General features: G+C 46.4%; 41 protein-coding genes and 4 pseudogenes. 34 read left to right on the top strand and 11 right to left on the bottom strand.

The window, feature by feature from the left end; all coding sequences use genetic code 11:
- A partial coding sequence (locus E1757_RS33705; RefSeq protein WP_342774630.1) for a transposase occupies positions 1-168 on the top strand: 168 nt, incomplete at its 5' end.
- 209 nt (positions 169-377) lie between these two features.
- Here E1757_RS33705 and E1757_RS33700 read toward each other — a convergent pair.
- Positions 378-485 (bottom strand): annotated as a pseudogene (locus E1757_RS33700) (transposase domain-containing protein); the annotation flags it as partial.
- A gap of 692 nt (positions 486-1,177) precedes the next feature.
- On the opposite strand from E1757_RS33700, the pseudogene argC reads away from it, so the two are divergent.
- The 14 genes and pseudogenes from argC to E1757_RS33635 all read left to right on the top strand — a co-directional run.
- Positions 1,178-1,294, top strand: a pseudogene (gene argC, locus E1757_RS37385) (N-acetyl-gamma-glutamyl-phosphate reductase); the annotation flags it as partial.
- A gap of 83 nt (positions 1,295-1,377) precedes the next feature.
- Complete coding sequence (gene argJ, locus E1757_RS33695) at positions 1,378-2,604, top strand: bifunctional glutamate N-acetyltransferase/amino-acid acetyltransferase ArgJ (protein WP_133236555.1); 1,227 nt, start codon at positions 1,378-1,380, stop codon at positions 2,602-2,604.
- Between the two features lie 92 nt (positions 2,605-2,696).
- Positions 2,697-3,779 (top strand): carbamoyl phosphate synthase small subunit, encoded by a 1,083-nt coding sequence (locus E1757_RS33690; RefSeq protein WP_133236553.1) that lies wholly within the window; start codon positions 2,697-2,699, stop codon positions 3,777-3,779.
- The gene (carB, locus tag E1757_RS33685) at positions 3,766-6,975 is read left to right on the top strand and encodes a carbamoyl-phosphate synthase (glutamine-hydrolyzing) large subunit (protein WP_133236541.1); all 3,210 of its coding nucleotides are present in this window, start codon (positions 3,766-3,768) and stop codon (positions 6,973-6,975) included. Before E1757_RS33690 ends, carB begins: the two co-directional genes overlap by 14 nt.
- Before the next feature lie 494 nt (positions 6,976-7,469).
- Positions 7,470-8,639, top strand: coding sequence for a KamA family radical SAM protein (locus tag E1757_RS33680; protein ID WP_133236539.1), 1,170 nt, complete (start codon positions 7,470-7,472; stop codon positions 8,637-8,639).
- A gap of 237 nt (positions 8,640-8,876) precedes the next feature.
- Positions 8,877-9,743 carry a YheC/YheD family protein gene (locus E1757_RS33675; protein WP_165972409.1) on the top strand — a complete coding sequence of 289 codons (867 nt, stop codon included), beginning with the start codon at positions 8,877-8,879 and terminating at the stop codon, positions 9,741-9,743.
- Between the two features lie 70 nt (positions 9,744-9,813).
- Positions 9,814-10,262: pseudogene (locus tag E1757_RS37445) on the top strand (ATP-binding protein).
- A gap of 425 nt (positions 10,263-10,687) precedes the next feature.
- Positions 10,688-11,722, top strand: a complete 1,035-nt coding sequence (locus tag E1757_RS33665; protein WP_133236535.1) for a LacI family DNA-binding transcriptional regulator — start codon at positions 10,688-10,690, stop codon at positions 11,720-11,722.
- Positions 11,712-12,677, top strand: a complete 966-nt coding sequence (locus tag E1757_RS33660; protein WP_133236533.1) for a carbohydrate ABC transporter permease — start codon at positions 11,712-11,714, stop codon at positions 12,675-12,677. Before E1757_RS33665 ends, E1757_RS33660 begins: the two co-directional genes overlap by 11 nt.
- A 21-nt stretch (positions 12,678-12,698) precedes the next feature.
- The gene (locus tag E1757_RS33655) at positions 12,699-13,541 is read left to right on the top strand and encodes a carbohydrate ABC transporter permease (RefSeq protein ID WP_220446573.1); all 843 of its coding nucleotides are present in this window, start codon (positions 12,699-12,701) and stop codon (positions 13,539-13,541) included.
- A gap of 140 nt (positions 13,542-13,681) precedes the next feature.
- The gene (locus E1757_RS33650; RefSeq protein WP_165972408.1) at positions 13,682-15,058 is read left to right on the top strand and encodes an ABC transporter substrate-binding protein; all 1,377 of its coding nucleotides are present in this window, start codon (positions 13,682-13,684) and stop codon (positions 15,056-15,058) included.
- Between the two features lie 80 nt (positions 15,059-15,138).
- A complete protein-coding gene (locus tag E1757_RS33645) occupies positions 15,139-16,191 on the top strand; it encodes a zinc-binding dehydrogenase (protein ID WP_133236529.1) in 1,053 nt (350 codons plus the stop codon).
- A 67-nt stretch (positions 16,192-16,258) separates the two neighbouring features.
- Positions 16,259-17,008: a hydroxypyruvate isomerase family protein gene (locus E1757_RS33640; RefSeq protein ID WP_133236527.1), complete on the top strand. Its 750-nt coding sequence runs from the start codon at positions 16,259-16,261 to the stop codon at positions 17,006-17,008.
- A 21-nt stretch (positions 17,009-17,029) separates the two neighbouring features.
- Positions 17,030-18,157, top strand: a complete 1,128-nt coding sequence (locus E1757_RS33635; RefSeq protein ID WP_133236525.1) for a Gfo/Idh/MocA family protein — start codon at positions 17,030-17,032, stop codon at positions 18,155-18,157.
- Between the two features lie 191 nt (positions 18,158-18,348).
- Here the strand turns inward: E1757_RS33635 and E1757_RS36780 are convergent, their stop codons facing one another.
- On the bottom strand, positions 18,349-18,684 hold the full coding sequence (locus E1757_RS36780) for a hypothetical protein (protein ID WP_246079703.1): 336 nt from the start codon (positions 18,682-18,684) through the stop codon (positions 18,349-18,351).
- A 325-nt stretch (positions 18,685-19,009) separates the two neighbouring features.
- On the opposite strand from E1757_RS36780, the pseudogene E1757_RS37370 reads away from it, so the two are divergent.
- From E1757_RS37370 to E1757_RS33610, 4 genes and pseudogenes are all read left to right on the top strand, one after another.
- A pseudogene (locus E1757_RS37370) lies at positions 19,010-19,291 on the top strand (substrate-binding domain-containing protein); the annotation flags it as partial.
- A 196-nt stretch (positions 19,292-19,487) separates the two neighbouring features.
- Complete coding sequence (locus E1757_RS33620; protein WP_133236521.1) at positions 19,488-19,673, top strand: 2-hydroxymuconate tautomerase; 186 nt, start codon at positions 19,488-19,490, stop codon at positions 19,671-19,673.
- A gap of 65 nt (positions 19,674-19,738) precedes the next feature.
- Positions 19,739-20,938, top strand: coding sequence for an iron-containing alcohol dehydrogenase (locus E1757_RS33615; RefSeq protein WP_246079702.1), 1,200 nt, complete (start codon positions 19,739-19,741; stop codon positions 20,936-20,938).
- Entirely contained in the window at positions 20,929-22,356 is a 1,428-nt protein-coding gene (locus E1757_RS33610; RefSeq protein WP_133236547.1) for an aldehyde dehydrogenase family protein, read from the top strand. The genes E1757_RS33615 and E1757_RS33610 overlap by 10 nt, the downstream gene beginning before the upstream one ends.
- A gap of 398 nt (positions 22,357-22,754) precedes the next feature.
- Here the strand turns inward: E1757_RS33610 and E1757_RS33600 are convergent, their stop codons facing one another.
- Positions 22,755-24,215 (bottom strand): CoA-acylating methylmalonate-semialdehyde dehydrogenase, encoded by a 1,461-nt coding sequence (locus E1757_RS33600; RefSeq protein WP_133236517.1) that lies wholly within the window; start codon positions 24,213-24,215, stop codon positions 22,755-22,757.
- Positions 24,216-24,231: 16 nt separating this feature from the next.
- Entirely contained in the window at positions 24,232-25,413 is a 1,182-nt protein-coding gene (locus tag E1757_RS33595; protein WP_133236515.1) for an iron-containing alcohol dehydrogenase, read from the bottom strand.
- Positions 25,414-25,527: 114 nt separating this feature from the next.
- Here E1757_RS33595 and E1757_RS33590 point away from each other — a divergent pair, with 114 nt between their 5' ends.
- From E1757_RS33590 to E1757_RS33580, 3 genes are all read left to right on the top strand, one after another.
- Positions 25,528-26,412 carry a LysR family transcriptional regulator gene (locus E1757_RS33590; protein ID WP_133236513.1) on the top strand — a complete coding sequence of 295 codons (885 nt, stop codon included), beginning with the start codon at positions 25,528-25,530 and terminating at the stop codon, positions 26,410-26,412.
- 343 nt (positions 26,413-26,755) lie between these two features.
- On the top strand, positions 26,756-26,869 hold the full coding sequence (locus E1757_RS33585) for a sporulation protein YjcZ (RefSeq protein ID WP_133236511.1): 114 nt from the start codon (positions 26,756-26,758) through the stop codon (positions 26,867-26,869).
- A gap of 741 nt (positions 26,870-27,610) precedes the next feature.
- Positions 27,611-27,724 carry a YjcZ family sporulation protein gene (locus E1757_RS33580; protein WP_133236509.1) on the top strand — a complete coding sequence of 38 codons (114 nt, stop codon included), beginning with the start codon at positions 27,611-27,613 and terminating at the stop codon, positions 27,722-27,724.
- Positions 27,725-28,331: 607 nt separating this feature from the next.
- Here E1757_RS33580 and E1757_RS33575 read toward each other — a convergent pair.
- Positions 28,332-28,715, bottom strand: a complete 384-nt coding sequence (locus tag E1757_RS33575) for a nucleotidyltransferase domain-containing protein (RefSeq protein WP_165972406.1) — start codon at positions 28,713-28,715, stop codon at positions 28,332-28,334.
- Positions 28,716-28,953: 238 nt separating this feature from the next.
- Between E1757_RS33575 and E1757_RS33570 the strand changes: the two genes are divergently transcribed.
- The gene (locus tag E1757_RS33570) at positions 28,954-29,202 is read left to right on the top strand and encodes a glycine zipper 2TM domain-containing protein (RefSeq protein ID WP_133236505.1); all 249 of its coding nucleotides are present in this window, start codon (positions 28,954-28,956) and stop codon (positions 29,200-29,202) included.
- 346 nt (positions 29,203-29,548) lie between these two features.
- Here E1757_RS33570 and E1757_RS33565 read toward each other — a convergent pair whose 3' ends face one another.
- Entirely contained in the window at positions 29,549-31,024 is a 1,476-nt protein-coding gene (locus tag E1757_RS33565; protein ID WP_133236503.1) for a protein adenylyltransferase SelO, read from the bottom strand.
- A 251-nt stretch (positions 31,025-31,275) separates the two neighbouring features.
- On the opposite strand from E1757_RS33565, the gene E1757_RS36775 reads away from it, so the two are divergent.
- Positions 31,276-31,368 (top strand): sporulation protein YjcZ, encoded by a 93-nt coding sequence (locus E1757_RS36775; protein WP_133236501.1) that lies wholly within the window; start codon positions 31,276-31,278, stop codon positions 31,366-31,368.
- Positions 31,369-31,554: 186 nt separating this feature from the next.
- Positions 31,555-31,647 (top strand): sporulation protein YjcZ, encoded by a 93-nt coding sequence (locus tag E1757_RS36770; protein ID WP_246079701.1) that lies wholly within the window; start codon positions 31,555-31,557, stop codon positions 31,645-31,647.
- Between the two features lie 163 nt (positions 31,648-31,810).
- Here the strand turns inward: E1757_RS36770 and E1757_RS33555 are convergent, their stop codons facing one another.
- On the bottom strand, positions 31,811-32,341 hold the full coding sequence (locus E1757_RS33555; protein WP_246079700.1) for an SRPBCC family protein: 531 nt from the start codon (positions 32,339-32,341) through the stop codon (positions 31,811-31,813).
- 320 nt (positions 32,342-32,661) lie between these two features.
- Here E1757_RS33555 and E1757_RS33550 point away from each other — a divergent pair, with 320 nt between their 5' ends.
- Entirely contained in the window at positions 32,662-32,856 is a 195-nt protein-coding gene (locus tag E1757_RS33550) for a hypothetical protein (RefSeq protein ID WP_133236499.1), read from the top strand.
- A gap of 91 nt (positions 32,857-32,947) precedes the next feature.
- Here the strand turns inward: E1757_RS33550 and E1757_RS33545 are convergent, their stop codons facing one another.
- The gene (locus E1757_RS33545) at positions 32,948-34,639 is read right to left on the bottom strand and encodes a methyl-accepting chemotaxis protein (protein ID WP_165972405.1); all 1,692 of its coding nucleotides are present in this window, start codon (positions 34,637-34,639) and stop codon (positions 32,948-32,950) included.
- A gap of 234 nt (positions 34,640-34,873) precedes the next feature.
- On the opposite strand from E1757_RS33545, the gene E1757_RS33540 reads away from it, so the two are divergent.
- Positions 34,874-34,981, top strand: a complete 108-nt coding sequence (locus E1757_RS33540; RefSeq protein ID WP_133236495.1) for a YjcZ family sporulation protein — start codon at positions 34,874-34,876, stop codon at positions 34,979-34,981.
- A gap of 104 nt (positions 34,982-35,085) precedes the next feature.
- Here E1757_RS33540 and E1757_RS33535 read toward each other — a convergent pair whose 3' ends face one another.
- The 3 genes from E1757_RS33535 to E1757_RS33530 form a co-directional block, all read right to left on the bottom strand.
- Positions 35,086-35,433, bottom strand: coding sequence for a hypothetical protein (locus E1757_RS33535; protein ID WP_133236493.1), 348 nt, complete (start codon positions 35,431-35,433; stop codon positions 35,086-35,088).
- 371 nt (positions 35,434-35,804) lie between these two features.
- The gene (locus E1757_RS36070) at positions 35,805-35,972 is read right to left on the bottom strand and encodes a hypothetical protein (RefSeq protein WP_165972404.1); all 168 of its coding nucleotides are present in this window, start codon (positions 35,970-35,972) and stop codon (positions 35,805-35,807) included.
- Positions 35,973-36,096: 124 nt separating this feature from the next.
- Complete coding sequence (locus tag E1757_RS33530; protein ID WP_133236491.1) at positions 36,097-36,945, bottom strand: DL-endopeptidase inhibitor IseA family protein; 849 nt, start codon at positions 36,943-36,945, stop codon at positions 36,097-36,099.
- A gap of 98 nt (positions 36,946-37,043) precedes the next feature.
- Here E1757_RS33530 and E1757_RS33525 point away from each other — a divergent pair, with 98 nt between their 5' ends.
- The 7 genes from E1757_RS33525 to E1757_RS33495 all read left to right on the top strand — a co-directional run.
- Positions 37,044-37,991 carry a carbohydrate ABC transporter permease gene (locus E1757_RS33525; RefSeq protein WP_246079699.1) on the top strand — a complete coding sequence of 316 codons (948 nt, stop codon included), beginning with the start codon at positions 37,044-37,046 and terminating at the stop codon, positions 37,989-37,991.
- On the top strand, positions 37,988-38,848 hold the full coding sequence (locus E1757_RS33520) for a carbohydrate ABC transporter permease (protein WP_246079698.1): 861 nt from the start codon (positions 37,988-37,990) through the stop codon (positions 38,846-38,848). The genes E1757_RS33525 and E1757_RS33520 overlap by 4 nt, the downstream gene beginning before the upstream one ends.
- Positions 38,849-38,922: 74 nt before the next feature.
- Positions 38,923-40,290, top strand: coding sequence for an ABC transporter substrate-binding protein (locus E1757_RS33515; RefSeq protein WP_133236487.1), 1,368 nt, complete (start codon positions 38,923-38,925; stop codon positions 40,288-40,290).
- 78 nt (positions 40,291-40,368) lie between these two features.
- Positions 40,369-42,141, top strand: coding sequence for a sensor histidine kinase (locus E1757_RS33510; protein WP_165972403.1), 1,773 nt, complete (start codon positions 40,369-40,371; stop codon positions 42,139-42,141).
- Positions 42,142-42,165: 24 nt separating this feature from the next.
- A complete protein-coding gene (locus tag E1757_RS33505) occupies positions 42,166-43,776 on the top strand; it encodes a response regulator (protein WP_133236483.1) in 1,611 nt (536 codons plus the stop codon).
- An 80-nt stretch (positions 43,777-43,856) separates the two neighbouring features.
- A complete protein-coding gene (locus E1757_RS33500; protein ID WP_133236481.1) occupies positions 43,857-49,514 on the top strand; it encodes an S-layer homology domain-containing protein in 5,658 nt (1,885 codons plus the stop codon).
- A gap of 272 nt (positions 49,515-49,786) precedes the next feature.
- Positions 49,787-51,894, top strand: a 2,108-nt coding sequence (locus tag E1757_RS33495; RefSeq protein ID WP_133236479.1) for an S-layer homology domain-containing protein, incomplete at its 3' end; no start/stop codon positions are given.

Raw genomic sequence — 51,894 nt, 5'->3', positions numbered from 1 at the left:
AAAACCAAATCAAAGGAACGCTACAAGATCGAAGCGAAGAATAGCGAACTCAAACATAGGCACGGGTATGATGTCGCCACATCCTCGGGTCTGCTTGGCATGCAGATGCAAGGAGCTATGGCGATATTCGCGGTAAATCTAAAGCGAATATTAAAGTTAACAGACTGACGGGTAACGACCTACTGTAACCATTCTGATGAAAAACAGAAGACATCCGCCCCAAGAGTTGGACTGGATGTCTTCTTTGCACTTTGGGTAGATCGACGGAACCGAAAAACGTAAGTTCTTCAGTGGCCTCCACGTTTGCCGCCGGCTTTTTGACGTTCGTAAGCGATCTGCTCTTTTTCCTGTGCCGCTTCAGTTTCAGCTAGCACCTAGGCTTCGTTAAACAGATTCAGTTCCAACTGGTCTGGATGTGTCTTCTCGCTGGAGGCGCCGAAGCTCTTTTGCTGCGCGAGCCGAAACTGTTCCTCATACCACTTCACAGGCGAAGTAGACTTGAGAGGCAGCATTGAAGTTCAGCATAGGAGAGTGAGGGCAGCGACGACATTGCGCAGTAGCTGCGGCTCAAATCCGGAATGAACCGAAATTCGAGCAGGCCCGATATAGACCTAAAGCGGCTGATTTTCCGCAGATGGATGGGTGATGGTTACGGGGCGGAAGGAAGGAAGGAGCAGAGGCCTCGTTTCGTCCCTGCTTCTGTGCCTTGTATAACCAATATTTTAATTGATGAACGGTCAACGAAATGCCGGATTTTCCTCAGTAGAAACTAGATTACAAAACCTAGATCAGGTGAAATGCAATGGCAATGGGCCAACCGAGCAAAGCTACTTCTCAAACGTTCGATTGTCGGCGTCATTGTGGGCAATAAGTCAAGTCCAGCAAGGTTTCCAATTAATTGATTCACTTATAAAATTAATGAAGAGTGTGCTACAAAAAACAGGAAACATGATGAGGAGGTTTTCTGTCTTTATTACTCTTAATTGTGCATAAAGTTTGTATAATTCCACAATTTTATATAAGCGTTTTCAAACGATAATCTAAATGTAAACAGAAAATTAGGTAATTGTATTATTGGATAATTATTAATTTATAAGTATAATAATTCATACAGGTTACGGATCGATTGAACTGATCAGATTGATTCATGGGCACCCTTTCAGCTAAAGTCGACCGACGAATACTGTCACACCAGCATATTCCAGAAATTGAGAAGGTAATTCAAGATGAAGCTGGCAGTCCAATCACCATTACCTTTACGACACATTTAGTGCCGATGACAAGAGGGATTATGTGATTACGAAAATCATCCATAAATTGCTAGTTAACTAGCGTATAAATACGAACAATGGAACTTTAAAGGGGGAATCTCGGTTGATGCCAACATTTTCAAAAAATGAAGTAGTTATTTTTGAGGAAGAAAGTATAGCATTGCCTGCGGGGTATAGAGCTGGTGGCATGCATTGCGGTTTAAAAAGAAAAAAGCTGGATTTAGGTTATATTGTTTCTGATGTTCCCGCGACTGTCGCTGGCGTGTATACAACGAACATTTTTCAAGCAGCTCCACTATTAGTGACACAAGAAAGCATTGCTAAAGAAAATATGATTCAAGCGATACTTGTGAATTCTGGTAATGCCAATGCTTGCACAGGGGAGCAAGGATTGATCGATGCATTTGAAATACAAAAAGAATTCGCCAACGAGCTTGGTATTAAGGAACACCTCGTAGCAGTTACCTCAACAGGAGTCATTGGTGAACTTTTGCCGATGGACCGATTGAAAGCAGGGATTAAACAAATCCTTCATGAAGAGCATGAAGATGAAGCAAACTTCAAGCAAGCAATTTTAACGACCGATACTTGCATCAAACAAATTGCGGTCCAAATAACAATTGACGGAAAAATCGTTAGCATTGGTGGAGCCGCTAAGGGCTCGGGGATGATTCATCCAAACATGGCGACTATGCTTGGTTTTGTTACAACAGATGCCAATATTGCACACGAGGATTTACTTTATGCTCTTAAAGAAGTAACCAACCAAACATTCAATATGATTACCGTCGATGGAGATACAAGTACAAACGACATGGTCTTGTTGATGGCAAATGGAATCGCAGATAACAATCAGCTAACAAAAGAACATCCTGATTGGGATTTGTTTATGAATGGATTAAAGGTTGTCTGTGAGTCACTTGCCAAAAAAATTGCTAAAGACGGCGAAGGGGCAACAAAGCTGATTGAGGTTCAAGTGGGCGGAGCATTCAGCACCAATGCTGCAAGAGCAGTTGGCAAAGCGATAATTTCTTCTAATCTCGTAAAAACTGCTATTTACGGAACTGACCCGAACTGGGGCAGAATCGTTTCAGCGATAGGTTATAGTGGGGTACCGATTGAACCCAATACATTAAAGGTTTCGATCGGGGCATTCCCTGTATTTGAAAACGGCTTGCCTTGTCCGATTGTGGAAGCGGACGTAAAAAAATATTTAGAGCTAGAGACAATTAAAATACTTGTTGAACTTAATCAAGGAGAATACAATGCAACCGCATGGGGATGCGATTTAACCTACGATTATGTAAAAATCAACGCATCCTACCGTACTTAAAGGCAATATGAGGTACCTAGTTATTAAGTGCGGAGGCAGTGTTACTGGAAAGTCTTCCGAGGTCATTTTATGAGAGAAAGCGAGTGAGTGTTTTGGATAAAGGATATCTTACTTTGGAAACTGGCGAAGTGTTTGAAGGTGTACTTATTGGTGAAATGAAGGATTCGTTTGGAGAAGTCGTTTTTAATACGAGTATGACAGGATATCAAGAAATCATCACAGACCCTTCGTATGCCGGGCAAATTGTTACCTTTTGCTATCCCATAATCGGAAATTACGGAATCAATGCGATGGATGATGAAAGCATCACTCCAGCATTAGAAGGAGTAATTATTGGCGATTTATGTGAAACCCCGAGCCATTATCAATCGATAAATAAGTTTTCTGAAAAACTAAAGCAGGGTGGAGTTCCTGGAATTGCTGGAGTGGATACACGTTCTTTAGTTAAAACCATACGCAGTCGTGGTACAGTAAAAGGGTTTTTAAGCGATTCCAAGGTTGGGAAACAGAATTTTCCAGAAGAGAAAAAAACTCCATCATGGGTTGAAAAAGTATCTACGAAAAAAATCCAGTTTTTCAAAAATAACGGTCCACATGTGGTTTTAATGGATTTTGGATATAAAAAATCGATACTTAACGCTCTTTTAGCAGAAAATTGTTCGGTTACAATTGTTCCATACAATACTCCTTTTGAAAAAATAAATGCTTTGAATCCTGATGGTATCCTGTTTAGCAATGGACCTGGAGACCCGATGGAATTAAAACAGTGGTTTCCACAAATTAAAAAGATTAGCCAGCACTGTCCAACACTTGGGATTTGTCTTGGCCATCAGTTAATTGCCCTTGCTTATGGGGCAAAAACGGAAAAACTTGCTTACGGACATCGCGGTGCCAATCATCCCGTAAAGGAATTAACTACAGGCAAGGTGAAAATTACCGCTCAAAATCATGGATATGTTGTTGTTGACGAAAGTATTGACAAGAATACCTTTGATGTAACATACCGCAATGTCAATGATCAATCCATTGAAGGATTAAAGCATCATAACTTTCCGATCCAGACAGTACAATTTCATCCAGAAGGCCACCCGGGTCCGAACGATACAGCTCATCTCTTAACAGAATTTGTGAGCGAGATTACTTCATTTGGAGAGACACGTTATGCCGCTAAATAAAAATCTGAAAAAGGTACTCGTGATCGGATCAGGCCCGATTGTCATTGGGCAGGCGGCGGAATTTGATTATGCAGGAACGCAAGCCTGTATTGCCCTTAAAGAAGAGGGAATTGAGATTATATTAATCAATAATAACCCTGCCACGATCATGACTGATGAAACCGTTGCCGATAAAGTATATATTGAACCCCTCACAGTTGAAACAATAGAAAAAATCATTAAGAAGGAAAGCCCGAACGGAATTATTGGAACATTGGGTGGGCAAACTGGTCTGAATTTAACTGTTCAGCTTTACGAACAGAACATTTTGCAAAAGGACAATGTAGTGGTGCTTGGAACGTCGGTGGAATCGATCAAAAATGGAGAGGACCGAGAAAAGTTCCGCAATTTAATGATAAAAATTAGTGAGCCTATCCCGGAGTCAAAGATTATCCATAGTTACGAGGAAGGCGTCGAATTTGTCAAAGAAATTGGCTATCCTGTCATTATCCGTCCAGCTTACACCCTTGGAGGCGATGGGGGCGGATTTGCTTACAACGATGAGGAACTTGAAATCATACTGAAAAAAGGGTTAGCAGCAAGCCCGATTCATCAGGTTTTAGTAGAGAGAAGTATTAAAGGTTGGAAGGAAATTGAATATGAAGTCATAAGAGATGCAAATGACACATGCATTATTGTTTGCAACATGGAAAATATGGACCCGGTTGGCGTTCATACTGGCGATTCGATTGTTGTTGCCCCATCGCAAACATTGACAGATGTTCAATACCAGATGCTTCGTGATTCATCTATTAAAGTAATCAGGGAATTGGGAATAATTGGCGGCTGCAACATCCAGTTCGCTCTTAATCCAGTTTCAAATCAGTATTGCATCATAGAGGTAAATCCAAGGGTTAGCCGTTCATCGGCGCTAGCATCAAAAGCAACAGGATACCCGATAGCCCGGATGGCTGCAAAGTGTTCAATTGGTTATCATTTGGATGAGATTGTGAATCCAATAACAGGTAATACATTTGCTTCTTTTGAGCCTGCGATTGATTATATTGTGGTGAAACTACCGCGTTTTCCTTTTGATAAATTTCCAGAGGCTGATCGAACATTAGGGACGCAAATGAAAGCAACTGGAGAAGTAATGGCCATTGACCGAACATTTGAAGGTGCATTAAACAAGGCAATTCGCTCGATGGAAATGAATAATTATGGACTTTGTACAGTGGTAAATAAATCACTGGATACGGAAACCTTGTTTGAACTTCTTGAAAAGGTGAATGATCAGCGGCTATATGTCATTGCGGAAGGCTTTAGAAGAGGAATTTCTTTTGAAAAAATTCAGCAATTAACACAGATTGATCCATGGTTTTTACACAAAATTCACTCGATCGTCGAGATAGAAGAGGAGTTATCTTCTTATATTTGGGATGAAGTTCCTGTTTCACTGCTTAAAAAAGCGAAGCGAAAAAATATTTCCGACAAGCTGATTTCACAAATTTATAGTATCCCTGAAAAACAAATAAGACGAAAATGGAAAGAACTCAACTGGAAACCGGGCTTTAAGATGGTTGATACTTGTTCGGCAGAATTTGATTCGGTAACTCCATACTACTATTCTACCTGGCATGGGTATGACGAGGTTGAGATTACCAGTAGGAAAAAGATACTTGTTATTGGCTCTGGCCCGATTCGAATTGGTCAGGGGATTGAATTTGATTACTGCTCGGTCCATGCGGCAAAAACGATTAAGAAAATGGGGTATGAGGCCGTTGTTATCAATAATAACCCTGAGACCGTTAGTACCGACTATTCAGTTGCAGACCGCCTTTATTTTGAACCTCTTGCTGCCGAAGATGTTCTCCATGTGATTGAAAAAGAGAATGTCGAGGGTGTGTTAATACAATTTGGCGGGCAAACAGCTATTAATCTAGCACATGCTTTGGAAGAAGAAGGCGTGAAGATTTTAGGCACATCAGTTGAAAATGTTAATTGCCTTGAAGACCGCAAAGAATTTTACCAGTTCCTTGAAAATCTAAACATCCCTCATATTGAGGGTAAAACGGTTTCCCATTCGGAGGAATTAGTAGAAGCTGCATCTATACTGGGCTATCCGGTATTAGTACGTCCGTCCTATGTTATTGGCGGGCAATCGATGTTTACTATTTTTAACGAAGAAGAATTAAGGCACTATATAGATCAGTTAGAGGAAAACTCGCAGGAAACAATGTGGCCGTTATTAGTAGACCGATTTTTGCCAGGATTAGAATGTGAGATTGATGTGGTTAGTGATGGTGAAAAGATCGTTGTGCCAGGAATTTTTGAGCATATTGAAAAAGCTGGAGTTCACTCTGGAGATAGCATTTCAATTTTTCCGCCTATTTCATTATCTGTGGCCTTAAAAGAAACATTAATTGATTATGCAAGCAGGATTGCAAAGACTTCACCAATAGTTGGCATTATGAATATCCAATTTGTTATTTTTGAGAACCAGGTTTATGTTCTTGAGGTGAACCCACGTTCATCGAGAACGGTGCCAATTATTAGTAAAGTGACAGGAATCCCGATGGTTGAGTGGGCAACAAAGGTGCAATTAGGGAAGACTTTAGATGATCTTTGTTCGGAACAAGGTCTATTGGCTGAGCCCCGATATTTCTCAGTGAAAACACCAGTGTTTTCTTCAAGCAAGCTAAAGGGAGTCGACCATGTGCTTGGACCCGAAATGAAATCAACTGGTGAAGTGTTAGGATTAGGGGTTACTTTTCAAGAGGCTTTAAATAAGGCATTGCCGCCTTTAAAATCGTTAGATGGCGAGAAATATATTTTTTGCGCCATATCTGATCGGGAAAAGCCAGCTAGTCTACCAATCATTCAAAAGCTTAAGGAAAAACAAGTTAAGATTGCGGCAACAGAAGGAACGGCGTTGTTTTTTCAAGAAAATGGAGTATTCGTTGATAAAGTAGTGAAGGATTATCAGGATGTTAGTGACCTTATCCGCTTTCAGAAAATGAGTGCTGTGATCAATATACCGAATCAGGGACGAAATAAGGTTAAATTTGGTTTTTATATTCGTGAGCAAGCAACGCGCTTCAATATACCGGTGTTTACCCACTTAGATACGGTTAATGCGGTTATGTGCTTGCAAAAACAATCTCTCATTGCTTCAGAAGTTCGAACATTGAGTGAATATTACGCAAAATGGAAGTGAGTGATGTAGTCCATGCTAAAAGCCTGGAAAGCCTACTACCGTGGTCGCCGTTGCTGCCGTTGACTTGCCGCGTGTTCAAATCCTAATTCAAACTTTAATAAGCCCTCTTCAGAAGGCGGGGGCTATTTGACGTTTATTTTTAATTTCTCCGCACATGCCGACACTTGTAGATCGATTTATGCATTCTTTAGGATATGCGATCTCCCAAGCGATTTATAGGACTCTAGCTTCGTTCAACATTCGACTGGAACGGGAGGTATGTCGTTCATGGAATTGTCAAACCGGAAGCAGCACCTGCGATCCGTCCTGATGCAATATGGCCTGCGATCTCACCACGTGCAGACGTGTTGTTCTCTTTATAAGAAATCGGCTGCCCGGGATCGGACTCCGCATTCACTGACAAGCGCCGGTCCATAGCTTCGCTAATTCATACAATTCGAAAGGAATGATGACGTTGCGATACCTGCGGAGATTATTGACGAAGGTGATCCGCCATGGCGATTAAATATATAACAGATATCGGCAGTCTCCTACACTTGACGGATGAAGAAAAAAAAGCATTGCAGCCGGTCATCGACAAATTCGTTTTCCGGCTTAACGATTATTACTTGAGGCTTATCGACTGGTCCGATCCGGACGATCCCATACGGCGGCTGGTGATACCGAGCACGAGCGAGCTGCAGGAATACGGACGCTGGGACGCATCCGACGAAGATACCAACTACGTGGTGAAGGGATGTCAGCACAAGTACCCAACGACGGCGCTGCTGCTTGTCTCGGAAGTATGCGGCTCCTACTGCAGATTCTGCTTCCGGAAGCGACTGTTTCGCGAGGACGTGAAGGAGGTGATGCCGGATGTCCAGCATGGTCTTGACTACATCGCGGCTCATCCCGAAATCAATAATGTGCTGCTGACGGGCGGTGATCCGTTTATCTTATCGACCAAGAAGCTGGGCTACATCTTAGAGGCTCTCCGGTCAATGGATCATGTGAAGATCATCCGCATCGGTTCGAAGATGCCGCTTTTCAATCCGATGCGTATTTATGAAGACAAAGAGCTGCTCCGGATCATTCGCACCTACTCTACGGAAGACAAACGGATCTACGTGATGGCTCATGTCAATCATCCGCGGGAAATTACCCCCGAAGCCAGAACCTGCTTCAAAGCGCTGTACGACGCCGGAGCGATCGTGGTGAATCAAACACCAATTCTGAAGGGCATCAATGACGATCCTGCCATACTCGGCCTATTGTTGGATCAGTTGTCGTGGGCTGGCGTTACGCCGTATTATTTCTTCATAAATCGACCCGTGGCTGGAAACCGCGGATTCGTCCTTGCGCTGGAAGACGTATACCGCATCGTGGAAGAAGCCAAATCGCGGACTTCTGGCCTCGGCAAACGGGTGAAGCTATGCATGAGCCATACGTCGGGCAAAATCGAAATTTTAGCCGTGGAGAACGACAAAGCGTACCTGAAATACCACCAGTCCCGCGACGGCAACTTCGGCAAGCTGATGGTTCTGGATTGTCCCAAGGAGGCAGCCTGGTTTGATGATTTGCCGGGGAATGAAAGGTACTGGAGCAAACCTGCCAAGAAAACGGCGGAAGTCGTATCCGTCAATGAATTACCCGATCTTCCGAGAAAAGCCAAAACCAATTCGTAATTCTAAAAGGGGTGTTTCGATTTGACATCATCTTCCCGAAAGAGAGCGATCGTCGGCGTTATTCTAGGGAGCCGCTTCGTGAAAACCATAGGCGTTCAAAAACTTGCCGAAGCAAACAGAAAGGTCGGAACGAATCTGTATTTCTTTGGAATAAGAGACATCAACTACAAACGAAGGAGCATAAGCGGCACTTATTACGATCCTCGGAAAAAGCAATGGAGGAGCAAAATGTTCCCCATGCCGCACGTACTCTACGTCCGAGGCGGAACGGGGTCGGGGGTATCCCGAGTCGTTAAACGTTTCGACAAATTGGGGATCAAAAGAATTAACGCCCTGACGGGGTTCAACAAAGGCGAGCTCTTCCGCGATTTGCAGCGGGACCCTGATGTGCAGCCTTATTTGCCTTTTACCAAAACGATTGATGATCCAAGAGAGGCAAGAAGCTATATTCAGGGCCTCGGCAATGTCTATATCAAAGCGTGCCAGGGCAGGCGGGGCATGCAGGTGATGCAGGTCGTCAAAGTGAAGCACAAGGGGTATCGGTACAGCAACTCGGTCATCGGCAACCTCGTTCGTGGTAGGGCGAAATACTTCAATGACATGAACAAGGTGTTGAAGCGTTTTTTTGGTGACAGGAAAATCCTTGTCCAGCAGGGAATCGATCTGGTGAAAGTCGGCAATAACCGAACCGTGGACTTACGAGCTGAGCTGCAGAGGAACGAATACGGGGAAATTGAGATCGTGGCGATTCCGATCCGAGTCGGACGAAAGAACTCACCGATATCGACCCATGGCGAAGCTTATCATTTCGACGACTATTTGCCGAAGTTATTTCCCGAATATTCCATAGACGAGATCAGCGCGTTGAAACAGAGAATTAACGAATTTCTGATTAAGGTATATAAAAGCGTTGAGAAGTGCTACGGAAAATTCGGCGAAATCGGTATCGACTTTGGCTTGGATCGCAAGGGAGGAATTTGGCTGATCGAATGCAACGCCCAATCGGCCAAAGTGTCGGTGGGTAAAGCGTATGGATCAAGAACGGTTCGCAGAATTTACTTGAATCCGCTGCAGTATGCCAAGAGACTTGCGCGCAAGGGCTGATGCAGAATGGAGGGATACTGAATGAAGAGGACGGTATAAGGAACTCCGCAAGGCGGCCCGACTACACGAAATGCGCCTCGCGGCAATGGCGGACTCCTATCAAAATCAATTGTTAGATCAGGCCCTTTCGTTTGAAGAGCGCTTTGGACTCCTAGTTGACGCTGAGTGGTGCAGGCGAAAGAATAACCGGCTGTCCTCCTTAATCCGCACGGCAAATTTTCAGCAAAGTAACGCCTGCATTGAAGACGTTGAATATCACGCTGATCGAAAACTTGACCGAACACAGGTCCTTCGGTTGGCAACTGGGCGTATATTCAGGACAAGCTCAATATCATCATCATGGGCGCATCAGGTGCAGGAAAAACCTATCTCGCTTGCGCATTCGGCATTGCCGCCTGCAGGAACTTCTACCCGGTTAAGGCTCGAGTTTACATCGAAGTGAATGGCTTGCAGCTAACCCATAAAATTTCGTCGAAATTCCGAGACCTAGGCCCCGTTGGCGGGTCTCTTTTTTTTTGACACCACCAATAGCGAGTCTTGGAGCCAATAATACCATGCACCACAACCGTAATTTTAACTGTTCTACTTTCTTACCATGTTCATTATAAAAAGTATTGACAAGATCATAAAATAATTATTATAATCTGTGTAAGAAAAAGTAAGAAGAAAATAACAAAAGAGAATAGTTTTTTGAAAAATGTGAAAACGTCACCACATTTTCGAATTGTGATTTACAATGAGAGTTTCTCCCTCATCTAATTTACCATCCCAGAGTATTTAATTTATTGTTTTTCCGAAATGAAAACGCTATGATTTTGTAAATAGCAAAAAATCTGATAAAAAAGTAATTATCCGTAGAGAAAGTGTTTGATTTTTTTTGTGAAAACGTCACCACATTTACTTGATAGAAAAAGTTCCACATAACAGATAGGAGTGAATAGAAATTGGCAACAACGATTACAGATATCGCGAAGCATATTAATGTTTCCCCTGCAATGGTGTCTAGGGTAATCCATAACAGCGGTTATGTGTCAAAGGAAAAAAGAGAATTAATCGAAAAAACTCTGTCCGAATTGAATTATGTGCCCAATAAAGTAGCGCAGGGTCTAAAAAGCCAAAAGACAGGAATGATTGGACATATATTGCCGAGAGCTTATCCAAATCCATTCTGGGCCGGATTGTGCCAATCGATAGACGAATATGCGGATGAATGTGATTATCAAATACTACGATTATTTACTTACAATGATCCAAAACGAGAATTAAAGCAAATTGAAGAAATGGTTGCAAGGAAAGTGGATGGAATTATTTTTACCAGTGCAAGTAGTAAGGAGAATATACAAAGAGTTGTTGATATGGGTATACCAACCGTGATGGTGGAAAGGCCTTTAGATGTGATGGGAGTTGATAAGGTCCTAATCGACTACGTTGAAGCATCCTATGTTGCGACGAAACACCTGCTTCAATTGAATCATAAAAATATTGGATATATTGGTGTGGATACTTCTGTGAATGTCGTAGAGAGTGAGAGATATAATGGCTTTCAGAGAGCTCTTATGGAAGAGATGATTACCACGGATAATAAATTTATTAAATTTTGTGAGAGTTATAGTCCCCAGTATGGTTTTCATTTAATGGAAGAGATGATCTTGAGTGATTTCCTGCCATCCGCCATTTTTGTAGCGAGTGATGTTCTGGCCATTGGCGTTCTTCAAGCGTTATATAAACATCGAATCCGAGTTCCTGATGACATTTCGATCATCGGTTACGATAATACTTATGCGGATATTTTATCTCCCCCGATTTCTTCTGTCGGTTTGCCCCTGAAAGAAATGGGTGAAGCTGCAATCAATTTAATCTTAGAAAGAATGAAAAGTAAAATTACAAGTGTAAAAACGTTGATTTTGCATGCTTCCTACGTGGAGAGGGAATCTGCTAAACATAATATAAACCAAGAGGTGGAGTCCGATGGAACATGAATTTGCTAATAAACAGCCGCAATCGCTAAAGCGTAAGCATCAGAGTAGAACGTTTACATCCTTCGTTGATCGTAACATAAGCTATATTTTAGTGCTTCCGGTTTTATTATGTATCACGGTTGTGATCTTATATCCGAGTATCAGAACGATACTGATGTCTTTCTATCGTGTGGAACTGCTGAAGCCGGAACAGCCGTTCATCGGATTGGATAATTATATTAATATTATAAAAGACCCTGGCTTATTGAAAATCATATACAATACCATTTTTTTTAGTGTGGCTTCTCTACTCTTAGCAACAATTGTGGCTCTTTATTCGGCGCAGTTATTAAACAAACCCTACTGGGGAAGAGGTTTATACCGGACTTTGCTTTTGATTCCATGGGTCACCCCACCTGTTGTAATGGGGGCTGTATGGAAGGTTTTATACAGCGAAAATTTCAGTCCGTTAAACGGTTTACTTATGAGTATGGGACTCCGGGATACGCCATTTTCCTTCTTAGGGAACACAGAATGGGGATTTGGGCCGTTCAACATTCCTATGTTATGCCTGATTGTCGTCAATGTTTGGCATATGTTTCCTTTTATGATGGTTATGTTCTTGGCGGCTATGCAGAGCGTTTCGAAGGATTACTATGAAGCTGCTACTGTGGATGGTTTGGGAAAAATTGGACAATTCTATAAGATAACGCTTCCACTTATTTTACCTGTCTTAGAAATCACACTATTATTAGAATTCATTTGGCAATTTAACAATTTTAATTCCAGTTATTTATTGACTCAAGGAGGTCCGCTGGATATGACGAACGTATTGGCGGTGAAAGTGTTTCAAGAAGCGTTTATTAATTTTAAATATAGCACAGCATCAACCATTAGTGTGCTGATGTTCTTGGTAGTGCTTGTCCCTTCAATTTTTTATATCAAAAAGAGAGTACAGAATGAGTTCAAACAATAAAAATGGGAAGGAGGAGTTGTTTTGAAGAAAACTTCAAAATCGGAATATGTCGTACATTATATTATTTTGAACAGCATTGCCATATTTGCTCTGTTTCCTTTTTATTGGATGTTTGTGACTTCCGTGAAACCAGCTGAACAGATTTTACAAACTCCGCCTGCTTGGTGGCCAAGCTACTTTGAATTTAAGAACTATACTGAAGTATTTCAGATCATGCCGCTATTCGAATATTTGAAAAATTCAATCGTTTATTCCCTAACAACCACCATCATATGCGTTCTGCTTGCTTGCTTTGCGGGTTACAGCTTGAGCAGGTTTCGTTTCAAAATCAGAAATGCAAGCATTGTGTTAATCTTATCATCACAATTAATTCCGTGGGTTATGAGTATCATTCCGTTTTACTTCATCATGCAAAGCTTGAAATTGAATAATTCGACCATAGGCATCACGCTAGCCTATAGTATTTGGGCGATTCCGTTTTGCACACTGATGTTAAAAAATTATTTCACGTCTACTTTACCCGTTGAAATTGAAGAAAGCGCCATGATTGACGGCTGCTCGAGAATGAGGATACTTTTCGTAATCGCATTACCGATTTCAATTCCCGGTATCGTTGCAACCGCTATCTTTTCCTTTATATTGGCTTGGAATGAATATATGTGGGCAAGCATTGTTCTGTCGGAAACCAAATATAAACCGTTATCAGTGGGAATTCATGACTTCATCGGCCAATTCGGCGTTACTCCATCGGTTTCCCTTTTTATGGCCGCTTCAGTGATTACCACTTTACCTATTTTACTTATTTTCGGTTTTTTACAGAAATATTTAATTAGTGGAATGTCTGATGGCGCAATAAAAGGTTAATCGATCTCGATCCGATACAATCAGCATGTTGCACATGAAATGAAGTTCATTTCACATTGCTTAAAGGAGGTGGTTGCAGACAATATGGTAAGGAATTTTAAAGCCTGTATTCAAATTCAATGAATGGAGAGGGTTCTAAAATGAAAATGAAATTGAAAGCAATCAGCTTGTTTATGCTGGCACTGATGATGCCGGTATCCCTTGTTGCTTGTAGCGGGACCAACGTAACCAATACCGGGGGGGACACTGCGAAAAATTCCGGCCAAAACAAGGAGACCCAAACTGTTGAGAAAAAAGAAAACAAAAACAGAGAAATTACGGTTTGGCTTCAGCGGTATGGAAGCACCCCCAGTATTTCGAATGATTTTATGAAGGATGTTACTGCAAAATTTAAAGAAAAAACGGGTATTAATGTTAAGTATGAAACTCTAGACTGGTCTCAAGCGCTGACCAAATATACTTTAGCCAGTACCGGTGGTGATGCGCCGGATGTTGCAGATTTATTCTTTCTTCAGTCTTTCCAGAAAATCGGCGGCGATAAGTGGGGGCCGATGCAAATTAATGATTTGGTCAAAGAAATTGGTGTGGACAAATATATTACTTCCACTTTATCCGAAGCGAAAGTCGGCAATGATTTTTACGGCATCCCCTGGCGTATGGATACTCGAGTTTTGCTTTACAATACGGAGCATTTCAAAGAAGCAGGATTAACCGAGCCACCGAAAAATTGGAATGAGTTAATTGAATATGGGAAAAAATTGACAAAAACAGATGCTAACGGGAACATTACTCGTTCAGGCTTGATATTCAGAAATGCCCAAGCACGTTTTGATCAGACTTGGTTCGCAGTTTTAACGCAAGCCGGCGGAAAGGTTTTAAGTGATGATTTGACCAAAACTGCATTTAATACTCCCGAAGGCGCGGAATCGTTACAGTTTATGCAAGACATTGTACATAAGCATAATATTGCGCCAAAAGGGATTATTGACCCAAGCTTTGACCCAAACAATGAATTCTTGTCAGGCAAAGCTTCCATGATGTTCGGAGCAGCTGCAGATTTTAGAGCTACTCAAGAAAAACTTGCACCACAAATGAAAGATAAATATAAGGCTGCGGTGATGCCGAGTAAAACGGGAGAAGGCCCATCAAGCATAAGCTTCGCTGCCCCAATATCTATAATGAAAACAACAAAAGATGTTGAAGCGGCAAAAGAGTGGGTTAAATTCTTCATGTCCAATGAGATCCAGCTTGAAGCATCAAAACGGTTTTCTTTACTAAATTCCAACAAGGAAGTTATGAACGACCCATACTTTAAGAACGACCCGTGGTTGAGCGTATTCGTTAAACAAACCGAAAGGGTAGTTCCGGGTGATAAACCGGTTGCGCAATGGAGTCAAATTGACGCATTTCCAAATGGCCCTATTCCAAAGATGGCAACCGCTATAATGGCGGGGAAATCGGTTAAAGACGAAATCGAAAATACCGTGGTGGAAATCAACAAACTTTTAGCTCAATAAACGTAAGGATTGCTGCCCCGAGTAGTAGTTCCATAATATTCGGGGCTTAGTTTTTAAAATTAAACTGGAGGTACCTACTAATGAAAATTGCTAAATATTTGTCTCCGAAAACGTTGGTCACAGAGGAAGTAGAAGATCCATCTATTCAATCTAATGAAGTGAAAATCAAAAGTATCATATCCGGGATAAGTCACGGCACAGAAATGAACGTTTATCGGGGAGTGGCACCGTTTTTTCGTAAAAAATTTGACCGCCAGACCCGTCTATTTATTCAATCAGATCAATATGATACATGGAAATACCCGGTTCGCAGCAATGACCCAGGAGTTTGGTATATGGGATACTCCAATGTAGGAACAGTAGTAGAAGCAGGCAAAGAAGTGAGCGATATCAAACCTGGAGACATTGTTTATTCGAACGGGCCGCACCAGTCCATTGTAGTTAGACCGGCAAGTGATGTAATAAAGCTGCCTGATTCCGTCCACCCTGAGCATGGTATCTTCTTAACTAATCTTATGACAGCATATAACGGAATTCTCGATTCGCCTATTAAATTAGGAGATACGGTAGTTGTATCCGGATTAGGTGTATTAGGGCAGACGATCGTTCAAATGGCTAAAATGTCAGGGGCTTTCCAAGTCATAGGTATCGATCTGTTTGATCTTCGTTTGCAAACTGCTTTAGAAAATGGAGCGGATTATGTCTTTAATCCCATGACCTGCAAGGACATAGCTTATGAGGTACGCAAATTAACGAAAAACAAAGGGGCAGATTTGGTTATTGAAGTAACCGGAAATCAGAAAGCCTTAAATGAAGCTATTCGAATTGCCGCTCCAGATACGACTGTCACAGCGCTGGGTTGGTACCAAGGAGCAAGCACAAACTTGGATTTGTCCGAGGAATTTCACCATAACCGGGTGAATATACGAAGCTCACAAACAGGGGCAGTGGACCCTGCAATATCTCATATGTGGAACAGAGACCGACGACTGGAGAGTTGTTTAGAGTTACTTAGCCGGCTGCGGTTGGACAACCTCTTAACTCATAAAGTTTCCTATGATAATATCTCTCATGCTTTTCAACTGGTGGATGAGAATCCAAAAGCCGTCATTCAGGTTGCCTTAACTTATTAAAGTAACTAGAGTTATTAATAAAATTGATTTCACACAAATATTCGAATGAGAGTATGGGGAGGGCCCAATGAAAATATCTGTTTGTATTGACGCAGTATTGAGAGGATATGATCTGGATAAAAGTTTGCAAACGGTTAAAAGCCTTGGGATTGATTCTTTTGAATTTTGGGCTTGGTGGAACAAGGATATCGATCGGTTAGTACAGTTGAAACAAGATCTTCATTTAGAAGTCGTTACTTTTTGTACTAAATTCATCAGCTTGGTAGATTCCAGCAAAAGGGAAGAGTACCTATCCGGTTTACAGGAGTCTATTATGGTAGCCAAAAGACTGGATTGCAAACGGTTGATAACACAAGTAGGCAATGAGTTGACGGATTTATCCAGAAATCAGCAACGTGAAAATCTTATAGATGGATTAAAGGCATGCGTACCTCTTCTTGAACAATCGGGCATGACATTACTGGTGGAACCCTTGAATATTAATGTGGATCATAAAGGATACTTTTTGTACCGTTCCGATGAGGCATTTGAAATTGTCGATAAAGTCGGAAGTAACCATGTTAAAGTTCTATTTGATATATATCATCAGCAAATTACCGAAGGAAACCTCATTAATGCGATAATACGAAACATCGACAAGATCGGACATTTTCATGCGGCGGGTCATCCGGGCAGACATGAATTGGGCAACGGTGAAATTAATTATAAAGCTATTTTTGACGCAATTAGAAAAGTGGGCTTCAACGGTTATATGGGACTGGAATATTTCCCCTTGTCCGATCCGAAGGACGGAATTGAGGAATCGAACACGTATTAGATAACCCGTGGGGGGATAGCAATGAGGAACAAAACAAAAGTAGGAATCGGCTTAATTGGTTACAAATTTATGGGAAAAGCACACAGCCATGCTTATCGGGATTTGCCGTTTTTTTTCGAAACGGGTGTTGTACCAGAACTTCGAGCGATTGCCGGAAGGGATGAGGATGGCTTAAAAAAGGCAGCTGAAAAAATGGGTTGGCAATCTTATGAGACTGATTGGCGCCAACTTTTGGAAAGAGACGATATTGATATTATTGATATATGTACTCCAAACATCTCCCATGCAGAGATTGCTATTGCGGCAGCAGAGGCGGGAAAGCATCTCATATGTGAAAAACCGTTGGCGATGAGTGTGAAAGAAGCTGAAAGTATGCTCCAAGCAGTGAAAAAAGCGGGAGTCGTTCACATGATCTGCCATAACTATCGCTTTGCACCTGCCGTGCAGTGGGCTAAACAACTTATTGATCAAGGACGAATCGGTAAAATTAATCATATACGGGCAGCATACTTGCAGGATTGGTTGGTCGATCCGCATTCTCCTTATGCGTGGAGATTAAATAAACAATTATCAGGATCCGGGACGCATGGTGATCTTGCTGCTCATATTATCGATCTCGCCCGTTTTCTTGTCGGAGAATTCCAGTCTGTCGTAGGAATGATGGAGACTTTCACCAAAATGCGCTGTTCCAGTGATGGAATGATGAAAGAAGTAGATGTGGATGATGCCTCCGTTTTCCTAGCCCGTTTCCGAAATGGAGCCATCGGGACCTTTGAGGCCACACGAGTAGCCGGCGGTAATCGCAACGCAAACCGTTTTGAAATCAACGGTGATAAAGGGTCTATCCGGTGGGACTTCGAAAACATGAATCAACTTCAACTTTATTTAACAGATGATCCATTAGGAATGCAAGGCTTTCGAACAATAAACTGCACGGAAAGCTGCCACCCATACGCTGCAGGATATTGGCCTTCAGGACATATCATCGGATACGAGCACACTTTTATTAACTTGGCGAAAGAACTTATGGACGGAATCTCCAAAGGTTACAGTCCATCACCGAATTTTGAAGATGGTGTGAATAATCAAATTGTATTGGAGTCTGTGGAGAAGTCAGTACAAAACGGTAGTTGGGTGAACGTTTCATAATATGTGAGTAATTAAAAAAGTAAGCCCGTTTATGGCATACAGTGTACCTAAATCATATTGCGAAAGGGACTGGATCAAATTGATTCAGTCCCTGCTGTTACTGCTAACGCATAATGTCCGACAGTTGACGGCATAAGTTGTCCTGCTGTTGACGGACATGCTGTCCGTGTGAAGATGCGAGAAAGGGAGAATCAAGATAATTCTCCCTGGATGACTCGCTTGATCATATGATCGTCGATGATGCGATGTTTGTTCTGTGAACCGTAAATGAGAGCGTGTGTACATACCTTGTTGATCAGTCTGGCGGCACCGCTTGAGAAACGGAAAATGTCATCGATCGCTCCTTCGGTGAAAATGTCATGATCCGCGCCAGCGAACGCCATGTGACGCCTGATATAATCGCCAGTCTGAGCCCGATCGTAATACGGAAGCTTACATTGCAGATCGATCCGCTGGCGGATAGCCGCGTAAGCCTGAAGGTTCAGTCGATCCCAGAGCTCGCTTTGACCAACCAAGATGAGCGCCATGGGACTCTGCGCATCCATCTTGAAGTTGAGCAGGAAGCGTATTTTCTTCTAGCATTTCGCGATCCAACAGATGCGCCTCGTCGACGACGACAACAGGCAAGAGCCGGTGAATGCCGAAAAGGGTCCAGTTTTCTTAAAACTTGAGGCATTAAAACTTCCAATTGTTACGTTTAACAGAAAACATCGAATGAGTGGTAACTTTATTGAGTTGGATAATAAGGAAGCAGCTAGGATGGCAGTGAAGCATCTTGTTTCTCTGGGACATAAAAAGATCGCATATATAGGATGACCGCAGTACGCATCCACTTTTTTTGATCGTCGATTAGGCTATACGCAAGAAATGACTCGCCATTCTTTGTCTATTTTTGAGGGATGGAATCAAGAAACCGATACTCGAGAGGACGGGATTCGAAAAGCTTGCAGTGAATTATTAGCGTTAAATGAAAGCGAAAGGCCTACTGCCATAGTTGCAGCGACTGACGCTATTGCACTTGAATGTATGAATCATTTGTTGTATCTAGGTATTTCGGTGCCAGAACAAATAAGTTTGTGCGGTATTGATAATGTTAATATATCCGCTCATCATGTTAACGACAGTCGGAAGTAAATATTCCAAAAGTATGGGAGAACTAGCAATTGAACGACTTATCGAAATGATTGAATTTGAGGAGACCCGTGAATTGCCAAAGCAATTAACACTAGAACCAGCCTTAATAATTAGAAAAACAACAGCTCGAGTTTAACTTAACTTTAGAATTTGACTAACGATCAATAAATCTGATTACAAGAACAGGAGACTAAGTATGCCGTTTATTACGATTAAAGTAATGGAAGGAAAGACAGTTGAGCAAAAAAGGGAAATGGTGGACAAGGTGACAGAACTCGTCTCGAATACCTGGAGCACGCCCAAAGATCGGATTTTTATTTTTTTTGAAGACCTGCGAAAAGAAGACTATGGTAAGCAAGGAATGCTGTTTATAGATATTTAAAACCATTATTTACCTGGTACTTTTTTTATTCAAAATGAATACGTAGACATTAGGGGGAGGATCTTTTGGTTCATGAAATAAGAACGTTTATAACTCCAGTGAAGATTGTGACTGGTCCAGGCAGTTTGAAATGCCTTACTAATGAGATTGTAAACTTTAACATTTCGAAAGTGATGATTTTTGCTGACCCTGGAGTAATTAAAGCAGGAATGTTGGATTCTTTGGCTGCCATTTTAAAAGACCTTCATGTAGATTACATGGTTTATAGCGATATTCAACCCGAGCCTCCGTTGTCCGTCGGAGACCGGGCAGTCCAAGCAATTCGGGAAAGCCAGGCAGAGCTTATCATCGGGATCGGAGGGGGCAGTTGCCTGGATATCGCAAAAGCTGCGGCTGTTCTATGCATGAACGAAGGATCGGTTGCAGACTATTTGAACTTGACAGGGACTAAGAAGTTGATTCACAAAGGAATTCCCAAGATCCTAATTCCTACTACCTCAGGTACAGGCGCGGAAGTCACCGATATAGCTGTATTTTCATTAGATAAGACCAAAGATGTACTGACACACCCCTATTTATTAGCAGATATTGCGTTAGTCGATCCTGAGTTAACATTCTCACTTCCTCCTAAAATATCGGCTGCAACAGGAATAGATGCATTGACCCATGCTGTTGAAGCTGTTATTTCCGTTAATGCGTCGCCTTTAACAGATACACTTGCTTTAGAGGCAATAAGAAGAATCAGTTCAAGCCTTCGAACAGCTGTTTGGCACGGTACGAATCGAACTGCAAGAGCAGAAATGTCATATGGGAGCTTGCTTGCAGGAATGAGTTTCTACAATGCCGGTGTCTCTGGCGTTCATGCTCTCGCGTACCCTTTGGGAGGTCTTTTTAAAATTTCTCACGGTGAATCAAATGCAGTGCTGCTCCCCTATGTTTTTGATTACATATGGCCGGCATGCTTGGATAAAATGCAACTTTTGGCCAAGTCGTTTGGTATTCCCACATCCGGATTATCAAAAAGAGAGATGGCAATTTTAACTGTAACCGCTTTTAAAGAAATGGTGCTTGATGTGGGGTTGCCGACATCGTTGCAAGACTACGGCATTCAAAGGGATGATCTGCAGCGTCTCGCAGATGAGGCCATTAAGCAAACCAGGTTGTTGGCACGGAGTCCTATGCCGTTTACTGTTCAGGATATTGTTCGAGTATACAATAATGCTTGGGAGGCAAAGCTCACCCACGAAGGAGAGAGATTCTATTGAAGAAACACTTATTTATAAATGGCATCTGGAAAGAGACAAGTCAATATACGGTATTGAAATCACCATATTCCGGTCAAGCAATAGCAGAGATAGCCGTTGCAACCGATGAAGATGTAAATAAAGCAATTGAAGCCGCTAGCATTGCATCTAAAATCATTGCTAAGTTACCGGCGCATAAACGTTCAGCCATTCTGTACAAAGTAGCAGCGTTACTACAGGAACGCTTGGATGAAGCGGCAAGGATTATTGCCATGGAAGCGGGAAAGCCAATATCTACAGCAAAAACTGAAGTGCTCCGAACTATACAAACCTATAAATTTGCAGCGGAGGAGGCTAATCGAATCACCGGGGAAACATTACCGCTGGATGCGGCGCCCGGGGGAGAAGGGAAAATAGCTTACACAGTCAGGGAACCAATCGGTGTGATTGGTGCCATTACACCATTCAATTTTCCAATGAATCTGGTAGCCCATAAGGTTGGTCCTGCAATTGCTGCAGGTAATGCAGTAGTATTAAAACCCGCTTCACAAACGCCGTTATCCGCCTTGTTTATTGCAGATTTATTTGAAATTGCAGGGTTGCCTGCGGGTGCTTTAAATGTCATTACAGGAAGTGGAAAGATGGTCGGTGATCTTATTGTTGCGGATGACCGTATCAACATGATTACCTTTACTGGTAGCCCAGCGGTAGGAATAAGCATCAAGAATAAGGCAGGGTTAAAACGTGTGACTCTGGAGTTGGGTTCTAACTCTGCACTTATCGTTGATGAAGGTGTTCAAATCGAAAATATTATTCCTCGATGCGTTAATGGAGCCTTCTCCTTCCAAGGGCAAGTTTGCATTTCTTTGCAACGAATCTATGTTCATGAAACGATCTATGATGAGTTTGTAAGCAAATTCGTAGCCGAAACAAAAAAGTTAAAGCATGGAGACCCGCTCGACCCTGAGACGGATATTTCTGCGTTGATTTCTACGAACGATGTGTCCCGTGTCATGGATTGGATTGAAGAAGCCGAGCAGGGTGGAGCCGACATTGTCTCCGGCGGACAGGTCGAAGGGAATATCCTTCTGCCCACCGTTATTACAAATGTTTCGGCATCTTTAAAAGTATCCTGTGAGGAAGTATTTGGGCCAATTGTTTTGATTAATAAAATTGGATCTGTGGAGCAAGGAATTGAACTCGTAAATGATTCCCGCTTTGGGCTACAGGCGGGAATATACACAAACAATATACATACGGCTATGATGGCTGCTGAAAAGCTGCATGTAGGCGGTGTTATGATCAATGATATACCTACATTCCGTGTGGATCATATGCCGTACGGTGGTGTGAAGGAAAGCGGCACGGGTAAAGAAGGAATTAAATATGCGGTTCAGGAAATGACCGAGCTAAAGTTAGTGGTAATTAACAGGAACTAGTATAACGCCCCTTAATTAATGTAACTATATTCCAGTGAAACGTGGTATACTCTTCGTAACTAATATTGAACGGAGAGATCGTATGCCATTTCAATCGAAACCGATCAACACATGAAGGCGCTTTTGGCTCCCGTTATCGTGAAGCAACTGGACGTTAATGAAACAATGCCGTTTTTTTACTTCGAACGAATATCCCAAGATGTAAATCAACTGCCTATCGAAATATTACAATCCTACTTTCGGGGAGACAAGTATTGCTATAGCATCTCTTTATATCGGGATTGAGTGGAATGGAAAGTTGCAGCATGAAACAACTGCAACTTTCTTTTATGCTTTACAGGAGAATTTAAGGGATTATGGCTGCCGATCGAAATGGTTCGGCAGCCTTCTCTAGTTTATCAGTGACGAGCGGTGAGCATCTTTTTACGGGTATAAAACTCGACTCCATCACGCCCATTTGCGTGCAAGTCGCCGTAGAACGATTTCTTGTATCCCGAGAAGGGGAAGAAAGCCATTGGAGCGGGAACCCCCATGTTGACCCCAAGCATGCCGGCATCGATTTCCTCACGGTATTGACGGATGGAACTTGCGCTATCGGTAAACAGGCACGCCCCGTTGGCGAATTCGGATCGGTTGGCGATCCCGATTGCTTCGCTCAAGTCACGAGCGCGCACAATGGAAAGAATAGGTGCAAAGATTTCCTCTTGCCAAATACGCATCCCCGGCTTTACATGATCGAAAATCGTAGGCCCGACGAAGTAACCTGGCCCGCAAGCAGCCGCATCTGTTCGTCCGTCCCGAAGGAGCTTCGCGCCTTCCTGTTCACCAAGGTCGATATAACCAAACGTGCGCTCCTTGTGGGAATCCCGGATGACGGGCCCAAGGAAATTGCCTTCCACAAGACCGCTTCCAATAGTGATTTGGTTGGCTGCCTCAACGAGCCGTTCCGTCAGTCGATCGGCGACATCTCCGACGGCTACAACGACGGAACATGCCATGCAACGTTCCCCGGCAGACCCGAATGCGGCGCCGATAATGTTCTGGACCGCTAGGTCTAGATTGGCGTCCGGCATGACGATCGTATGATTTTTGGCGCCGGCCAGTGCCTGCACGCGTTTTCCGTTTGCCGCCGCAGTTTTGTATACATAATCCGCTACCGGCTGTGAACCGACGAATGATACGGCTTTCACGTCTTCATGTTCCAGGATGCCGTTGACAACGTCGTGCGCGCCGTGCACGATGTTGAGGACTCCGTTCGGCAGACCAGCCTCGGTGAGTAATTCAGCCAGCCGGTTCGCTAGCAGTGGGGTGCGCTCAGACGGTTTGAGCACAAACGTATTGCCGCACGCGATGGCTAACGGAAACATCCAGCAAGGAACCATCATTGGAAAGTTGAACGGCGTAATGCCTCCGACCACGCCGATCGGATAGCGGTACATGCCCGATTCGATGCCCGTCGCGATATCCGGCAGCTGCGTCCCCATCATTAAGGTTGGCGCGCCCGCTGCGAACTCGACACATTCGATGCCGCGTTGCGCTTCACCGTAAGCTTCATCGTAATTTTTGCCGTTCTCCAAGGTGATGATGCGGGCCAAATCCTCTTGGTGCTCTACTAGCAACTGTTGATAGCGGAACATGATTCTTGCCCTTCTTGGCACAGGTGTTTTGCACCATTTCGCGAATGCTCGGCTGGCTGAGGCAACCGCGTCGTTCAACTCGGCCCGGCTGGAGATTGGGACGTATGCCAGCGGTTCGCCGGTAGCCGGATTCGGCACCATCTCCGTACGTGCTGAGGCGGAGGCGACCCATTGCCCCCCAATAAAATTGCGTAATACTGACACTTCGTTTTTAACTGACATGATTAAAAGCTCCCTTCTATTTACTGTAATTATATTCATAACAGCGGTAGTAAAGCGCGATGATTTCTTCATGCGTCGGAACCTTCGGGTTATTGCCAGGGCTGCCACTTGTGATCGCATCAGTCGCCATCTTGTCGATGACTTGATCGAGTTGGGCTTGTCCGATACCGTACGTTTTCATATTCGGAATTTCCAGTTGCTTGCATAATTGCTTGATTTCTTTAATACACGTAGTTGCCAACAGCTCGTCTGTAGACGTTGATAGATCCGGACGAAGGAGGCGTCCGATCGTCGCCATGCGGGTGATTGCGCTTTTACACGTGAATTCAAGCACAGCCGGGAGCAGCATCGCGTTGGATATCCCATGCGGGACGTGGAACATGGCCCCGATTGGACGCGACATGGCGTGAACAAGGGTGACCGACGCATTGGTGAATGCCGCTCCAGCCTCCATCGACGCCAGCGCCATTTGCTCCCTAGCGTCGATATCGCTTCCGTTCGTAAAGGCTGTGCGGATATTACCGGCGATCCGTTCTATTGCGCTTAGAGCGAGCTTATCCGTTAATGGCTGTGCCTTCTTGGAAATATAGGCTTCGATCGCGTGACAGAGCGCGTCGACCCCTGTGGCCGCTGTTACCGGGGGAGGCGTGGATAGCGTCATGAGCGGGTCCACAATCGCGACGGCTGGTATGAAGGCAGGATGCTTAATCATCAATTTGATATTCGTTTCCGGGTTCGTGATGACCGTTACGCTGGTCATCTCTGATCCGGTACCCGCAGTCGTAGGAATCGCGATCAGTGGGATCGGCGCTATCGAAATGGACTTTTGGCCACCCGAATAATCTCCGATGTAGCCGCCATTACTTGCAACGACAGACACGGCTTTGGCTGCATCAATGCAGCTGCCGCCACCGATCGCAACGATGGAATCGCAATCATGCTCCAGTAGGAGTTGAGTCGCCTCTGTGACATAAACATCAGTTGGCTCTGTGTTGACGTCGAGGTAGCAAACGACGGATACGCCGCACTGTTCCAATTGCTCCTGGCATTTGGCGACGTTCCCGATCTTCTCCATAATGCGATCACTGACAAGGAGTGTCTTGCTGCCGAGCAACGATGCTTGTTCACCGAGCTTCGTTAGAGAGTCGCGACCATACAGAATAACGGGTGGCAGTCGAAATTCGTTAAACCCTTGCATTGGAATCACCTCCATAAGAATGTTTATGACAAAAATGTACAATATTCTCATCCATAGGTAAAATGAATATATTGAATGCAATTCATTCCATTTAACTATGTAAGGAGCTCCGATATGGACATTCATCAATTGCAGTGCGTTATCGAAATTGTCCGCTGCGGTAGCTTCACGAAGGCTGCTGCGACTCTGCACATTACTCAGCCGACGATAAGCAAGACGATCAAGAATTTGGAAGAAGAGCTTGGCGTCGAGCTTTTCTTCCGAAAAGGGAAGAAATTTGAGCTTACAGATGCCGGCCGCGTTATTTATGAGCAAGCCCAAGGCATCGCATTGTCATTCCAGAACTTGTCGTTAGAATTGAGCGGAATTAAGAATTACAAGAAAGGCCACGTTCGAATCGGACTGCCTCCCATGATCGGATCGAGCTTCTTCCCGTCCGTGATAAGAAAATTTCATGAACGATACCCGGGATTGTCGGTTCACATCGTGGAAGAAGGATCCAAGAAGCTGGAGTCTGAGGTGGAGTGCGGCAATCTCGACGTAGCGGCCGTACTGTTGCCGACAAACGAAGAATTGTTCGATTGCTACGCATTTGTGGACGAGAAGCTGCAATTAATCGTGCATCCCGGGCATCCACTAGCCGGGAGGGAGGCAGTGGCGCTTACTGAGTGCGCTCAGGAGCCGTTTATTTTGTTCCGCAAGGACTTTGCCTTACATGAGCGGGTGATGTCGGAGTGCATACGCTGCGGCTTTCGTCCGAACATTATGTATGAGAGCTCCCAGTGGGATTTCGTCAGCGGCATGGTCGCTGAAAGGCTTGGCATTTCCTTGTTGCCACAGCGCATCTGCAATGCGTTGTCCCCTGAGTTGGTGTGCGTGATTCCGCAAACTGTCCCTACTATTTCGTGGCGGATCGCCATGATCTGGAGGAAAGAGGGCTATCTTTCTTTTGCAGTGAGGGAATGGATCCGTTTCACAAGAGAAATTTTTTGCAAATAAAATTATTGCCACCTCGATATTTAATTGAATTATTTACCAAATGTTCAAGAAATATGCACCTGAACCATAATGCAAATGGCCCTCTGTCCTTCGGGGATCGGGATCGAGGGCTTTTTTTGAATTGAGTTAGAATGACAAATAGACGGCTCAATGAATGCAACCGTCTATTGATAGAAAGGAGGAACAGGTCAGTTGGAGGATGACCATGATCACATCTTATGAAAATCTAACAAATGTGGAACGATAAATTTAACCATGACAAGCCTGATTATCTAAGCAGCCCAATCTCAAAACTCCACAAGAACATAAAATACATAAGCTAAATAGAAAGGAGGCTGAAACTATGGGAGTAGGATTGGGTGGATTTGGAGGTAGCTGTACTGGTTTCTTTACGTCTACAGGTGTGATTCTTGTATTGTTTATTCTTCTCGTTATCGTTTTACGTTCTTGGATTTAACCATTTGAGTCGTATTTATTTTACTGCAAATTAATAACTTGAAGTCATTTTGTTAGAGTATATGGATATAATTAAATCTGGATATTAGCCACGATATATCCTCCCACAGAAAGCTCTCTTTCCTTTTGGATCGAGGGCTTTTTCTGTTTCTTAACTTGACGGTGCACGACTGGCATATGAAAATGCATCATTATCATGACCATTTAAAAGCCTATCATTTGGAAAAAGCAAAACATTTTCATGGTCTGATGGGTGGGGCTACTACTCATGGAACCCCTCGCCCGGGAGATGCGGTTGAGGGAAGTACATCACATGGGGTCAGACATTGACTTAGAGAAGCTTCGATTGAGATTGTGGGATCGCTTCCTAGCCATCCGTGCTATCTATGGGGAAACAATTTCTTTTGATCAGTATTGGTATGAATTTCTTGTCAGGTATTCTTCAACGGACTCGACTCCAGATTCATATGAGGCTGTATGTAGGGAATTAGAAAAACAGATCAATTAGAGCGATTGGGTCAGAATGACAAATAGACGGTACAATGAATGCATCCGTCTACTCATTCGTTTAGAAAGGAGGAGAGGGTCAGTTGGGGGATGACCCTGATCATATCTTATGAAAATCTAAAATATCTGGAACGTTATATTTCCCTTTTCATTAGCCCGATTTTCTGAACAGTCCAATCTCTAAACCCCATAAGATCATAAAATACACAAGCTAAAGAGGAAGGAGGCAAAAGCCATGGGAGTTGGACTTGGTGGATTTGGAGGTAGCTGTTCTGGTTTCTTTACGTCAACAGCTACGATTCTGGTACTTTTCATTTTGCTAGTCATTGTTTCTCGTTCATTTATCTAAAAATATTCGAAAATGGTCTTGCTTTCAGCAGGGTTATATTTTGGCGAAAATGGATAAAATTTATTTAGGATATTGGACACACCATTCACTGATAATTGCCCTCATGCCTTCGGGACGGAGGGCTTTTTTTGTTTTGAAGGTGTATCACATATTTACTTCTCCACCACATATGCTTTATTAGGTATGTAACCATGTTGAGGTGGAATAGGCACGTTTTATTCATTGCCGTGGATATCAGACCCACGGTTTATCTATCCCAGAATATATTCAGCCAGCCCAAACTTTGTGCATTTGAATTACTGCCTTTAAGTAAATAATCCCGTACCTACAATATTTATTGAAAACATATCAAAAGCTGTTTGCCTACTCAAGCAGCTTTTGATTTTCATTCAGACTCATCAGTAGCTACCTTATGGCTGACCAGGCTGCCACGAATGGGATTATCAGCCCTCTTTCTTTCGCGGAGGGCTTTTTGTTTTGAAGGGATACCACATGTTGTTGTCGAATTATGGAATTTAATACACAGCCCTGATGAATAGCGAATGGCGATGAATCTCAAGGCTCTGAGCAAGTACTTGGTCTGTTCGTGAACCCAGCTTAATAATTGCTAAAGTCTCTGTAGCCAGACGTGATCGTTGTAGTATTCTTTTTCTAACGATTCTCTTAACCATTGTTTTTGCTCTTCATCTAATCTGCAACGATTCTCATTTGCTGTAAAACAAAATAAATTTCGATTGTCAAAAGGAATTTCTTGCTTATCAAATAACTCGCGGATTACTCCGCCGCCACATGCTTCAAACACCTTCCAGCCCTTAGCTAACATTAAAGCAATGATTGAATTTCGATCTTCCCAAAATACAGCAATATCCAAATCCTTATGAACTCTCGTTTGTTTGCCAAGAAATAAATCGATTGCCCTCCCACCACATACAGACCAAATAAACCCACGATTATCAAAAAAAATACGAGCTTGTGAAATTAATGATTCCACATTTACCAGCTCCCCAGTGCTTTACTTAGCATACAAAGAAATTTTACAATATATGGTCCGAATGTGCTATGAAAATGATTGTTATTCAGCACGAAGGTGGAAAACGAATGAAGCTCCTTCCTATTAATACCTGGTTTATAATAGGTAAGAATGGTTCCAGAACGGTTAGGGCAATATATGTTATGGAACGGGCTAGCAAAATAGCAGTTTCCTATCACAAAACGAGGGAGTGAGATGGATGGCTAAAAACAACGACCGCAATCGAAACGGTGGTTCTGACCGCAACACGGCCGACATGGCTGACATTGACGTTGGAGAAGCTGTAGGAACCGCAGGTGGTGGTGTCGTGGGCGCTGTTGTGGGTTCCGCGTTGGGTCCTATCGGCACCGTTGCCGGTGCAATCGCAGGCGCAGCGTTGGGCAACAAGGTGGGTGAGGGTGTTGAAGGTAACGACGACACTGCGAACCAGCAGGATCAACAGCGCTAGCACGTTCTGCTAAGTAAGAAAATTGGGCGTCGGGGAAAACCGGCGCCCTGATTACTTATCGGCTGCCGCTATGCTACAGTATCCGTAATCATACCTAAAGCTAATCTTATATCGGCTGTTATCGTGATAAGGCTCGCCTCACTTCAAGCTCCGACAACGAAGTAACGCAAAAAAGAGGGGGCCGTATTCAGGCCATATTCCCCTCTTTTCATTTAACGCTAATTGCAACAGCTTCCGCTTAAGTTGAGCACTAGACCAGCGGTTAATACTTGTTGGCACAACCGCAGCAACTGTACAACTATCGCGCATTTTGCCTTTATCGTGCCTATTTTGTTGCCATATTAAATCATGTGCCGCAAAAGGTTTGATAAGGGCAGTCGGATGGCTCAGGCAATGTGGAGTATTCGGCCTGCTCGGGAGAGTGTGCGTAAGGGCTCGAAAGTACATCAAGAAGCCGCTCCATCACGCTGTAGTCTCCCTCATTCACCGCGGCTTCCAGCGCCTCCTCGACCCGATGGTTGCGCGGGATTAGCGCGGGGTTGCTGCTGCGCATCAACTGAAGCGAGGAGGCTTTGGATTGCTGCTGCCTGCCTAATCTTTCCTGCCACAGCTCATGCCACGGAGCAAATTCCGGTGCGCCAAACAGGCCCGTATCCTCCGGTTTATCCATCGTAAATGCGCGGAATGTATTGGTATAGTCCGCACGATATTTCTCCATCATGCTGAGGATATCTTTCATAAGGGATTCATCCTGCGGCTCTTCGTTGAAGAGTCCCAGCTTTGCCCTCATTCCCGCGAGCCAATGACGTTGATACAACCCGGTAAAATCTGAAATTGCATCCTGGGCCATTTTGACAGCCTGCTGTTCGTTGTCATGCAGCAGCGGCAGCAGGGCTTCGGCAAATCTCGCAAGATTCCAAGCGGCAACATAAGGCTGATTGCCATAGGCATAGCGGCCGTGAATGTCAATGGAACTGAATACCGTTGCCGGATCATAAGTATCCATGAAGGCGCATGGACCATAATCGATGGTTTCCCCGCTAAGGGCCATGTTATCGGTGTTCATCACCCCGTGAATAAAGCCCGCTAGCTGCCATTTGGCAATCAGCGCGGCCTGACGCTCAATTACTTGCCGGAGGAGGACAAGATAGCGGCTCTCGTCAAGGTTAACCTCTGGAAAATGTCTTTGCAATGTGTAATCGGCTAGGGTCCGAAGATCCTGGATGTTACCCCATTTTGCAACGTATTCAAAGGTCCCGACGCGCAGATGACTGGCAGCCACGCGGGTTAAAATGGCACCTGGCAATTCAGTTTCGCGGATGATGGACTCTCCGGTCGTCACCACGGCTAGACTGCGGGTAGTAGCAATACCGAGAGCGTGCATGGCTTCACTGATGATGTATTCGCGCAGCATCGGTCCCAGTGCCGCTCGCCCGTCGCCTCGGCGGGAATATGGCGTTTTCCCCGAACCCTTGAGCTGAATGTCAAACCGTTCGCCTTGGGGAGTGATCTGTTCGCCAAGCAGCAAAGCCCGGCCATCCCCCAGCATCGTAAAATGCCCGAATTGATGCCCTGCATAAGCTTGAGCAAGTGGCGACGCTCCTTCGGGAACCAGGTTGCCGGCAAGCGCCGCTACGCCATCGCTGCTTTGCAGAGCTTGGACGTTCAACCCTAACGACGCTGCCAGCGGACCGTTAACAATAATTAACTTCGGCGAGCGCACAGGGGGTGGACTGAGCCTGGAAAAAAATAAATCCGGCAGACGGGCATAACTGTTATCGAAGTTCCATCCGGTATCTATGATTGCTTTTTGTTCTGTCATCGCAGCTCCTTTTTCTATTGATTAATATGTCGATTCTCTTACTTAGTTTCTATACTATTCAAGGAATCCCTTTTAGGGTTTTCTTCTGTTCATTTATTATACCTTTCTTTACACTCCGGTGCGGAGTCCTTTTAAAATTTTTTTGCAGCTGCAAGCACTTTAAACGTGAGCCTGATTTTCCGAACAGCCCAATCTCCAAACCTCATTTTGTCATAATATGTATAAGGATAAAGCGGAAGGAGGCAGAACCCATGGGAGGCAGCTGTGCTGGTTTCTTTACGTCTACAGGTGTGATTCTTGTGTTGTTTATTCTTCTCGTAATCGTTTCCCGTTCTTGGATCTAACCGTACTTTTGCCCATTCGGAAACAATTAAGCTTGAAGATCCTTCCCCTAAAGCCCTTTTCCTTCAGGATGGAGGGCTTTTTTTATTTTATCTCCTTATGTAAGCGCCTGTATTTTGAAAAGTCCAATCTCTAAACCTCATATGTTCATAAAATATAGAAGATAAATTTGGAAGGAGGCAGAACCCATGGGAGGCAGCTGTACTGGTTTCTTTACGTCTACAGGTGTGATTCTTGTGTTGTTTATTCTTCTCGTTATCGTTTTACGTTCTTGTATCTAATTGTACTTTTGATCATTCGGAAACAATTCAGCTTGGCAGTCATTAACTCCCAAAAAGCCCTCTTTCCTTCACAAGGTGGAGGGCTTTTTTTGCTATTTTAATTCCATCGCTCAAACATCCAACACGAGTTTTAGAACGTTCGTGATATTTGAATGAATATTCATTAAACCTTCGCCAAATATTGTTCAAGCTGATCGAAAGTTGCTCCGAAGCCTTGCTTCATAGACTCGAACATGCCTGTGAAAAAGCTTTGTTCTTCCGCTGTTGCATTAATCGGACCGCCGCGCAGGGTAATTGTGGTTGTGCCATTGTTTTCACTTAAGGTCAGGACATTGCGTATTTCCAAGGGGTACTTAGCGCTGAAAGGGGCTCGGACAACGTTGCCTTCCTCATCCGAAAAGCTGGTAACCCAAACGATCCTCTCCGATGCTTCGATTTCGTGATACACAAACTTGGCCCACATTTGGTAACCGTCCGGGGATTGCATGCTGTAGTGGAAATAACCGCCCGGACGAAAATCCAGCCCGGCGACACTCAATTCGAATCCTTTCGGTCCCCACCAGTTTCTCAGATGCTCGGCCTCGGACCATACTTTGAACACAAGCTCACGCGGCGCATGGAAGACACGTGTAATTACTAATTCATTGCCTTCCAACTTCGCTGTCATCTTGTTTGTTCCCTTGTTTTCAGTCATAACAAATCCTCCATACATAAAATTTTTTTAAAATTAAACTAAGACAGATGTCAGCAGTAATTCTTCTCCAGCAAGTTATTGTATTGCTTGTTTCAAATATACTTCAATCGGAATATTCCTGTCAAGGAATATAATTAAATTTTGCGCAACCAAGATATTGTTCGAAACTAACCGGTACTTTAATAGCGGTCATCCGCGGCCATTGCCCGGAGAGTACAGCATCCGTCCGGACGGAAAAATAAATATTTTAAATTGCCAACTGAAAGGAGTATAATGGTTTTTATTAAAAAAGGTTGCTACAAAAACGAGGAGGAGTAAGCATGAAGGCCGGATATGAATTAATTGAGGATAATGATTTTGAAACAGCCAAAAAAAATGGCTACATTGTAAAAGTTACTCAAGGAGCTATAGCTATTTATCCGCCGGGAAAAGTAACTGCATATTCAGAAAATCATGTCGCGATTGACGGTAAGAAAGTGTTCCGCCCTGTAAATAAGTTCCACATTGCAGAATAATTACATAAATAATCAAAGCCCTCTTTCCTGAGCAGGAAGGAGGGCTAACAATTCAATTGCTCTCATTTGTTTGGTTCAATATGTAAAAAAATTATAGCTTGAATTTTCCAATTTGATGCTGCAGCTCTTCAGCCATTTTAGACAACGAAGAGGCGGAAGAGAATACTTCCTCCATGGATGCCAATTGTTCTTCCGTAGAAGAAGATATATGCTGCACACCCGATGCGGATTCCTCGACAATTTTAGAAATATAATTCATAGAGCTTCCGATCTGCTCCGTACCGGCTGACATTTGTTGAGCGGCCGCCGCTACCTCTTGAATTTGAGTCACTACTTTATGGACGGATTGTTCGATTTGGCTAAATGATGTCCCCGCTATATTAACAACACGGATTCCTTCGACCACTTCTTTCGTTCCAAGTTCCATCGATTGTGTTGCCATATTTGTTTCCTGTTGAATGGTTGATATCAATTCCGCGATCTGCTGGGATGATTGAGTTGACTGTTCGGATAATTTTCTAATCTCGCTTGCTACTACCGCAAATCCTTTTCCTTGTTCTCCTGCGCGTGCCGCTTCAATAGAAGCATTGAGGGCCAGTAAACTGGTTTGCGCCGCAATGCCAGAAATAATTTCCACAATCTCTCCAATGTTTTGGGACCGTTCCCCCAATCCTTTAACTACAGTGGATAAGCTTTCAATGGTTTGAGAAATAAAATTCATCTGATGTTCTACCTTCAGAATCGCTTGCTTTCCCTCTTGCGATTTTTCTTCAGCTTCAGAAACAGAAGAGGAGACACTTTGAGCATTAGCAGCAATTTGCTGCGCTCCTGCCGACAGTTCGTTTACTGCCTGCACGCTTTCCGTCACACTTTGAACTTGCTTATCCGTTCCGGCGGCAACTTGCTGAATGGCAGAAGAAATTTGCTCTGTTGCATGATTTGTCTGTTCGGCGCTTGCCGTTAATTGTTCCGAAGATGACGCTACTTGTTCTACGCTTATTCCGACTTGAAATATTAAAGCGCGTAGGTTGTCGACCATTTGGTTAAAGGAATCAGCCAATTCACCGACTTCATCCCGACTTTTTACGTTAATTTTTTGTAACGTCAGATCGCCTGAAGCAATTTGTTTCGCTGCATGAGCCAAAAGAACGATTGGCTTGGAAATTATTCGGGAAATAACGAGACCTATCACAACAGCTAATATGAATGCGATTATACTCAAAATCAGGATCGTTGTCCTGATGGATTCAATCATCAATGAATTTTCTCTGCTGCCTTCATCAACCAGCTTCTGTTGGCCTTCTGCAATTCGGTTAGCCAAATTTTCCATCTCGCGCCCAATCGGAATCGCCTCGGAATTTGCCAATGCTACGGCAGCTTCTTTATTTGTTTTTATTAAGGAAATTACTTGGTCGGCACTCTTCTTAAATTGTTGACCCAGTTCGTTTAGTTTGTTTAAATCGCTTTTGTCCGCATCACGTCTTACCAGATTGGAAGTTGTGTCAATTAGTTCATTAAGGTTCGTACTCGCCTGACTATATTTAGTTAATCCGTCTTGATTTTGGGTTAACAGATAATCGCGCAAACTGCTCATCTGCTGCAGCGTGCTGGCTCTCATATCTTTCGTATTGGAAAGAATATATTCCCGTCGATCAATCAAATCTGTATAGGAATCGTCCAGCTTCTTCAAATAATAAAGAGATAACATACTTACGATTCCAAGCAGAAGTCCAATAACCAAAAAACCAATTATCATTTTTTTGCCAATGGTAAGTTTGAACATAATACCCCTTTTTCCGATCGAATATGACATAATTCGACTTTACCATAGTTTGCCGTTGTGAACAATATAAATTTCGACTGACGAAACTGATTGTTTTGTTAATTTTTTGTAAATTTCAGATCGATTGATTAACCCGGTGAAGCTACGCACGAGCCTGATTATCCGAATCGCCCAATCTCCAGACCTCATATGATCATAAAATACACAAGTTTAAAGCGGAAGGAGGCAAAATCCATGGGAGCAGGACTGGGATTTGGCAGCTGTGGCGGTTTCTTTACGTCTACAGCCGTAATTCTTGTGTTGTTTATTCTTCTTGTTATCGTTTCCCGTTCTTTCATCTAACCATACTCTGACTAATTTGGGAGAAGTTAAACCTGGGGATTTGTTACTTTACCCGAGTTATCTTCCCCAGAGCCCTTATTCCTTCGGGATTGAGGGCTTTTTGTTTAGGAACAATCTGTGGCCGCTTTGCTGCCAAACCATGTTTCAATAAGCAGCAGTAAAGTCATACCATCGGAAAGCCCCGGTTTCGGTGTACCTGTCTTATGCCAATTGTCTAATGGTACGGCATATGTGGTAGGTATGGCCGGTGAAAACAAGGAAGTCATCAACATATACTTTTTCCAAAATGGGTATGACGGGAGTTTGGAAGAAACGATGAACGCGCAAAAAGGGGTGAAGGAGTAGTCATATAAAAAGCCAGTGAAAGGAGCAGCTGTTTCCGCTGAAAACAGCTGCTCCTCGCTGCCTTTATGCGTAGCGAACGAAAGCATGGCAACAACAATAATTCCCAAGGGAACCCAGTACTTTTTAACACCGAACCTTTTCCGACATAGCCCACATATACTTAGAAATGTGATGAATAAATCGCGGTAAGGGCGGAATCGTTCTGGAGAAGCGTAAGCGGTCGCCTTTGTCCCCGGATTTCAACCGCTAATGCGGTATACATTCAAGAAATCTGGGGACAACAGTGATCGGAAGAATGATCCGCCTGCGCAGCGGGCCGTTATTCACCGGCTTTTATAGGTAGAGCGCTATACTTGAAGGGGCGGTTTCATATATATTACAGACAGTTTTCGAATCCATGGTCAAAGCCGCGCATTGTTGGGGGGATTGCGAGCCATCGTAAAAGGGGAAAAAGAGGAATAAGCGCCGCGGTAACGCTTTACTTGCTTGCGCCGTACGGGTTGACGGCGACTTGGCCGTTCAGCAGGTCGAATTCATATTCGAACGGGTCGGCGGGGAACGGATTGACGATGACGAATTCCGGCTGACGTATGCCGAAATAGCTTAATGCCAGTAATATGGCGGCGATAATCAGTTTGTTTCCCATGCATGCAACCTCCTAGGCTTCATATATCTTTATTGTACAGGGAGATTGTCATTGCAATATTAGAGGGATGTAAAATCGGAAAAAACCTTCGAATCCGCAGCCCGTGGAAGCGAAGGTTTTTAAATTAACGTACGAGATCGAGCATTCCGTCGAGGCGCCAGCCTTTGCCTGGAACGAGCCGGACTTTAACCTCATGCTGCTCGGTTTCTCCCGTATCGCCGACCGGCACGGTCATCGCGTAAGTCTTCAAATCGGCCCCGTCCCGGACAAGCACGGCTTTCGCTCCGTTCCAGTTCCGCAGGCTGCCGCCGTCGGCATTGGGCTGCGCCAGCTTGCCGTTGACTTCGACGATCGAGCCGTTCTCCGTCTGCTTGCTCCAATACGCCGCGGCCTGCTCCGGAGTCGTAACCTCCTCGATAAATGCCGTAAATTTCGCTTTTGTATCGAGATCGCCGCCCAGCAGGCGGTAAGGAGTCCCTTTCACATCGAAACTTTCGGCAGCGCCGCTGCCCAAACCGCCGATAGAAATATGCCAATAATGGCGCTGGGCCGCTCCGGCCAGCCGAACCGCTTCCTGTTCATCCATGTACCGGTTGTAGCCTTCGCCCTCCACGATGACTCTGCGGTTTCCTTCGTCCCATGCTACTTTGGCGCCGAGAGCTTCGGCCAATGCGCGCGCAGGGATCAAGGTGCTGCCGTCAACGATTTGCGCAGGCACTTCGGAGACGACCTCCTTGCCGTTAACAATTAATTTGACCACTTCAGGAGCGGCGTAAGAAATACTCGAGAATAGAGCCGAGCCGACCAGCAAGCCGCTGACGAACGATTTCCAATTCAAGTTCAAGATGATGTAACCCCCCATAATGTGGATGACCTTCAGATAGTTGACGCGGCATGTCGTGTTTTTGTTGCGCTCTTTGACTATATATCCGGCATATTTTTTACAGGCAGGAAACGTATCCATCCGGTTCATATTGTAAAAATCTCAAACAACAATATAAAGATCTTTTATTCAATCCCCCAAGTCGAAATTTTATAATGAGATTACAAAATACAGATGGAGGGGACATCGTGAGTGCAAGCAATCCGACGCTAACACGTCAACAGCATTCGGCTGCAAAGAAAAGAAAAAAAAGCATCAATTGGATGCCGTATATTTTGATTGCTCCAGCCATTATATTAATTTTTTGCTTTTTGTTTTATCCGGTAGGCAACGTTTTTTATTACAGCATGCAGCATTTTAACCCGGCCAAAACGTATGAGAATGGATTCGCTGGACTGGATAATTTCACCAAGATATTTCGGGAAGATTCGTTATTTTACTTAAGCCTGTGGGTATCGCTGAAATGGGTTGTCGTCGAGGTGGTGCTGCAGTTGATCTGCGGCTTGGGCATTGCGCTGATGCTGAATCAGAGTTTTAAGTTCCGCGGATTGTTCCGGTCGGCGGCGATACTGCCTTGGGCGATTTCCGGCGTCGTGACGTCGACCTTATGGTCGTTGATTTTTAACGAGCAGATGGGTGTCATCAACGACCTGCTGCTCCGCTTTAACTGGATTGATCATCGGGTCGCATGGCTGGCCGAGCTGAACACCGTCTTTCCGTCGATCGTGACGGCCGAATTATGGCGGGGGATTCCTTTTTTCACGATTGCGCTGCTGGCGGCCATGCAGACGATTCCCGGCGATTTGTACGAGTCGGCTGTAGTCGACGGGGCGAACAGATGGAAGTCGTTCATCCATATTACGATGCCATTTTTGAAAAACACGATTATTTTAACGACGCTGCTGCGCGCGGTGTGGGAGTTTAACAACGTCGACCTGATTTTTATTATGACCAACGGCACGGGAGGTCCGGTTGATTTGACGACGACGCTTCCAATGTATATCGTCAAGCAGGCGATTATCGCTCAAGATTTTGGCTATGGATCGGCGCTTACGGTAATTGGCTTTATCATCCTGCTGCTGTTTGCGGTGTCCTATTTGAAATTGAGCGGATTTGGAAAGGAAGATCAGACATGAGAAACGGGCTTGCAATGAAACTTACGCTTCCTAAGCTGCTGGACCGGGCATTTATATTGTACATTCCGATGTTTCTGGCGATGCTGTTTACGATTTTTCCGTTGTTTTGGGTTGTTGTTACCGCTTTGAAGCGGGAGAGCGATATTGTCAAGCTGCCGATTCAATATTTTCCGTACCCGGCTACGTTCGATAATTTTTATGTGGCCTGGAACAATGTCGGCTTTTCCAAATACTTTTTTAACAGCTTGGCCGTCTCCGGGCTAACGGTCGTTATCGTGCTCGTATGCTCGATTCTGGTGGGCTATGCGATCAGCCGGTTTAACTTCCGCGGAAAAAAGGTGTTTATGCTGCTGCTGCTTTGTACGCAGTTTGTCCCTGGGGCGATGCTGCTGATTCCGCTGTTCGAAATTTTCCGCAGCCTGCATTTGACAAGCAACCTGTTCGCCCTGGTCATCATTTACAGCACGTTCCAGCTTCCGTTCAACGCGATTTTGATGAGCGGTTTTATTACCAACGTTCCCGAACAGCTGGAGGAAGCGGCGATGGTAGACGGCTGCAGCCGGCTGAAGGCGATTTTTCTGGTCATTTTCCCTATTTTGCTGCCGGGCATCGTCGCGACGATGGTGTATACGTTCATCGGGGCTTGGAACGAGTTTTTGTTCGCCCTCATGCTCATTAGTAAAAAAGCGCTCTTCACCTTGCCGGTCGGACTCCGGTATATGCAGGGCGAGTACGATATTCATTACGGTGCGCTGGCGGCCGGCAGCGTGATATCGGTTATACCGGTGCTGATTCTTTTCGCTTACGTGCAAAAGTATTTGGTGCAGGGAATGAGCGCAGGCGCAGTAAAAGGATGACGCGTTAACTAATTCCTTAGCGGTATTTATCCGGGACAGGATTTAGCATATAATGATAAAAGGAGTTGCAAAACATGAAAAAAAAGGGTCTATCCTCTGTATTGGTGGCGGGGCTGTCTTTATCGATGCTGTTTACGGGGTGCAGCAATGGCGGAGGCGGCACCGCTCCGGCAGCCGCGCCGCCGGCGAATGCTGAGCAAAAACCGGCCGACGCTTCCAAGCCTGCGGAGAAAGTAAAGCTTTCGTTCTGGGACGAGAATCCGGGACCGGATCGGACGCCGTTTTACGAGGAGCTATTTAAACGCTTTCATGAGAAAAATCCGAATATCGACGTCGAGTATGTAGGGATTCCGGCGAGCGGCAACAAACAGAAATACGATGTGGCCATCGCTGCCAACGATACCCCTGACGTTGCGGGAATCAACATGGTCTGGCTGTCCGATTTTATCGCCAAGGGAGCCGTTCAGGAGCTCGATCCGTTCTTCGACAAGTGGAGCGACAAAGATAAAATCGCGAAAAATATGATCGACTTCGATCGCAGCCTGACGTCCAACGGCAAGCTGTACTACCTCCCGCACACGATGTTCCTGGATATTCTCTGGTACCGGACGGATTGGGTCAAGGAAGCGGGCCTGAACGCACCGACGACATGGGACGACTTTTTCAAAAATATTGACAAGCTGACCGACCAGAAAAACAACCGGTACGGGTTCAGTATCCGCGGGGGCGGAGGCAGCATCAATCAGCTCACCTCGATGATTTATGCGTATTCCGGCATTTCGACATACTTTACGCCTGAAGGCAAAGCAACGGTCAACGATCCGAAAATCGTTGAATTTTTAAACAAATATGTAGCACTGTACAAGAAGAACACGCCGGTCAGCGACGTAACGAACAGCAACAAGGAAATGAACGCCACGTTCGATACCGGCACTTCCGCCATGATTCAGCATAACTTCGGCTCCTATAATGACCATGTGAAAAACCTGGGTACGGACAAGTTCGCCGGAGTTATTCCTCCAAAGTCGGCCAACGGCACGAGAGTGGTTGCACCGATCGCCAACGGTCTTGTCATGTTCAAAAATACGAAGCATCCGAATGAAGCATGGAAGCTGCTCAGCTTCCTGATGTCCGCGGAAAGCCAGACGTACTGGAACCAAAACATCGGGCAAATGCCTACCAATAACGATTCGCTCAACAGCGATTACGTGAAGAAGACGCAGCATATCCAACTGGGCGCCGAGGTGCTTGCCGATAGCAACACGAAAATTTTGAACCTTCCGACGTATTTGCCGGATTACACGAAAATTACGACCCAGCAGCTGGAGCCGGATTTCCAAAAAGTGTTGACCGGTAAAATGACCGTCGACGAATTCGTCAACGGCTGGGCGAAATCGATGGAAAAAGCGAAAAAAGATTATGACGCCGCGATGAAAAAATAGCGGGATCTCATTCATGAATCGGAGGGGTGGGCTGAATTGCCGGCCTCCCCTTTTGATATGGAAGCAGGAGGCGAGCAGTTGCTCAAATTCCGGTCACTCAAATCGACGATTATAGGATTGTTTATACCGATCATCATATTATTCGTGCTGGGAACGGGTATGATCTCATTCATACTGGCGTCCAAGCAGATCAGGCAAATCGCGTTTACCGGCCTGAAGGACACGATCGCACAAACGAAAAGCCTGCTGAACGATAAATTAACCGCGTTTGTCGTCGAGCTCATTGCCGTGGAAAACAGTTCCGAGTGGACTGCCGTCATGAACCGGGCGGGAGATCCGAACGCCGTGATGGAGCCTGCGGATTACATTTTTATGAACAAATCGTTCGACTCGTATTTCGATCATTATTCGATGATTGATTCGATCCTGTTTTATTTCAATGACGGCAAGGCTTCCTGGTTTAAGCGCAACTCGTTCGGATCCCCTGTACAGGTATCGCTGGACAAATACAGCCGCCAGCTTGACGATCACCGGCTGTCCGTCATCAAATGGCTTAATTTGCACGATGACTCCGAGCTGAGCGCACCGCAAGTTGTTAGCGCTTACGTCATGTTCGGCAAAGACCGCGAGCATACGAACGGCATCTTTATGTTTAATTTGAAGAGCCGGTTTTTTACGGATATTTTAAGCAACGCGAAAGTAAGCAAGAACGGGTATTTATGCCTGATTAGCGACGACGGCTTTATGAGCGTGAAGCGGGTCGAGCGGAAGTACGAAATCGACGAAACGGAGCTGCAAAAAAAGCTGCAGGAAGCCGCTCAGACGTCAGGTCAAATCAGCATGAAAAATGCTCACGGCAGCAACATGCTCGTCATTTACGACACGCTGGATATTAACAAATGGAAGATGGTGGCGGTGCTGCCCGAGGACGAGCTGTTGGACGAGGTGAATGCGATCAAATATGTGACGATCGCGGTCATGTTCGGGATCATCCTCGTCGCTGTCGTGCTTTCCAATCTGATCGCCCACATCATTACGAAGCCGCTGACCAAGCTGACGAGAAAAGTGGGTCTGGTCGAGGACGGCAATCTCGATATCGAGCTTAAAGTCGCGAATTCCAACGAAATCGGCGTGCTGAGCAGCAGTATTCAGGATTTGGTATACCGGATCAAAGATCTGCTCAAGGAGGTTAAGGAGGAGCAGGAGCTGAAACGGCTGTCGGAGCTGGCCGTGCTGCAGTCGCAGATCAGGCCGCATTTTCTGTACAATACGTTGTTTTCCATCAAGCAGCTTTGCGAAATGGGAAATAACCGGGAAGCCGGTGAAATGGTGACCGCATTATCGAGCTTTTTCCGGATCAGCATCAGCAAGGGCAATGAACGTATTCCGGTTTCGCAGGAAATCGAGCACATCCAAAATTACCTGTACATTCAGCAGATGCGCTACGGCGAAGATTTCAGCTATGAGATCGAGATGGATCCCGATATTATGAGCTGTCCGATCGTCAAGCTGACGCTGCAGCCGCTGGTGGAAAATGCGATCTACCATGGCATGAAGCAGAAGCGAAGCAAAGGCTTCATCCGGATATGGGGCTATTCGTCCAAGCAGGAGGTGCTCATCCACGTGGAGGATAACGGGATCGGCATGCCGGAGGAGAAGCTGGCGGCCATAAATGAGAGTCTGCGGAACGGAGCGTCCAATGAAGGGAATTTGGGCTTCGGCATCCGCAACGTGCATGAACGGCTCAGACTCAACTATGGGCCCTGTTACGGACTTGCTTATGTTCATCGTTCCGGCGGAGGGATCATCGTAACGGTCAACATACCTCTTCAATCTGCAGAAATCGAATAACCATTGTGACTGGGGGAAGCAGCGATGTATAAAGTAATAATCATTGATGACGACAGCATCATCCGCAAGGGACTGACGCTGAGTATTCCTTGGGAGCAGCACGGGTTCGGGTTCGTCACCTCGGCAAGAGACGGAGAAGAAGGGCTGAAGCTGGTCGAGGAGCTGCAGCCGCATCTGATCATAACGGATATCCGGATGCCGTTTATGGACGGGTTCGAGCTGGCGAATGCGGTGAAGGCGCGTTTTCCGGAAATTAAAATCATTATGCTGACCAGCTATGACGAGTTCGAGTTCGCCAAGCGGGCGCTGCAGCTTAAAGTATTCGATTATTTAATGAAGCCGGTCGATAATCAGGTTTTAGTGGATACGGCCAAGCGGGCGATCGCCGAATTGGAATACGAGAAAGAAATCGAGCAGAAAGTGATCGAAGGCTTGCCGCTGCTTCGGCAACGCTTTTTTGAGCAGTGGATTAAAGGGAAGCTGTCCGATCAGGAAATTTACGCGGCCAGCGAGCTGTTGAAATTGCATTTGCCCGACAGCCGGTATGTGACGATTGTTTTGCGGGCCGACGATTATTGCTATTCGGAATATGAAAACCGCTTCGGTCAAGAAATGTTGAAATATTGCATACTGAATGCAGCTGAAGAAATTATACGGACCGAATACCGCGGGCTCGTGTTCGATTCCCAGGATGACGAGGTCGTTATTGTGTATTATGACGATGCGGACAAGTCTGAAATCGAGCATAAAGCGTTCGAGGCGGCGGAAAACATTCGCACCAATATCGAAAAGTATTTAAAAACGACGGTAACCGCAGGCATCGGCTTTGTTTACGACAACCGGCACGATGTCTGTCTTTCATACCGGGATGCGAAATCGGCTGTGGAATTCCGGCATATGCTCGGCACGAATCGCGTTCTGATGATCGGCGACACCGGTCTGCCGCCCGCCGACTCGACGCAAATCGAGCTGAGCGGCATGGAGAAGGAGCTGGTTTTAAAAGTACGGCTCGGTCTGGAAAAAGAAGCTATAACCATACTTGGAAATATTGAAGCGATGATCATGAACATCCGATTCGTTTCGTTGTCGCAGGTACGGCTGCTGGGCGTCGAAATTACGCTGCTGCTGTTCAAGGAGCTTGAAGAATGGGCAGTCCGCCATGGCGCGCTTAGAGAAAGCGGAGAAGCAATCGATTTTTACACCTATTACAGCAAGCTGCAGCGGCTGCAAACGGTTCAAGAAATATTTCAAAAGATCCGTGAGCTGACCGTGCATTTAGTTGAAGTTTCCTCAAGCTACCGTGAGCATCAAATGAAGAGCAAGATTCACCAGGCGATTGCCTTTATGGAAACAAATTATGCAAAGGAGGGACTCTCTCTTCAGGATGTCGCCGGAAGTATTTATATAAGCCCCACTTACTTGAGCATCCTGTTCAAAAAGGAAAAAAACATCTCCTTCGGAGACTATCTGCTGAAGCTGCGCATGAAGGCTGCGGTCGAGCTGCTGCGGATGAGCGATTTGAAAACCTACGAAATTGCGGAGAAGGTAGGATACAGCAACCCGCAATATTTCAGCTCCTGCTTTAAAAAGTTTACCGGCTATTCCCCTACCGAATACAAGCATTACGCCAATTAACGAAGCAGACCGCTTTGACAGTTTTGTCAAAGCCTGCCTTTATTTGTTATTTCCATATTAAGTAAAAGGAGGGAATAAATATGACAAAAAACCGGCTTTATGTCTCATTTAAAGTAATGATGGCGGTTTTGACAGTAGTCATGCTTTTTAGCGATGCGTTCTTGGCTGCAAAGGTCGAGGCGGCGGATACGACATTCAATCAGAAGGGCTCGGGCGTCATGGGCTGGCATGCGACACCGTATGGCGGCAGCTTTACGGAGGCGCACATGAAGGCCAATGTCGACTGGATTGCCGACAATTTTAAAGAGTTCGGTTACGAGTACATCGGGGTGGACGGCTGGGTCGGCGACTCCACTCTGCATAACGAGAACGGGTACATCACGCATTATAAAAACAATTGGCAGCATGATTGGAAATATTGGGCGGATTACGTTCACAGCAAAGGCTTGAAGCTCGGCATTTATTACAACCCGGCGTGGCTGCATCAAGATTTCGTGAATGACGATACCATGAAGGTCGTCGGGACGAACATTCCGTTAAAAAGCATCATTATCGACAACCCGACCTACATGCATCAAACCCGGTATATGGTAAACCCCGACGCTGCCGGTTCGAAGGAATACGTCCAAGGCATGATTCGGTACTATATTAGCCAAGGCGTGGATTTGCTGAAGATCGACTTTTTAAGATATTTCGAAAATGTTTACGGACACGTGGCGGTAACCAAGCTGTACGAGTGGATGAGGGAAGCTGCTGGCAATGATTTGATTCTTTATTACGCCAATACGAACAATGTAAATCATGCGGCCGATGAGGTCAGAACGGCGGATATTTTGAGGGCGAGCGAGGACTGGAGAACGGATGCGACCCAGCCCGGCGTATGGTACCATACGAGCGTGCGAAACCGGGGAACGACGAGAACCGATACATGGCCGCCCGCTTACAATATATTTGACGGCCTCATCTATTTTTCGGATTTGTCGGGCAAAGGAAAGGTCGTCATCGACGGCGATTTTACGGTTCTCAGCTCAGGCAACAACGCAAGCACCGATGCGGAAAAGAAGACGAGAATCGGCCTGTTGGCGATGTCCGGCAGCAGCATTAACATTGGCGACAGATATAATGAAATCGGAAGAAACGATACGTATTACAAAAACTGGGAAATTATTGATATGAATAAACGCGGGTTTGTCGGCAAGCCGTTATCCCGGACGCTGAGCAGCCCGTTAAGCCAAATTTGGAAAGGCCAGCTCCCGGACGGCACCTGGGTCGTCGCCTTGTTTAACCGGGAGGATACTCCGCAGACGCGGTCCATCCATTTTCAGAACGACTTGGGATTGTCGGGCAGCTATCTGGTCAGCGACATGTGGTCGCATGCGATTCTCGGCACGATGTCCTCCTACAGCGAAAGCATTGAGCCGCACGGCAGCAGACTGCTGAAAATTTCCAAATTGTCGATGGAGCCGTACGGCGCCTTTTTCCAAGGCTCGCAGCAGGTGACGCTGAAATCGTTCGATCCGCAGGCGGAGGTGCGGTATACGCTGGACGGAAGCGAGCCTAAAGCGAATTCCGCCTTGTACAGCGGTCCGTTTGCGATGAACCACTCGAGCACTGTGCGCGCGAAAATTATGAGCGGCGACGGGCAGGGCAATGAAGCTGTCGCGATGTTCGTCCAGCAGGCCGTAGATCCGATCACGGATATCGCAGCGGGAATCACTTCGATCCCGGCACCGGCTTCGGGCGCGACACAGCTCACGTTGCCGGCGGTGCCTTCCGGCTACTCGGTGCGGATTAAAAGCTCGGACCGGACGGACGTTATCCAGACGGACGGAACGATTTCGACGCCGGCCGAATCGACGACCGTGAAGCTCGTATTGGAAATAACGAGAATATCCGACAGCGTGAAAGCGAGCACTTCTCCCATTTCGGTGCTCGTTCAAGGCGGACAGTCCAATAACGGCTCCAGCTACAAATTCGAAGGCGAGTCGATGCCTTATGCGTTAAATCCGGGCGGATTGGCAGTCAAGTTCAATGATGAAACTGCGGCAAGCGGAGGACGAAATTTGCAGATCACGTTTACCGCCACATCCAACCAATGGGCGCAGTTCAAGGCTAACGTTCCTGAGGCAGGAACTTATGAGGTCATTTTCGGCTATAAGAAAAACAACGGCAGAGGCATATTCCAGACGTATGTGGACGGGCAGCCTTTGGGAGCGCCTGTCGACCAATATATTGTTACGTCGGGTGCCGCTTATTTCTCGACGAATTTGGGTCAGGTACAGCTGGCCGAAGCGGGCGAGCATACATTCAAATTCGAGATCGTCGGCAAAAATCCGTCCAGCACGAACACGCTCGGATTTGTGATCGACTATATTGAATTGAAAAAGGTTCAAACGAATCCCGTGATCGACAGCATTACGCCTGTGCAAATAACGACGCCAGTCGGCGTGGCTCCTGTGCTGCCGTCCGTTGTTACGGCGGTGTACAGCGACAGAACCGCCAGGGAGGTGCCCGTAACCTGGGATCCGATCAATCCGGCGCAATATGCGTCGCCAGGACTGTTTACCGTTCAAGGCGCCGTCTATGGCACTCCGAAGAAAGCAGCCGCCCATATAACGGTGGCCGAGCTCGATCCGGAAACGATAGCCGATCAGATTAAGTCGATTCCTGCTCCAGCCCCGGATGCGACTGTTTTGACGCTGCCTTCGGTACCTGCCGGATTTACGATTCAGGTTCAGCAATCGTATGACCCGCAGATCATTAACGCGAACGGCATCATATTCCCGCCGGGCAAGGCGACGACCGTAACGCTTGTGCTGGAGGTAACGAGGCTGTCGGATGGAGCATCGGCGACAACCGATCTGATCGAGGTCGTCGTACCGGCCAGAACGACGGCTCCGAAAAGCGACAATACGTTTATTCGGCCGAAGGCTGCCGGACATCCGAATGTATTGGCGGTCGATACGGCGGCCCGCAGAATCGGCACCGTCGGTACGGCGACAACCGTCGCTCAGCTGATTGCCCAGATTGAATCGACGGACGATTCTACGCAAGCCTACAGCGTTACGACTGCGGCCGGCGTCTCCAAGACATCGGGAGCGCTGGTCATTGGAGACCGCTTGATCGTCAAGGCGGAGGATAATCATTCGACGGCGGTTTATACGATTTCCGCTGCTGCTGCAATTACGAACACGTATGTTGCGGTCTCTGCAAGCAACGGCGGACAAGGCCGGATCGTTGCCGCCTACAATCAGGATCGGAAAATTATGGCTTATACCGGTACAACAACGGCGCAGCTGCTATCCGGGGTGGAATCGGCCGATGCGACAAGATTGACGTATGCGGTTACGAATGCGGCGGGCGAGGCGAAAACTTCGGGAACGCTGGCCGCAGGCGATCGGCTGCTCGTAACGGCTGAAGACGGCCGGACGAACGCCGCATACACGGTGGTGCTTCTGGACATAGCCTACGAGGTCGACCCCGCAGGAGCCTACGCCATGTCCGGCACTTACACGGCGCAAGCCGGACCCGAGAGCGGCAATACGCATGCCTATAACGGCGCGACCAACGGATCGCATTACCAGCTGACGATGCCGGAAACGGGCAATTGGGTTGAATTTAAGGTTGCGGCGCCTGCGGCAGGCCGTTATGAAGTGTTCTTGGGCTACAAGAAAAACAATAACCGGGCGAATCCGCAGTTATCGATCGACGGAACGGACCTGGGCTTGCCGGTTGATCAATATGTTGCGGATACGACGAAACAAGGCATGTATGCGACGCAAATCGGCACTGCGGAGCTTGCTGCGGGCGAGCATACGTTCAGATTTACGCGGGCTGGCCGGACAGCAGGCAGCGGGAATACGGTTTCGTTCGACTTCATCGGCCTCAAGCTGGATGCGCCGGAGCCGGAGGTGCCGAAATCAGGCAATACCGGTATCCGTGCGAAGAACGACGATGCCGCTTCCATTATCGTTAATGCCGCAGCGAAAAGCGTTACGGTCGATGCCGGCATGACGACGGCACATCTTGTAGCCCGGATTGAGGCTGCGGACGGATCGGCGCAAGCTTATGCCGTGACCGATGCGACCGGCGGCATCAAGCGGCCGGCGGATGTTCTGGCGGCAGGTGATCGGCTGCTCGTAACGGCCGAAGACGGAGTATCGTCCGAGACGTATGCGATCCGGGTTCAACGGACAGCGGCTGACGTTGCGGCGGTGATCGCGTCTGTTCCTGCGCCGGAGAAGGATGCCGTCACATTAACGCTGCCGGTTGTGCCGGACGGATTTACGCTGGCTGTCAAAAGCTCGAGTCATCCGGACGTCGTCGGTCTTGACGGAGCGATTACACCGCCTGATGCGGATACAACCGTAACGCTCGTCCTGGAAGTAACGAGACGATCGGACGGCTCGACGGCCTTGACGGCAGAAATTCCGCTTGTCGTACGCGCCAAGACGGCTCCCGGAGGCGATGGCGGGACTGGAGGCGATGGCGGAACGGGAGGCGATGGCGGAACGGGAGGCGATGGCGGAACGGGAGGCGACGGCGGAACCGGAGGGAATGGCGGTTCCGGCAAAAGCAAATCCCGCGGTTCGGCTCCCGCTGCAGCCAATACGGGCAGCACAGTGCCCGAGGGGCATGTGGTGAAGCCCGAAGAGCTGGCTAACCATGCGAATGAAGCAGGCGTGACGGTAACAGTTACGGACGATATGAAGCAAGTCGTTCTCCCGTCCAATGCGATCGAGCTGCTGGGGCAGCGCTCATTGACGATTCAAATGAATAAGCTGACTGTCGAGGTGCCTGCCGGCTTGCTTCAACAGCTGACAGCTCTCGTTGACGGCGACGAACTGAAGGACAGCAGCCTGGTATTCAAAGCCGAGCCGTTATCGGCAGCGGATGCGGCGAAGCTGCTGGCGGACGGAGAGCTGTCCAGCCAGGCGCAGCTGAAGCTGTCAGGCCAAATCTTGGATTTGGGCTTGGCGGTTGTAACCAAAGACGGCAGAACAATGTCTTTGAACGAGCTTCAGCTTCCCGTAACCGTCCGTCTTAAGGCGGATCCGGGAGTCGATTCCGGATTGGCCGGCATTTACTTTATCATGGACAACGGAACGCTGGAATACGTTGGAGGCGAGTACAAGGACGGAGAGCTGGTCGCCCGGCTGCATCATTTCAGCAAGTATGCCGTACTCGAATTTAAGAAAAAATTTGCCGATGTGCCGCCGTCCCACTGGGCATCAAGCGCAATTGAACAACTGGCGGCCAAGCACCGGATCGATGGTACGGGCTTAACGACGTTCGAACCGGACCGTTCCGTTACAAGAGCCGAATTCACCGCAATGCTGGTGCGCGCGCTGAAGCTGACGGAGAGGGGCGGGCTGAAGTTCGCGGACGTAGCGCCGGATGCATGGTATGCGGAGCCGGTCGCGATTGCGGCAAAATCCGGTATTGTGACGGGAAGAACCGCGACCCGCTTTGACCCGGACGCACTTGTTACGCGTCAGGAGATGGTCGCGATGATTATGAGAGCTTATTCGGCGGCGGCAGGCGTATCTGCAGAAAGCAAAGCTGTCTCTATGTTTGCGGACGAACCGGAGATTGCGGAATGGGCCCGCGAGTCCGTCCAAGCGGCTGCGTCGCTCCAACTGATCAACGGGCGCGAGCCGGGCAAATTTGCTCCGAACGGGGCTTCTACCCGCGCGGAAGCCGCCGCCTTGATGAAACGCATCCTGCAAGGAGGTTAGCTGCAGTCATGCCGCTCCATTCAGGCAAGAGTAAAAGATTTTAAACATTTATGTAAAGAATTTGTATGGTCTAGCTTTTTACCCCTAAGTACAATGAAGGTACTTCGTGTGCCTGATGACAATGGGCTGTTAATCGCAGGTGCGCCGCTTTTCGGACATTTGAACGGAGCGGTGCACGGCGATTAGGGTTAAGCCGGTTATCATTTTGCATAGTTATTACATCCATAATAAGGGTATTATGGAATTAATTATTTTACTAAGGAGGGCTTTGCTTGTTTCGAAACACGAAGAAGTGGCTTTCGGTAACATTGGTCCTTGCCATGTTATTCTCCATGCTTTCCCTCGATATACCGGAGAATACGGCGGCAGCTGCTCCGTCAACGATGGCTTTCACGGACATGTCGGGCCATTGGGCGTCCGGCGAAATTGGCAAATGGACCGGTAAAGGCATCATACGCGGCTATGAGGATCAAACCTTTAAGCCCGATGCGTTCGTGACCAGAGCGGAATTTGTCGCGCTGATCAACAGAGTGTTCGGATATCAAGATACGGCTTCAACCCGGTTCGGGGACGTTGCGTCCAGTGCGTGGTATAATGAAGACGTTTCCAAAGCGGCTGCGGCTAAAATTGCCGAAGGGGACGATGCGGGCCGATTCAGACCGGAATCGTCGATCAGCCGGCAGGAAGCGGCCGTCATAGTGGCAAGAGCTTTCGAGTTGAAAGCTCGCAATAAGCTTTCAGCCGACCGCTTTGCCGATTCGGCGCAAATAGCCGAATGGGGCAAAGAGGCGATCAGCGCTCTTACGGAAGGCAGCTATGCGGCAGGGCGTGGGGACAACGCTTTTGAGCCGAATGCTCCGATTACAAGAGCCGAATTTGTTAAATTGCTGGATAATGTGGCCGGCGATTTGATTCATCAGGCAGCCGTGTACTCCAATTCAGTTGCAACCAACCTTGTGGTGAACGCGGGCAATGTCGTACTGAAGGATATGACGATCCAAGGCAATTTGTACATAACGGAAGGTGTCGGCGACGGCAACGTAGCGCTTGATCGTGTAACCGTAAAGGGACAAACTTTTGTCCATGGCGGTGGAGAGCATAGCGTGATCATAAACAATTCGTCGCTTGAAGGGAAATTAATCGTCCTTAAAAAAGACGGCAAAATTAGAATCGTTACGCAAGGCACGACTTCGATTTCGCAAAGTGAGCTGCATTCGGGTGTCATACTTAAAAATGATAATGGTACAAGTCAAGGCTTTGGCGATGTTTGGATCGCCCAGACGGTCGCCCCCGGCCAGGAAATCAGGCTGGAAGGCGAATTTTTGAACGTTTCGGTCGAAGCGCCGGGTATTGGCGTTCATTTGTTAAACGGAAAGACGAAGCAGCTGGACATTCTTGCCGCAGCGGTTGGCACAACTGTGCTATTGGCCGGCGATGCAACCATTGATCAGTTCGTTTCGGATGCGCAGGTTGAAGTTAAGGGCTCGGGTAAAATTGAAAATGCCACTCTCCATACCGATGGCGTTGTTATGGAGATCAAGCCCGGTAACGTCACGTTGGGAGACGGGAAGAAGGCGGTCATTGGAGGCGTCGAAGTAACCGGAGGAGCATCCGGAGCTCCGATTGCGCCATCCGGTTCAAGCTCGAGTTCGCGTCGGCAGCCGAACAATTCGGGCCAAGGCTTGAGCGCCAACGTGCAAATTCAGCTGAAAGCGAGCGGTCATGCGAACTTGATCGCGCTGGATGAAACAGCGCAAACGGTGACGGCGCTGGGCGGCACGACAGTCGCGCAGCTGACGGCGCAGATCGAGTCGACGGACGGCTCGCAGCAGACCTACGCCGTAACCGATGAGGGCGGAGTGTCCAAGGAGCCGTCCACAGCGCTGGCGAGCGGCGACAAGCTGATCGTCACCGCAGCGAACGGCCAAGCGTCGCGGACGTACGCGATCGCCGTGTCGACGGTGCCGGCAGAGCCGAGCGCCAACGTGCAAATCCAGCTGAAAGCGAGCGGTCACGCGAACCTGATCGCGCTGGATGAAGCAGCGCACACGGTAACGGCGCTGGACGGYACGACAGTCGAKCAGCTGACGGCGCAGATCGAGTCGACAGACGGCTCGCAGCAGACTTACGCCGTGACGGATGCGTTCGGAGCGGCCAAGGAGCCGTCCGCAGCGCTGGCGAGCGGCGACAAGCTGACCGTCACCGCAGCGAACGGCCAAGCGTCGCGGACGTACGCGATCGCCGTGTCGACGGTGCCGGCAGAGCCGAGCGCCAACGTGCAAATCCAACTGAAAGCGAGCGGTCACGCGAACCTGATCGCGCTGGATGAAACAGCGCACACGGTAACGGCGCTGGACGGTACGACAGTCGAGCAGCTGAC

It is taken from the genome of Paenibacillus piri (assembly GCF_004354045.1).
Lineage (GTDB): Bacteria > Bacillota > Bacilli > Paenibacillales > NBRC-103111 > Paenibacillus_S > Paenibacillus_S piri.
This window is presented reverse-complemented; position numbering and strand designations above follow the sequence as displayed.

Coding starts and splice junctions, on each gene's coding strand:
- argJ (WP_133236555.1), top strand. CDS start 1,378: ATGCCAACATTTTCAAAAAATGAAGTAGTTATTTTTGAGGAAGAAAGT.
- carB (WP_133236541.1), top strand. CDS start 3,766: ATGCCGCTAAATAAAAATCTGAAAAAGGTACTCGTGATCGGATCAGGC.
- E1757_RS33680 (WP_133236539.1), top strand. CDS start 7,470: ATGGCGATTAAATATATAACAGATATCGGCAGTCTCCTACACTTGACG.
- E1757_RS33675 (WP_165972409.1), top strand. CDS start 8,877: ATGCCGCACGTACTCTACGTCCGAGGCGGAACGGGGTCGGGGGTATCC.
- E1757_RS33660 (WP_133236533.1), top strand. CDS start 11,712: ATGGAACATGAATTTGCTAATAAACAGCCGCAATCGCTAAAGCGTAAG.
- E1757_RS33650 (WP_165972408.1), top strand. CDS start 13,682: ATGAAAATGAAATTGAAAGCAATCAGCTTGTTTATGCTGGCACTGATG.
- E1757_RS33645 (WP_133236529.1), top strand. CDS start 15,139: ATGAAAATTGCTAAATATTTGTCTCCGAAAACGTTGGTCACAGAGGAA.
- E1757_RS33640 (WP_133236527.1), top strand. CDS start 16,259: ATGAAAATATCTGTTTGTATTGACGCAGTATTGAGAGGATATGATCTG.
- E1757_RS33635 (WP_133236525.1), top strand. CDS start 17,030: ATGAGGAACAAAACAAAAGTAGGAATCGGCTTAATTGGTTACAAATTT.
- E1757_RS36780 (WP_246079703.1), bottom strand. CDS start 18,684: ATGGCGCTCATCTTGGTTGGTCAAAGCGAGCTCTGGGATCGACTGAAC.
- E1757_RS33620 (WP_133236521.1), top strand. CDS start 19,488: ATGCCGTTTATTACGATTAAAGTAATGGAAGGAAAGACAGTTGAGCAA.
- E1757_RS33600 (WP_133236517.1), bottom strand. CDS start 24,215: ATGTCAGTTAAAAACGAAGTGTCAGTATTACGCAATTTTATTGGGGGG.
- E1757_RS33595 (WP_133236515.1), bottom strand. CDS start 25,413: ATGCAAGGGTTTAACGAATTTCGACTGCCACCCGTTATTCTGTATGGT.
- E1757_RS33590 (WP_133236513.1), top strand. CDS start 25,528: ATGGACATTCATCAATTGCAGTGCGTTATCGAAATTGTCCGCTGCGGT.
- E1757_RS33585 (WP_133236511.1), top strand. CDS start 26,756: ATGGGAGTAGGATTGGGTGGATTTGGAGGTAGCTGTACTGGTTTCTTT.
- E1757_RS33580 (WP_133236509.1), top strand. CDS start 27,611: ATGGGAGTTGGACTTGGTGGATTTGGAGGTAGCTGTTCTGGTTTCTTT.
- E1757_RS33570 (WP_133236505.1), top strand. CDS start 28,954: ATGGCTAAAAACAACGACCGCAATCGAAACGGTGGTTCTGACCGCAAC.
- E1757_RS33565 (WP_133236503.1), bottom strand. CDS start 31,024: ATGACAGAACAAAAAGCAATCATAGATACCGGATGGAACTTCGATAAC.
- E1757_RS36775 (WP_133236501.1), top strand. CDS start 31,276: ATGGGAGGCAGCTGTGCTGGTTTCTTTACGTCTACAGGTGTGATTCTT.
- E1757_RS36770 (WP_246079701.1), top strand. CDS start 31,555: ATGGGAGGCAGCTGTACTGGTTTCTTTACGTCTACAGGTGTGATTCTT.
- E1757_RS33555 (WP_246079700.1), bottom strand. CDS start 32,341: ATGACTGAAAACAAGGGAACAAACAAGATGACAGCGAAGTTGGAAGGC.
- E1757_RS33550 (WP_133236499.1), top strand. CDS start 32,662: ATGAAGGCCGGATATGAATTAATTGAGGATAATGATTTTGAAACAGCC.
- E1757_RS33545 (WP_165972405.1), bottom strand. CDS start 34,639: ATGTTCAAACTTACCATTGGCAAAAAAATGATAATTGGTTTTTTGGTT.
- E1757_RS33540 (WP_133236495.1), top strand. CDS start 34,874: ATGGGAGCAGGACTGGGATTTGGCAGCTGTGGCGGTTTCTTTACGTCT.
- E1757_RS36070 (WP_165972404.1), bottom strand. CDS start 35,972: ATGGGAAACAAACTGATTATCGCCGCCATATTACTGGCATTAAGCTAT.
- E1757_RS33530 (WP_133236491.1), bottom strand. CDS start 36,945: ATGAACCGGATGGATACGTTTCCTGCCTGTAAAAAATATGCCGGATAT.
- E1757_RS33520 (WP_246079698.1), top strand. CDS start 37,988: ATGAGAAACGGGCTTGCAATGAAACTTACGCTTCCTAAGCTGCTGGAC.
- E1757_RS33515 (WP_133236487.1), top strand. CDS start 38,923: ATGAAAAAAAAGGGTCTATCCTCTGTATTGGTGGCGGGGCTGTCTTTA.
- E1757_RS33505 (WP_133236483.1), top strand. CDS start 42,166: ATGTATAAAGTAATAATCATTGATGACGACAGCATCATCCGCAAGGGA.
- E1757_RS33500 (WP_133236481.1), top strand. CDS start 43,857: ATGACAAAAAACCGGCTTTATGTCTCATTTAAAGTAATGATGGCGGTT.